Annotated in this window: 51 protein-coding genes and 2 pseudogenes (2 of these 53 running past the window's edge); 32 read left to right on the plus strand and 21 right to left on the minus strand. The window is 50.1% G+C overall.

Translation table 11 applies throughout. From position 1 onward, the window contains the following. Window positions 1-1,537, plus strand: partial view of a hybrid sensor histidine kinase/response regulator gene (locus tag M2277_RS21380; protein ID WP_006207230.1) — the final stretch only. The gene continues 1,610 nt to the left of window position 1, outside the view; 1,537 of the gene's 3,147 nt are visible here — the last part of the coding sequence; its start codon lies beyond the left edge, outside the window; it ends in the stop codon at window positions 1,535-1,537. A gap of 323 nt (window positions 1,538-1,860) precedes the next feature. On the opposite strand, the gene M2277_RS21385 is transcribed toward M2277_RS21380, so the two are convergent. After that, entirely contained in the window at window positions 1,861-2,949 is a 1,089-nt protein-coding gene (locus tag M2277_RS21385) for a DUF1648 domain-containing protein (RefSeq protein ID WP_280755487.1), read from the minus strand. 769 nt (window positions 2,950-3,718) lie between these two features. On the opposite strand from M2277_RS21385, the gene mqo reads away from it, so the two are divergent. Next, on the plus strand, window positions 3,719-5,224 hold the full coding sequence (gene mqo / locus M2277_RS21390) for a malate dehydrogenase (quinone) (RefSeq protein ID WP_006207227.1): 1,506 nt from the start codon (window positions 3,719-3,721) through the stop codon (window positions 5,222-5,224). Window positions 5,225-5,376: 152 nt separating this feature from the next. On the opposite strand, the gene M2277_RS21395 is transcribed toward mqo, so the two are convergent. Beyond that, on the minus strand, window positions 5,377-6,822 hold the full coding sequence (locus M2277_RS21395) for a DEAD/DEAH box helicase (RefSeq protein ID WP_006207226.1): 1,446 nt from the start codon (window positions 6,820-6,822) through the stop codon (window positions 5,377-5,379). Between the two features lie 775 nt (window positions 6,823-7,597). Between M2277_RS21395 and M2277_RS21400 the strand changes: the two genes are divergently transcribed. The 4 genes from M2277_RS21400 (at window position 7,598) to M2277_RS21415 (ending at window position 12,542) form a co-directional block, all read left to right on the plus strand. Then, window positions 7,598-8,485 carry an SMI1/KNR4 family protein gene (locus M2277_RS21400; protein ID WP_006207224.1) on the plus strand — a complete coding sequence of 296 codons (888 nt, stop codon included), beginning with the start codon at window positions 7,598-7,600 and terminating at the stop codon, window positions 8,483-8,485. 381 nt (window positions 8,486-8,866) lie between these two features. Further along, window positions 8,867-9,607, plus strand: coding sequence for a Bax inhibitor-1/YccA family protein (locus M2277_RS21405; protein ID WP_006207222.1), 741 nt, complete (start codon window positions 8,867-8,869; stop codon window positions 9,605-9,607). Between the two features lie 190 nt (window positions 9,608-9,797). Next, window positions 9,798-11,276, plus strand: coding sequence for a protein adenylyltransferase SelO (locus M2277_RS21410; protein WP_006207221.1), 1,479 nt, complete (start codon window positions 9,798-9,800; stop codon window positions 11,274-11,276). A 273-nt stretch (window positions 11,277-11,549) separates the two neighbouring features. After that, window positions 11,550-12,542 (plus strand): aminoglycoside phosphotransferase family protein, encoded by a 993-nt coding sequence (locus M2277_RS21415; protein ID WP_006207220.1) that lies wholly within the window; start codon window positions 11,550-11,552, stop codon window positions 12,540-12,542. A 194-nt stretch (window positions 12,543-12,736) separates the two neighbouring features. Here M2277_RS21415 and M2277_RS21420 read toward each other — a convergent pair whose 3' ends face one another. Genes M2277_RS21420 through M2277_RS21430 form a run of 3 tightly spaced genes read right to left on the minus strand, consistent with a single transcriptional unit; the run spans window position 12,737 to window position 16,376 of the window. After that, window positions 12,737-13,897 (minus strand): glycoside hydrolase family 18 protein, encoded by a 1,161-nt coding sequence (locus M2277_RS21420; protein ID WP_006207219.1) that lies wholly within the window; start codon window positions 13,895-13,897, stop codon window positions 12,737-12,739. A gap of 5 nt (window positions 13,898-13,902) precedes the next feature. Continuing rightward, window positions 13,903-14,994, minus strand: a complete 1,092-nt coding sequence (locus M2277_RS21425) for an acyltransferase (protein ID WP_006207218.1) — start codon at window positions 14,992-14,994, stop codon at window positions 13,903-13,905. Window positions 14,995-15,023: 29 nt separating this feature from the next. Further along, on the minus strand, window positions 15,024-16,376 hold the full coding sequence (locus tag M2277_RS21430; RefSeq protein ID WP_280755488.1) for a glycosyltransferase family 2 protein: 1,353 nt from the start codon (window positions 16,374-16,376) through the stop codon (window positions 15,024-15,026). Between the two features lie 462 nt (window positions 16,377-16,838). On the opposite strand from M2277_RS21430, the gene M2277_RS21435 reads away from it, so the two are divergent. Together M2277_RS21435 and M2277_RS21440 are read left to right on the plus strand one after the other, a co-directional pair. After that, window positions 16,839-17,633, plus strand: coding sequence for an alpha/beta fold hydrolase (locus tag M2277_RS21435; RefSeq protein WP_006207217.1), 795 nt, complete (start codon window positions 16,839-16,841; stop codon window positions 17,631-17,633). Between the two features lie 52 nt (window positions 17,634-17,685). Next, window positions 17,686-18,675 (plus strand): sensor domain-containing diguanylate cyclase, encoded by a 990-nt coding sequence (locus M2277_RS21440; protein ID WP_280755489.1) that lies wholly within the window; start codon window positions 17,686-17,688, stop codon window positions 18,673-18,675. 403 nt (window positions 18,676-19,078) lie between these two features. Here the strand turns inward: M2277_RS21440 and M2277_RS21445 are convergent, their stop codons facing one another. Continuing rightward, complete coding sequence (locus M2277_RS21445) at window positions 19,079-19,843, minus strand: catalase (protein ID WP_234972729.1); 765 nt, start codon at window positions 19,841-19,843, stop codon at window positions 19,079-19,081. Window positions 19,844-19,919: 76 nt separating this feature from the next. Next, window positions 19,920-20,834, minus strand: coding sequence for a phosphatidate cytidylyltransferase (locus M2277_RS21450; protein WP_006207213.1), 915 nt, complete (start codon window positions 20,832-20,834; stop codon window positions 19,920-19,922). A gap of 107 nt (window positions 20,835-20,941) precedes the next feature. Between M2277_RS21450 and M2277_RS21455 the strand changes: the two genes are divergently transcribed. The 5 genes from M2277_RS21455 to M2277_RS21475 all read left to right on the plus strand — a co-directional run bounded on the left by M2277_RS21455 (window position 20,942) and on the right by M2277_RS21475 (window position 24,662). Continuing rightward, a complete protein-coding gene (locus M2277_RS21455; RefSeq protein WP_006207212.1) occupies window positions 20,942-21,478 on the plus strand; it encodes a hypothetical protein in 537 nt (178 codons plus the stop codon). Between the two features lie 252 nt (window positions 21,479-21,730). Further along, a complete protein-coding gene (locus M2277_RS21460; RefSeq protein ID WP_006207211.1) occupies window positions 21,731-22,231 on the plus strand; it encodes a cupin domain-containing protein in 501 nt (166 codons plus the stop codon). Window positions 22,232-22,421: 190 nt separating this feature from the next. Then, the gene (locus tag M2277_RS21465) at window positions 22,422-23,438 is read left to right on the plus strand and encodes an SDR family oxidoreductase (protein WP_006207210.1); all 1,017 of its coding nucleotides are present in this window, start codon (window positions 22,422-22,424) and stop codon (window positions 23,436-23,438) included. Between the two features lie 133 nt (window positions 23,439-23,571). Continuing rightward, on the plus strand, window positions 23,572-23,913 hold the full coding sequence (locus M2277_RS21470; protein ID WP_006207209.1) for a zinc ribbon domain-containing protein YjdM: 342 nt from the start codon (window positions 23,572-23,574) through the stop codon (window positions 23,911-23,913). A gap of 35 nt (window positions 23,914-23,948) precedes the next feature. Further along, window positions 23,949-24,662: a sulfite exporter TauE/SafE family protein gene (locus tag M2277_RS21475; protein ID WP_006207208.1), complete on the plus strand. Its 714-nt coding sequence runs from the start codon at window positions 23,949-23,951 to the stop codon at window positions 24,660-24,662. A 7-nt stretch (window positions 24,663-24,669) separates the two neighbouring features. On the opposite strand, the gene M2277_RS21480 is transcribed toward M2277_RS21475, so the two are convergent. From M2277_RS21480 to M2277_RS21495, 4 genes are all read right to left on the minus strand, one after another. Continuing rightward, complete coding sequence (locus M2277_RS21480; protein WP_006207207.1) at window positions 24,670-25,785, minus strand: glycosyl hydrolase family 8; 1,116 nt, start codon at window positions 25,783-25,785, stop codon at window positions 24,670-24,672. A 196-nt stretch (window positions 25,786-25,981) separates the two neighbouring features. Further along, window positions 25,982-27,259 carry a polysaccharide deacetylase family protein gene (locus M2277_RS21485; protein WP_006207206.1) on the minus strand — a complete coding sequence of 426 codons (1,278 nt, stop codon included), beginning with the start codon at window positions 27,257-27,259 and terminating at the stop codon, window positions 25,982-25,984. A gap of 41 nt (window positions 27,260-27,300) precedes the next feature. Then, entirely contained in the window at window positions 27,301-28,041 is a 741-nt protein-coding gene (locus M2277_RS21490) for a hypothetical protein (protein WP_006207205.1), read from the minus strand. A gap of 228 nt (window positions 28,042-28,269) precedes the next feature. Further along, a complete protein-coding gene (locus M2277_RS21495) occupies window positions 28,270-29,256 on the minus strand; it encodes a glycerophosphodiester phosphodiesterase family protein (RefSeq protein ID WP_280755490.1) in 987 nt (328 codons plus the stop codon). A 192-nt stretch (window positions 29,257-29,448) separates the two neighbouring features. Between M2277_RS21495 and M2277_RS21500 the strand changes: the two genes are divergently transcribed. Next, a complete protein-coding gene (locus tag M2277_RS21500; RefSeq protein WP_234972727.1) occupies window positions 29,449-30,144 on the plus strand; it encodes an FHA domain-containing protein in 696 nt (231 codons plus the stop codon). Window positions 30,145-30,365: 221 nt separating this feature from the next. Further along, window positions 30,366-31,988 carry a glycoside hydrolase family 9 protein gene (locus M2277_RS21505; protein WP_200860812.1) on the plus strand — a complete coding sequence of 541 codons (1,623 nt, stop codon included), beginning with the start codon at window positions 30,366-30,368 and terminating at the stop codon, window positions 31,986-31,988. A 123-nt stretch (window positions 31,989-32,111) separates the two neighbouring features. On the opposite strand, the gene M2277_RS21510 is transcribed toward M2277_RS21505, so the two are convergent. Continuing rightward, the gene (locus M2277_RS21510; protein WP_006207201.1) at window positions 32,112-33,035 is read right to left on the minus strand and encodes a hypothetical protein; all 924 of its coding nucleotides are present in this window, start codon (window positions 33,033-33,035) and stop codon (window positions 32,112-32,114) included. 121 nt (window positions 33,036-33,156) lie between these two features. Beyond that, window positions 33,157-33,733, minus strand: a pseudogene (locus M2277_RS21515) (sigma-70 family RNA polymerase sigma factor). 427 nt (window positions 33,734-34,160) lie between these two features. Here M2277_RS21515 and M2277_RS21520 point away from each other — a divergent pair. The 5 genes from M2277_RS21520 (at window position 34,161) to greA (ending at window position 40,049) form a co-directional block, all read left to right on the plus strand. After that, complete coding sequence (locus M2277_RS21520) at window positions 34,161-35,594, plus strand: PTS mannitol transporter subunit IIBC (protein WP_006207200.1); 1,434 nt, start codon at window positions 34,161-34,163, stop codon at window positions 35,592-35,594. Between the two features lie 71 nt (window positions 35,595-35,665). Continuing rightward, window positions 35,666-37,735 (plus strand): BglG family transcription antiterminator, encoded by a 2,070-nt coding sequence (locus tag M2277_RS21525; protein WP_006207199.1) that lies wholly within the window; start codon window positions 35,666-35,668, stop codon window positions 37,733-37,735. A gap of 16 nt (window positions 37,736-37,751) precedes the next feature. Further along, a complete protein-coding gene (locus M2277_RS21530; RefSeq protein WP_006207198.1) occupies window positions 37,752-38,192 on the plus strand; it encodes a PTS mannitol transporter subunit IIA in 441 nt (146 codons plus the stop codon). Continuing rightward, a complete protein-coding gene (locus tag M2277_RS21535; RefSeq protein ID WP_006207197.1) occupies window positions 38,189-39,358 on the plus strand; it encodes a mannitol-1-phosphate 5-dehydrogenase in 1,170 nt (389 codons plus the stop codon). Before M2277_RS21530 ends, M2277_RS21535 begins: the two co-directional genes overlap by 4 nt. A gap of 214 nt (window positions 39,359-39,572) precedes the next feature. Next, the gene (gene greA / locus M2277_RS21540) at window positions 39,573-40,049 is read left to right on the plus strand and encodes a transcription elongation factor GreA (protein ID WP_036640355.1); all 477 of its coding nucleotides are present in this window, start codon (window positions 39,573-39,575) and stop codon (window positions 40,047-40,049) included. Window positions 40,050-40,220: 171 nt separating this feature from the next. Here greA and M2277_RS21545 read toward each other — a convergent pair whose 3' ends face one another. From M2277_RS21545 to M2277_RS21555, 3 genes are all read right to left on the minus strand, one after another. After that, window positions 40,221-41,426 (minus strand): MFS transporter, encoded by a 1,206-nt coding sequence (locus M2277_RS21545; RefSeq protein WP_040680068.1) that lies wholly within the window; start codon window positions 41,424-41,426, stop codon window positions 40,221-40,223. 290 nt (window positions 41,427-41,716) lie between these two features. Next, complete coding sequence (locus M2277_RS21550) at window positions 41,717-42,007, minus strand: hypothetical protein (protein ID WP_006207193.1); 291 nt, start codon at window positions 42,005-42,007, stop codon at window positions 41,717-41,719. An 84-nt stretch (window positions 42,008-42,091) separates the two neighbouring features. Continuing rightward, on the minus strand, window positions 42,092-42,403 hold the full coding sequence (locus M2277_RS21555; protein ID WP_006207192.1) for a hypothetical protein: 312 nt from the start codon (window positions 42,401-42,403) through the stop codon (window positions 42,092-42,094). A 152-nt stretch (window positions 42,404-42,555) separates the two neighbouring features. Between M2277_RS21555 and M2277_RS21560 the strand changes: the two genes are divergently transcribed. The 6 genes from M2277_RS21560 (at window position 42,556) to bla (ending at window position 47,137) form a co-directional block, all read left to right on the plus strand. After that, the gene (locus M2277_RS21560) at window positions 42,556-42,912 is read left to right on the plus strand and encodes a nucleotide excision repair endonuclease (protein WP_006207191.1); all 357 of its coding nucleotides are present in this window, start codon (window positions 42,556-42,558) and stop codon (window positions 42,910-42,912) included. Window positions 42,913-43,178: 266 nt separating this feature from the next. Continuing rightward, entirely contained in the window at window positions 43,179-43,508 is a 330-nt protein-coding gene (locus M2277_RS21565; protein WP_040680067.1) for an ArsR/SmtB family transcription factor, read from the plus strand. 24 nt (window positions 43,509-43,532) lie between these two features. Continuing rightward, on the plus strand, window positions 43,533-44,045 hold the full coding sequence (locus M2277_RS21570) for an SRPBCC domain-containing protein (RefSeq protein WP_063478145.1): 513 nt from the start codon (window positions 43,533-43,535) through the stop codon (window positions 44,043-44,045). Between the two features lie 238 nt (window positions 44,046-44,283). Next, window positions 44,284-45,345, plus strand: a complete 1,062-nt coding sequence (locus M2277_RS21575; RefSeq protein WP_006207188.1) for an LLM class flavin-dependent oxidoreductase — start codon at window positions 44,284-44,286, stop codon at window positions 45,343-45,345. 104 nt (window positions 45,346-45,449) lie between these two features. Continuing rightward, window positions 45,450-45,884, plus strand: coding sequence for a hypothetical protein (locus M2277_RS21580; protein ID WP_076151301.1), 435 nt, complete (start codon window positions 45,450-45,452; stop codon window positions 45,882-45,884). Window positions 45,885-46,243: 359 nt separating this feature from the next. Further along, the gene (gene bla / locus M2277_RS21585) at window positions 46,244-47,137 is read left to right on the plus strand and encodes a class A beta-lactamase (RefSeq protein ID WP_481857782.1); all 894 of its coding nucleotides are present in this window, start codon (window positions 46,244-46,246) and stop codon (window positions 47,135-47,137) included. A gap of 119 nt (window positions 47,138-47,256) precedes the next feature. On the opposite strand, the gene M2277_RS21590 is transcribed toward bla, so the two are convergent. Then, window positions 47,257-47,955 (minus strand): Crp/Fnr family transcriptional regulator, encoded by a 699-nt coding sequence (locus tag M2277_RS21590; protein WP_063478142.1) that lies wholly within the window; start codon window positions 47,953-47,955, stop codon window positions 47,257-47,259. Window positions 47,956-48,055: 100 nt separating this feature from the next. Between M2277_RS21590 and M2277_RS21595 the strand changes: the two genes are divergently transcribed. The 4 genes and pseudogenes from M2277_RS21595 (at window position 48,056) to M2277_RS21610 (ending at window position 50,286) form a co-directional block, all read left to right on the plus strand. Beyond that, on the plus strand, window positions 48,056-48,823 hold the full coding sequence (locus M2277_RS21595; RefSeq protein ID WP_280755492.1) for an HAD-IIB family hydrolase: 768 nt from the start codon (window positions 48,056-48,058) through the stop codon (window positions 48,821-48,823). Between the two features lie 59 nt (window positions 48,824-48,882). Continuing rightward, a pseudogene (locus tag M2277_RS21600) lies at window positions 48,883-49,185 on the plus strand (D-arabinono-1,4-lactone oxidase); the annotation flags it as partial. Between the two features lie 73 nt (window positions 49,186-49,258). Next, on the plus strand, window positions 49,259-49,663 hold the full coding sequence (locus tag M2277_RS21605) for a hypothetical protein (protein WP_006207182.1): 405 nt from the start codon (window positions 49,259-49,261) through the stop codon (window positions 49,661-49,663). A 137-nt stretch (window positions 49,664-49,800) separates the two neighbouring features. Next, a complete protein-coding gene (locus M2277_RS21610) occupies window positions 49,801-50,286 on the plus strand; it encodes a DinB family protein (RefSeq protein WP_006207181.1) in 486 nt (161 codons plus the stop codon). Between the two features lie 144 nt (window positions 50,287-50,430). Here M2277_RS21610 and M2277_RS21615 read toward each other — a convergent pair whose 3' ends face one another. The 4 genes from M2277_RS21615 to M2277_RS21630 form a co-directional block, all read right to left on the minus strand. Beyond that, window positions 50,431-52,383, minus strand: coding sequence for an FtsX-like permease family protein (locus M2277_RS21615; protein WP_036640332.1), 1,953 nt, complete (start codon window positions 52,381-52,383; stop codon window positions 50,431-50,433). Continuing rightward, window positions 52,373-53,134, minus strand: a complete 762-nt coding sequence (locus tag M2277_RS21620) for an ABC transporter ATP-binding protein (protein ID WP_006207179.1) — start codon at window positions 53,132-53,134, stop codon at window positions 52,373-52,375. The genes M2277_RS21615 and M2277_RS21620 overlap by 11 nt, the downstream gene beginning before the upstream one ends. Window positions 53,135-53,233: 99 nt before the next feature. Next, window positions 53,234-54,238 (minus strand): sensor histidine kinase, encoded by a 1,005-nt coding sequence (locus tag M2277_RS21625; RefSeq protein ID WP_063478138.1) that lies wholly within the window; start codon window positions 54,236-54,238, stop codon window positions 53,234-53,236. Further along, on the minus strand, window positions 54,235-54,924 hold the full coding sequence (locus M2277_RS21630) for a response regulator transcription factor (protein ID WP_006207177.1): 690 nt from the start codon (window positions 54,922-54,924) through the stop codon (window positions 54,235-54,237). Before M2277_RS21630 ends, M2277_RS21625 begins: the two co-directional genes overlap by 4 nt. Before the next feature lie 256 nt (window positions 54,925-55,180). Here M2277_RS21630 and M2277_RS21635 point away from each other — a divergent pair, with 256 nt between their 5' ends. After that, entirely contained in the window at window positions 55,181-56,695 is a 1,515-nt protein-coding gene (locus M2277_RS21635) for a copper amine oxidase N-terminal domain-containing protein (protein WP_148248584.1), read from the plus strand. Between the two features lie 339 nt (window positions 56,696-57,034). Continuing rightward, window positions 57,035-57,671, plus strand: the 5' portion of a protein-coding gene (locus M2277_RS21640) for a DMT family transporter (RefSeq protein WP_063478136.1). The gene runs 317 nt beyond the window's last position; 637 of the gene's 954 nt are visible here — the first part of the coding sequence; its start codon is at window positions 57,035-57,037; the stop codon falls past the right edge of the window.

The raw sequence follows: 57,671 nt of genomic DNA on the forward strand, positions 1-57,671 counted from the left end.
GAAGTCGGTAGCCATCTTGAATCAGATTCCGGAAGATTTTCCTTCCGTCATGGCGGATGAGAGCCGGGTGATTCAGATCGTGTTCAACTTGCTGCACAATGCCGTGAAATATACGAATGAAGGGAACATAACGATTCAAGCATTTGCAGATTCCGGAAGAGCTTATATCGTGATTGCTGACACGGGGATCGGAATGGATGAAGACATGCTGAAGCGTCTATTCCTTCCGTATGAGCAAGCGAGTGCTAGCGAGACCATGATTGAAGGCGGCTTTGGGTTAGGTTTAAGTATAAGCAAGCAGCTCATTGAGCTTCATCAAGGTACTTTAGAAGTATCCTCTGCACCGGGAGAGGGCTCGACGTTTACCTTCTCGTTAGAGCTGGCAGGTATGAACGCAGAGGAGGAGCAGAGCGGATCAAACCCGTTCGAGCCAGTGGGATTACGATGGACGCCGATCCAGGAAACAGCCGCAGCCGGCTTGGAAGAAGTGGAACGAATGCCGCCAGCTGCAAAACAACCGGTTGTAATCGAGAATAGTCGTGATCGCCCGCGTCTGTTAATTGTGGATGACGATCCCGTCAACCTGCAAGTGCTAGAAGCCATATTGCCACCTGACGAATATGATGTAACAATGGCAACCAGCGGTAAAGAAGTGTTGGCTGTTCTGGATGCTCAGGAATGGGATCTGGTCATCTCCGATATTATGATGCCGCAGATGTCCGGTTATGAGCTGACTCGAAGGATTCGCGAGCGTTTTACACTCACGGAGCTCCCGGTGCTGCTTCTTACTGCAAGAAGCCAGCCGAAGGATATCCAAAGCGGATTTTTGGCGGGAGCGAACGATTATGTGACCAAGCCGGTGGAAGCAATAGAGATCCGGTCGCGGATCGAGGCGCTGACCACGATTAAACAAACGGTCCGGGAACAACTACGACTCGAAGCGGCATGGCTGCAAGCTCAAATCCAGCCTCATTTTTTATTCAATGCATTAAGTGCTGTAACCGCTCTAAGCGACGTGAATCTGGATAAGATGCGTACCTTGCTTGATGAGTTCAGCCATTTTTTGAGGTATAAATTCAGGTTCCAGAATACGGATGGACTTGTTCCGATTGAAGAGGAGCTGAGTCTAATTCGATCTTACGTCTACATTGAAAGTGTTCGGTTTGAAGACAGGCTGCAGGTTGTATGGGAGCTGGATGACTGCGAGGAATTAAAAGTTCCGTTCCTTTCGATCCAGCCTTTAGTGGAAAATGCGATCAGACACGGCATTATGAAGCGCACGCGCGGAGGTAAAATACATATTCGGATTGCTGTCCGAACCACGCATGCAGAGATAACGGTTCAAGACGACGGTGTCGGCATGAGTGAAGCTAAATTGCAGCAAATATTGGATAGAAAAGCAGAGAATCGGTCGGGCGTCGGCTTGATCAATACGGACCAGCGGTTAAAACGGCATTTCGGAGCAGGACTCCGTATCCAGAGTGTGTTAGGTAAAGGGACCGAGGTAACTTTTCATGTGCGTCTCGGAATGAAGTGACAACGTAAGAGCAGTTTGAAACGCAGCCCGGTGTGGTTGCGTTTTTTTATGATTACTCGCTCGAACGCGGGCGGCTCTACGGAGGTTCGCTGACTTGGTTTGGCATATTGCCGCATCCTAAATTGGATCATCTGAGGTGCGAAGCCAAATTTCGCTATCTCATCTATGGATGCTGCAGCTACTCCTTGCGTTTTTCTCCAGGCACAGCTTGGAGTGGGTCTTATTGTATTACAAGATTTTAAGCTGACAGCCGCAACTTCCTGGTATATAAACGGGATGTTGAAAGCTTGAATACTCCGGTGAGTATTAACCTCCAAGCCTTGTTACCGCACCACAACTAACAGTACAATAATTCCGAGCCAAATCAGCCAGGTTACTGGGTGACCGAAATTTAATCCCCAGCCGACTCCGAACCTTTTCTCGACGATTAGATTTGGATCTTTGCGATTGAAATAAATCATACCTAATAGCCATTTATCATCATCATGGACAGGTCTGACATTGGAGTAATTGGCAGATCGTTCCAAGCGGCTTCCGCCCTGACCAGCCCAGAACGATAAGGCGAAGGCGTATAGGATGATAAAGGCTATTATGATTAGGATAATGGGGATAGCGAAATTGATGTTAAGCAGAGACATCATGTTTAGTTGCACGACGGAAAACAGGATAACTATTAAGAAGCTTGCTGTAATCATAAAACATGACCAAGTACGGCGGAAAGTTACGTCTTGTCTGATGGAACGGTCAGGATCAGTGGGTTGAACCTGCTGCTTCACTCTGCGAATACTCCAATTCTCAAATATGAACAAAAGTGTTATGAACACTTGCACTATCGTAGGCATAAACACAGAACTATAAGATTTAGCTGCATAGCGGTCCACGTTCCAACTGCTGTTGTAATGGATCGGAATCTGATCAGGAATCAGATCGTAGTTGCGTAGCACAGTTACAATACTAACAACAATAATTAAAACATGAATGAGGAACCAATAACTAGACAACCCAATGTTTCTTTTCCGAAATCCAGTGTCCACTGCCATGATCGATGGTTCCGGAGCAATAGGCAGCATAGGTAGTAACCTTTTCATTTTGAAATGATAGCTAATGTTTATGATTTGGGAGATTACGACCATGGCGAGTGAATAAGTGACAATGATCCAACTTTGTTGCTTGGAATGTTCATCACCGTATATTAGGCAGATGATACAAACAATGAATAGGATGGTATGCAAGGTAGCACTAATCCTGGCATATGACTTCCGCATCTGGCGCAAAGGCTCACTGTGGAATTGTACAGCGCTGACGGTGACCCCAAAACTAATCGTCTCTCTTGTTAAATAAGGCATGCTTACCATGAGTACAATGGTAGGTACAAATACAAAGACCATTACTATAACAGGCATTATCGTCATATCATTCGCCTCCTCTTATACATAATTGTGTATTCGAAAACTCTATAACCCTTATAACATAATTGAAGAAGGAATTATTCCAATGCAGATCTCAGATGATGGTATTATTAAGCCTCAATATGCTTGGCGGGGAATAACGCTGAATAATAATGAACATCTGACACTTTATCCGACGAATGAGACCCGTGGACTATATGCAGTCAAAGATACAAATATGAGCATTAGATACCAACTAAACATATCTGCTAATCCTTATGCTTGGCTTAGAGCTTATTACACCCCAACTTATGAATGGAGATCTGAGGGTACAAAACAAAACAGTAACAGACACATATAGGGCTCCAGTTTCAGATTATTATATAGGATTTCTTCGTAATCTGTCCTCTGATGCATTTACATCAATATATTTGAAATCAAGTTTTATTGCCAACCTTGGGTAAACCGATGTTCTGTTTCTTATGCGCATAGTAAGAGGACTTAAAAAACACTAATTGTCTTCTCCGTACATAACACGACGAAATGTGACATAATGGAAGCGAAAAAGGTCCGTGTTTCCCAGAGATCCCCCATTTTGTATAAAAGCATTGGCAACGTTCGTTTTGGAGGGGAACTTGGAGAAGGCCTGAAATAATTTAACGGCTTTTAAATAGCATATAACTATCATATAATAGAAATATCATATTTTTTTTGACCGGGAAGGGATGTACACTGTCTTGAATGAGAGCGCCTACATCTTTTCTTCAAATATTAACGTGTAAGGACGGTAAACATGAGCAACCGACAAACCGAAACAGACGTTATTTTAATTGGTGCCGGAATTATGAGTGCGACTCTGGGAACATTGCTGAAGGAATTGGTGCCGGACTGGAAAATCACTGTGTTTGAGAAGCTGGCAAGCGCAGGGGAAGAAAGCTCTAACGAATGGAATAATGCGGGGACGGGGCATGCTGCGCTGTGCGAGCTTAACTACACAGCTGAACGACCGGACGGTTCTGTAGATATTAGCAAAGCGATAGACGTGAATGAGCAGTTTCAAGTTTCTATGCAGTTTTGGTCTTATCTGGTGAATGCCAATCTGATTCGTAATCCGCAAGATTTTATCATGCCATTGCCTCATATGAGTTTAGTGCAAGGGGCAGAAGATGTCGCGTATTTGAGAAAACGTTATGAAACGATGTCCAATCACCCTCTGTTTCAAGGGATGGAGTACTCCGATGACCCGAAACAGCTGATGGAATGGATTCCGCTGATCATGAAAGACCGTACATCGAATGAGCCCATAGCGGCCACGAAAAGTGACTCGGGTACGGACGTTAACTTTGGCGCTTTAACGCGCATGCTGTTCGAGCACTTAAAGAATCAGAACACCGATATCAAATACAAGCATAGCGTGGATGATATCAAACGCACGAGCGATGGCTCATGGGAATTGAAAGTGCGGAATGATCACGGTCAAGTCGAGCGCCATACCGCCAAATTCGTCTTCATCGGCGGCGGCGGCGGAAGTCTGCCACTGCTTCAAAAATGCGGTATCCCTGAGGGAAAACATACCGGAGGCTTCCCGATCAGCGGACTGTTCATGGTCTGTAACAATCCTGAGGTTGTAGCGGAGCATCATGCCAAAGTATATGGCAAAGCGAAGGTGGGTGCGCCTCCGATGTCGGTTCCGCATCTGGACACCCGATTCATTGATCATCAGAAATCGCTGCTCTTCGGACCTTTTGCCGGCTTCTCGCCAAAGTTCCTGAAGACCGGTTCCATGTTTGACTTATTTGGTTCGATCAAACCGAATAATGTGCTGACGATGCTGGCCGCAGGTGCCAAGAACCTGTCATTGACCAAATACCTGGTCCAGCAAGTCATGTTGTCCAAAGAAAAGCGCATGGAAGAGCTGCGCGAGTTTATCCCGAATGCCAAGATCGAAGATTGGGATATGTTGGTGGCCGGTCAACGTGTGCAGGTAATCAAAGATACGGATATCGGCGGTAAAGGAACGCTTCGATTCGGTACGGAAGTGGTTAGCGCCGCTGACGGATCGATTGCAGCCTTGCTGGGCGCTTCTCCAGGGGCTTCCACCGCTGTTTCGGTTATGCTGGAGGTTGTCGAAAAATGCTTCCCGCAGCATGTTAAAGCGTGGGAGCCGAAAATAAGGGAAATGATTCCTTCCTATGGCTTGTCGCTATCGGAGAATCCGGAACTTATTCAAGATATGCACGCTTCCACCGCGCAGGCGCTCGGTCTGAACAGTAATTCGAAGCTTCAAATCGCGCGTTAAGGGGCATTAGTCCAATAAGCATCACAGGAGAGCAGAACAACCAGGTTCTGCTCTTTTTTTTGCATAAAAAAACCCCGATTCGACCGGGGGGATTATTTATTTAGAAGGGCTGCCGCTTCCAACTTGCGAAGGGGCAGCCCAGGTGTAATCATTTATTTATTTCCCTTACGTACCTTGAGCAGCTTGCCTTTCACTGTGGTGTTCTGCATCATCTCGAGTACCATAGGACCTTTGCCATTGAGTATCTCCACATCGGTCACAAAATCAAAAATGGTAATGATCCCGATGTCATCCGCGGTGATCCCATCCAGCTTCGCAATCGTTCCAACGAAGTCCACGGCGCGAAGCTTTTTCTTCTTGCCGCCATTGAAATTAAGCTTCATGATCTGCTGGTTCAGCTGCTCACGCTTGTCTTTTTTCAGCTTAGGCCGAATATTCAGCTTGCGTTCGAACGCTTCCCGGCATTCATCAACCTTCTCTTCAGAGGGAGCGGTCATCTTCGGAATAGCAAAGCCAATATACGCTTCGATATCGGCTAATCTCCCGGAATCCCTTGGGGTGACGAGGGTAATAGCACTGCCGGTCTGGCCGGCTCGCCCCGTACGTCCTGTGCGGTGTACGTAGCTTTCCTTCTCCAGCGGGATATCGTAGTTGATGACATGAGTGATATTGGAGATGTCGATCCCCCTGGCAGCAACGTCGGTCGCAATGAGATAGCGGAATTGCCCTCGTCGGAATGCGTGCATCACTTCGAAACGCTCTTCCTGCTCCATGCCGCCATGAATTCGATCACACGGGTACCCGAGATCAGCCAGCGCCCGGAATAGGGTATCTACATGCTCTTGTGTCCGGCAAAACACAATGCAGCTGTCTGGATTCGTGGTGATAAGCAGATTTTGCAGAACAGCGAGTTTATCCGCCTCTTTGACCTGGACCTGAGCGTGGTCAATCGTCGCAGTTGTGAGCCCGCTTGCCTTAATCTCGATCTGCTCCGGGTGATTCATGTACTTGTGGGCGAGTTTAGCCACATCCTCGGGAAACGTAGCCGAGAACAGCATGGTCACCCTGTTGCGAGGGAGGGCTTGAATGATCGACTGTACCTGCTCAATAAAGCCCATGTTCAGCATCTCATCCGCTTCGTCGATGACGAGATGCGAGATCCGATCCAGTGACAGCGATCCGCGCTCTATATGGTCCAGCACCCGCCCCGGCGTGCCTACAACGATATGCGTTCTTTGCTTGAGCTCGGCTTTTTGCATATGAAAGGGATGTCTCCCATACAAGGGAGTCGCCTTGATTCTCTTGAAGCGTCCAATATTCGTAATGTCCTCGTTGACCTGTAGGGCAAGTTCACGGGTGGGGGTTAGGATTAAGGCCTGCGGCTTATTCTCATTCCATTCCACTTGCTCACAGAGCGGAATGCCGTAGGCGGCGGTTTTGCCGCTGCCGGTCTGGGATTTGACAACAAGATCCCGTTTCTCCAGCGCAACGGGTATGACCTCTGTTTGCACCTCGGTTGGTGTCGTGTAGCCAAGACTATCGAGCGCTCTCCTAATCTCTTCACTTAATGGATAATCTGTAAAACGCTTGTCGCTCATCATTAACCTCTTCTACGTTATATTCGAATACCTATTTATACAGGCTTATACCATGCATTTATCGTATACCTATCTATTATACTCCGAATCTTTCGGTTGTATTTGTTTTATCCAGAAATCAGGGGGTTCATAGACAATGAGGGAGTAGTCCAGTTCATGGCCTTGAGCAGTTGCTAATTGAACGAGCAGTTTTTTATTTAGATCAAAAGGTCGTAAAGCGCTCGTTTTTATCGATATTACCTGGACCCCGTCCCGTGAAGGCTTCCCACTGAGAACGATTTGATTGCCATGTGTGTACACATATGTAACCGTTGTCTGAAAAACAACGATATATAGATCAAGGTCCGTTCTATTCTGGAACACGGGGAACTCAATGCCTACATTTTGCTTAAAGTCTAATTCGCTGGAGATTCCGATGTCATATGTTGTGAATAATCGGTGAAGCGCATAATGTATGCGCATAGGCATGTAGCTCCATCGGCCACCCCAATAGGTGCTATGCCAGTGTTCTTCATATACAGGTCTTCGAAAGTCCGGATCATTCTTCAGTATTATAAAGGGAACGGCCGTACCTTTCTGGAGAACCTCTGAAATCGGGATGATGTCTTTAGGATAGAATGAGTCATCAATTATATCTTCTGGCCATTCCATAATGGTCTGGGGCTTGGATGGTTCCAATCGTTCTAAACGATGTTTAACATCCTCGCCCTCTGGAGAGGGACAGGCTGGAATGGTATAATCTCAGAAAGAATGATTAGAGTGGGAGGCATGAACGATGAGTGAGGAGCTTTTGGAGCAGCTGGAAGAGTGGCATGAAGAGGATGAATATGAAGAAATTGTCGATGCCATTATGGAAATTCCCGCAGAAGAACGGGATTATGTGCTGATCAGCCATTTGGGCAGAGCGATGAGTAATCTTGAGCGTTATGAAGAGGCAGTTGAGCAGTTCTTGCTGATTGCAGAAGAGGGTAAGGATGATCCGCTGTGGCATTACCGCATAGGTCTTGCTTATTACTATCTGGAGCAATATGAGGACGCCCGGAGAGCGTTTGAAGTGGCTGATCACTTGGAGCCCGGTGATGAGGATACTTTAGAGTTTCTGGAATGGATTCGAAACAAAACTGCTCCGAAGCCTGTAGTGGAATCTGCGGTTATGGCCTATACGGATCCTGACGTGCTGAGCTTTTGGAATGATAGCGCCCCTGCGGCAGAGAAATATGTTTCAGCCCCGCCGACAGATGATGTAATTGAGTCGGTGGAGGAAGCACTGGTCTTCAAACTGCCCGCATCTTACGTAAATATGATGAAATTACATAATGGGGGGATTCCCCACAATCGGTATTTCCCTCTGGGAGAAGCAACAGCTGAGGGAAAAGACGCCATTGAGATTTCCGGTATTCTGGGAATTGGACGAGAGAAGAAAAAATCATTGGCCGGAAGCTTAGGCAGCCGATTTATGATTGAGACGGGCGGTTATCCGGAGGTTGGCGTGGTCATATGTGACTGTCCTTCAGAATCCGAGGTCGTCATGCTGGATTACCGTTCATCCGGCAACGACGGGGAGCCCGAGGTTATCCATGTGGATAAAGGACAGGATTACAAGATCACCCGGCTTGCCGTAAACTTCGAGGCCTTCATTAACGGATTGGTGAGTAAGGGGTAGCAAATATCCAGAAACATTCGATTTACAACGCAAGAAAATGCCTCTACAAAAAGGCCCAACTTCTCTGTAACTGTATAGAGGAAGTAGGGCCTTTTGCGTTATGAACCATAAATTGATGTAAACTGAGCCTGTGGAGGAAGCCGTTCATGCATTCATGGAGTTTGATAGCAACATGAAGGAAGATCGGTGTTTTGTACACAGACGATTGATGGTCTGGGTTGCAGACGAGGAGCAACATGATTTTCAAATCCACGGATTTTACCAGCACCATGGGTAGTGCTGCAGATCCACCCATGCGTAATGCAATTTTTTTCATGTCCTAAAATATTCCAACCTATGCTAAAATGTAAACAAAACAGAAACGTTAGGGAGGCATTTATTTTGATAGGGCGCAGTGGGAATCCAATACTCAAGGAAGAAACGTTTGAGAAGAGTGGGTATTACAATGACCAGGAAACGATGACGATTGGCGGAACGGTGAACAAATCGTTCATGCTGCTCGCGCTGCTGATCGGGGCAGCGGTCATTTCGTGGGTGATGTTTTTCAACGGGTATGAGGTATTCCCGTTCATGATCGGCGGAGCGATAGGCGGTTTTGTCCTGGCGCTGGTCATCAGCTTTGTGCCGAAGGCAGCACCGTATTTGGCACCAATCTATGCGGTTCTGGAAGGCTTCTTCCTTGGGGCATTGTCCGCACATTACGAATATCTGTACTATGGAATCACGCTGCAGGCGGCCTTACTGACGATGTGCATATTCCTGGGCATGCTGCTCGCTTATAAGACAGGTCTGATCCGGGCGACCCCAGGCTTCAAAAAGGGAATTATTGCAGCCACGATCGGCATTGCGCTTGTATATCTGCTTAGTATGGTTCTGGGCCTGTTTGGTGTAGCCGTGCCTTACCTTCATGACAGCACCCCGATCGGCATCGGGATTTCGATTGTCATCATCATCATAGCTGCACTGAATTTCGTGCTCGACTTTAACTTCATCGAAGAGGGAGCACAGCAAGGCGCACCCAAATATATGGAGTGGTACGGTTCCTTCGGTCTCTTGGTTACCCTCGTATGGCTGTATATTGAAATCATCCGCTTGCTCTCGAAGCTGGCGAATCGGGATTAACGCTTTATTTTAGAATGTGAATGATCGCTGTCGGGATGTCCTCGGCAGCGATTTTTTAATATATGGGATGGGGCATGGGTCCGCAGAATAATTAATTCTCGAAAGTAAAACCCTATAAAGTGCGACTTGTGTTTAAATAATAAGTAGGGTAGATATCGTCATCATTAAACTGCGTGAAGAAGGAGATCCCATGACAGACAAGAAAGCCATGATAGATATAGGTTGGAATTTAGACAACAGTTATGCTCAATTGCCGGAAACTTTTTTTACAAAACAGGCTCCCACGCCTGTGCGTGCACCGGAATTGATTGTGCTTAATGCGCCACTGGCGGCATCTCTTGGTTTAAACGCCAAGGCACTGCAAAGCCCGGAGGGTGCAGCCGTGTTGGCGGGTAACGAAATGCCCGAAGGAGCCTTGCCGCTGGCACAGGCCTATGCCGGGCACCAATTTGGGTATTTTACGATGCTCGGTGACGGCCGGGCGGTTCTGCTGGGCGAACAGCTCACGCCGCAGGGCAAACGGGTGGATATTCAGCTTAAGGGTTCAGGCCGGACACCATATTCCCGTGGAGGGGATGGCCGGGCGGCTCTAGGCCCGATGCTGCGCGAATATATCATCAGTGAAGCCATGCATGCCCTGGGTATTCCGACCACCCGCAGCTTGGCGGTCGTGTCCACCGGTCAGCCTGTTACGCGTGAAAAGGATCTGCCGGGTGCGATTCTGACCCGCATAGCGGCCAGCCATCTGCGCGTCGGTACGTTTCAGTATGTAAGGGGGGCGGGGACAACCGAGGATCTGCGAATTCTCGCGGATTATACCCTGCAGCGGCATTACCCGGATGCAGAGCCTGGAGCTGGTGCTAACCGCTATCTGGTCCTGCTGCAGGAAGTTATCAAGCGCCAGGCCGCTCTTATTGCCAAGTGGCAGCTCGTAGGTTTTATTCATGGGGTCATGAACACCGATAATATGACCCTGAGCGGCGAAACGATTGATTATGGTCCTTGTGCTTTCATGGATACCTTTGATCCCAATACGGTATTTAGTTCTATAGATTCCCAAGGGCGCTACGCCTATGTCAACCAGCCCTATATTGCGGCGTGGAATCTTGCCCGATTGGCGGAGGCCTTGCTGCCGCTGCTGCATGAGGAGGAGGAGCAGGCTGTCAAGCTGGCCGAGGGTGCCATCGGCGCATTTACCGATCTGTATCATGAGCAGTGGCTCGCAGGCATGAGAGCCAAGCTGGGAATTTTTCATATGGAGGAGGAAGACGAAGCCTTGATTGAGGATCTTCTCAAGATGATGAAAAATCATCAGGCCGACTACACCAACACCTTCCGTGCTTTAACCTTTAATAAGCTGGAGGACACGCCTTTGCAAGGCACACCGGAGTTTGCCTCCTGGTATGAGCGCTGGCAGGCCAGACTTGGCAGGCAGCAGGAATCGTGGGATGATGCCCGCGAGCTTATGCGCAGCAGCAATCCTGCCGTCATTCCGCGCAACCATCGGGTGGAGGAAGCGCTGGAAGCAGCAGAGCAGGAAGGGGACTACAGCGTGATGCAAGAGCTGCTGGACGTTCTGGCAGAGCCTTATGCGCATTCCCCGGAGCAGGCGGAATATGCAGTCGTGCCTAAGGGGTCCCGTCCTTACCGGACCTATTGCGGAACGTAAGGGAATAGAGGGTCAAGCAAGGAAGCTTCTTGCTTGACCCTTTTTTATATGGGCTCAGCCTTGTCCATCTGTTACTTCCGAATTCCGCATGAATTCAAATACAACACAAAAAAGCCCCTGGACCTAGAGTCCAAGGGCTGTATATCGTATGGCTATTTTATTCGAGACCTTATTCAACATCATAGCAGAACCGAAAGAAACAGTCTATATTTTTGCCCGGAAATACCATAGAGTGAGGAAGCCGGCAAAACAAATGAACGGGAGCGTGGTTTCATGGGGTGGACTTGTCATCTCGATCAAGCGGATTTACAGGAGTATGTCGAGAAGGTTCTGGGTACCGGTTATGTTGTGGCGGAAGTGACGAGGATGCATGGTGGCGCGCAGAAGGTCGTCTATAAGATTCATTGCGATAACGGTTTTGTCTGCGTGCTGTATGTGTGGGATTTAACGATGAATTATTTTCAGGAAGAAATAGCGAACGAGCATGATGTGCACGAACGGTCCTTTGGCGCTTATTCGTTTGAAATGAATAACAGATGGCTAAGGGAACACGGCATTTTAACACCTGCTCTGTATGACCTTCATGTCCATACGAAACAGAGCCGTTACCCGTTTGACTATGCTCTTGTTGAGTATATCGAGGGACAGAAGGCGGAGGCTTATGTTCAGCACCCGGATCAACGGGTCCAAGATGAGGTGCTGGAGCGGCTGGGCGACATGATCGCAGGTATGCATGCACATCAAAGACAGATCTATGGAAAACCTGATCCAAGCGAAGGGCGGCGCCAGGAGCCGTGCCATCTTATGCAGCTGGATAACGCCAAGAAACAGCTCTCATACGTTGTCTTGCATCATGCAGCGATCCGAGACCATCACGACAGGCTGATTGCTATATTGAATGAGCTTGAATCCAGAATAGATTCCCGTAAGCGGTACGGTTATATCCATGGGGAGCTGGGACCGGACCACGTCTTGGTCACGGAACGCTTCGAGCCGTATCTTATTGATATTGAAGGTGCGCAATTCTTCGACACCGAGCATGAACATACGTTTCTTGAGCTTCGATTCGGAGAGAGCTACCGGTATTTCAGACCAACCGGGCTGGATCCGAACCGAATGTTATTCTACCGCCTGCATCACTACATCTCGCTAACCTCGGGCGGCTTGAAGCTGCTTCACCGCGGGTTTCCCGATCCGGCCTTTGCTCGAAGCCTGGCCGATTACCATGCCCGGAACACCCTGCGATTCATAGAGGAATGGAGATGATCCTCGAGGAGGGTGGCCGTGGCAGGCGGATCGGACTTACAATACGGTTCAACGGTGCCGTAATGAGCACTTACCGGAGCCTGCAACACCTGCAACAGCATAAACAGCCGATGATCTGCATGTCATGCAATCATCGGCTGTTTTGTTAGTAGTGGTGATCGGCGCTTGGCTCAAGAAGCTCAAACCTCGCTCTATTACTTGGAGGCCTGTTGCTTCTCGTTCAAATGCTCGGTCAGGAATGTTATGATTCCGTCCTCCGCATCCTGGGAGTACTGCCAGACCATCGCGCCGGCGAGGTCCTTGTTCTGGATGTAGTTGACCTTTTCCTGCAAGGCCTCCTTATCCTCGTAACTGATGAAGGTATTGCCGTTAAAGAGGTAGGCGGCCTTGGCTTTGTTGTCATAATAACGCTTGAAGCCGTTTTTGTTCAGGTAGGCTTTCTCGATCTGTTTGTAATTGAGATTTACCTTGTCGATGTCAATCGGCGTTCCGGGTGCGAAGAGACCATCTTTGCTGCCCTTGACCTCCTTGACGTTCTTCCAGCCGTACGAATAGGCAGGGACACCCAGCAGCAGCTTCCTGCTGTCGATATCGTGGTCCAGGTACATGGAGATGATCCCGTCGATGGAGTGCTTGGATTTCCCCCTGCTGTCCACGTACAGATTGGAGTTGAACCCTGTGGTGTCCGACCACTTGCCGGTCAGGTCATAGGTCATCACGTTGATGTAATCCACGTATTTCTCCACTTTTTTGACCTCAACATTGTCGAAATACCAATCCTGTGTCCCCGAGGCGAAGGTCAGCAGGTACTTCTTGTTCTTATGGGGCAGACGGTACAGCTTCTCCCGCAGTTCCTTCATCAGACTGGTGAAATTCTTCGTATCCTCAGGGCGTGCTTTCTGTGTATTCCAGGCATGGAATGCCGGATACTCCCAGTCAATATCTACCCCGTCGAGATCCAGCTCCTTGACCATATGGATGATACTTTCCGTGAACAGATAGCGGTTCCCGTCCAGGGAAGCATCGGAGAAGCCGTCTGCACCATAGCCACCGATCGCCAGCACCATCTGGGTCTTCGGATTATGCTTTTTCAAATTCTTGATATTTTCTTTGATCTGGTTGTTGGTGGTGCTGTCTTCATGGAAATAGAGGTCCGTTCCCTTAATCTTGGCAAAAGCGATAAAAGCGATGTCGACGCCCTTCTCTGACAGCTTGATATTCTTGTAGTCCTGCCAGGCCTCCACGTATACAGCCGTTATCTTCCGGTCTTCCGCCGAGGAGATCTGATAGAAATATAAGCCCATGCCCCCAAGCAGCAGCACGATAAACATCTTGGTATATATCGTTATTCTCATCGTAGTTAACCCCGCCCGCCGAATAGAATGTAGGTTGCCGTTTTACTTAGGTTCAGCACCTTGACGGTGATGTAGCTGATGGCGAAGATGATGGAGATATTCACGATCAGGCTGAGGGACGCTTCCAGAAACGTAGCCTCGACCTCGGTTCTGCCGGACAGCATCATCTCCACCAGCAGGTGAATCAGATAGATGCTGAAGCTGGCCCTGGAGACCGAACTGATCAGCTTCTGGATTTTGTGGTTTACTTGATCGCTGATCGTGGCTTCCTTCTCCTTGAAGAAAACAAACAAGCCGACCGCCATGAAGAAGGTGGTCATGGAATAGTTGCCGTAGAACATCTCATCCAGCACACCGCTGCGCAGCGAGACAAAATAAGTGGCTACCGGCGTGAGGAAGAACGAGACGATGCCCAGATTGTATAATATGTTTTTGAGCTTTAGCGGCAGCTCGTAATGGAACAGATAGTACCCCAGTATAAAATAGCCCAGGAATCCCATGAAGAACGGAATGTTCATAATCGGAATGTTAATATATTGATCAGTTGCCCGGAATACCGTGTCCGAGATGAAGCGATACGCAATGCTGACGATAAACCATAACAGCAGGTAGTACCTGAGATCCTTCTCGCTGCAGGATTTGATAAACTTGCTGATCAGCGGTACCGTCATATAGATGGCAATAATGGCATACAGGAACCAGAGATGCACATAATTCCGGTCGGTCAGCAGCCGATAACCGAAATCGACCACGAACTCATAGGCGTTCATGCGGCTTCTCATAATGTAGTACTGATTGTACAAGCCATAGATGAGCGACCAGGTCAGGAGGGGAATGAGCAGCGGCAGCACGCGCTTCACGTAGAATTCCCGGTAGGTCGTGATTTGGGTTCGGAGAATCATGGCGCCGCTGATCATGAAGAATACCGGCACGGCGAAGCGGGAAATGGAATTAAACCCGTTGCTGATCCACCATGAGGAGGAATTGAAGTCATTCGTGCTGGTCAGCACCTCCGCTGTATAATGCAATATAATGACGGCAACGATGGATAGAATTCTTAGAATATCTACGTATACGATTCTTTTATTTGGAACCATGCTGTTTGAGCAGCCTCCTTCTTCATGACTTAATTCGATCCTGCGGCGATGTTCTGGCTGATGGTAGCAACGCCTTTCCGCTCCACGAAGCCCCAGCCCTCATCATTGTCAAAATATTTAAATGTGCCCGCAATATTGATGTACAGCAGCAAATTCCGGTAGGTTAACAGCTCCACTTGGCTGAACAGGAACATTCTCATATAATCCATAAACGTATACGTACTGCCGTACTTACGGCATAAGTACAAGGAAATGATGACCTGGGCCGCATTGAGCAGCACGCTTATAAGCAGGAACAGGATGGCATGCAGCAGGTTTCCGCCAAAGATCAGCGTCTGCCCCAGATAAAATATCGTGGTAAATGCCGAGAGGGTTCCCAGCATAAACCCGTCAATAGCAAAAAACAGGCTCACGCTGACGCTGAATTTCTGGGACAGCCTGGACCAGTAGATCAGGATGCAATCAACAAATGCCTTCTGCCAGCGAATCCGCTGCTTATAGAAGTTCTGGAGATTCTCGGGGCATTCGGTATAACATACCGCTTCGGGCGCGTATACCAGCTTTTTCTTCAGTCGATTGGCTTTGATATATTCATGAATTTTCAAGGTAATGTCGATATCCTCGCCTACCGTGCTGCGGAAGCCGGCCACATGGACCAGAACGTCCTTGTAAAAGGCACCAAAGGCACCTGAAATCACAACGATCGAATTAAAATGCGATTGCGTAAGTTTGCGGACATAGAAGCCGTGCGTATAATTGATGATCTGGCTCTTAATGAGCCCTTTTCCACGAAATTTCTCCACAATCGCACCGTTCTCATCCCGCACAGCACCCTGCACAATCTTGACGGTACCGCCAAGCGCAATGATGTCGTCATCATGGAAATATTGATTCACATACTTGAGCGAGTCGGCTTCCAGCATGCTGTCTGCATCCAGGGTAATCACGATATCCGAGGCGGCATAATCGATGCCCGCATTCAGCGAATCCGCTTTTCCGCCATTCTGCTTGTCGATAACATAAATATGGTGGTAGAGATTGGAACGATAGAATCCTTTGATCGGTTTATAAGTCAGCTTGTTGTCTGCCGGCCTGTCATCCGGCTGTAAATCCAGCAGCTCGTCAAGCGTGGACATCGTCCCATCCTTGGAGCCGTCGTTGATGATCATGATCTCATAGTTGCTGTAATGCAGACCGGCCATGGCATCGATGCAATTTCGGATCGTCAGCTCCTCATTGTAGGCGGGAACGAGCACCGAAATTGATTTTTCGTCCATATCCGCATTCAGCTTCTTCACTTTGCTGCATAGCAGCGGAATTACCGTATACAGGGCTTGAAACACCAGGAATACACCGGCTAATCCATAAAAAAAGTACTCCAAACTCCTCACTCCTCTCTTCTCTATCTCTCTGTGTGATGAAGACCAGTATGGTGCGCCAACTCTATGGGGTTTGAGGTGAATCGGCGCTTTCTCTATATCGATCAATGTCAAGGGGTAAATTTGGTTGCGCAGGGATAATATCATCCATTTACAACCTTTCATTCCATATAAACCCATGTAACATCTTATGTAATAAACTATCGTAATTGGCTCCCAAAAGTAAAACCGCGCTATGGAGCAAGAAAACGAATACATAGATGCTTTTCGAGTATAGCCTCTGTTTTGGTGCATCTTTCTATATTTTAGGCGGCTAAAGCGATTTAACGAGGAATGCATTCTGGAACATTTCGTGTAACTTCGATAGAACTGGACTTAAATCGACGCCATTCTTCAGGAATGACTTGATATTTACAGGGGGTCCCTTAGAATGGTAGAGAAGAAGATGATAGAGGAGTTCAGGACATGAATGAGGTTGTTGTACGAAACAACGTGAAAGTGATAGGAGAAGGGGAGCGCACACTCATGCTGGCGCATGGATTCGGCTGCGACCAGAGCATGTGGAAATATATCTTGCCTGCCTTCGAGCCGCACTATCGCATCGTGCTGTTCGATTACGTAGGCTCGGGACGATCCGATCTATCGGCGTATACATCGGAGAGGTACAGCAGCCTGGACGGGTACATGCAGGATGTGCTGGATATTATGGAAGCGCTGCAGCTTCAGGACGTTATCTTCATAGGTCATTCCGTGAGCTCCATGATCGGGATGCTGGCATCCATCCAGCGGCCGGACTATTTTGAACAATTAATCATGATCGGACCTTCGGCCCGCTATTTGAATGGTGACGGGTATGTTGGGGGTTTTGATAAAAGCGATGTGACCGAATTGCTGGCGATGATGGAGATGAACTTCGCGGGCTGGGCGAGCTTTCTCGCGCCGATTGCCATGAACAATCCAGAGCTTCCCAAGCTGACCAAAGAACTGGAACGAAGTTTCATCTCCACAGACCCTGGGATTACCAGAGAGTTTGCCGAGGTGACCTTTTTCTCGGACTGCCGGAACGAATTGTCTCGCGTTACCGTGCCTGTGCTCATTATGCAGTGTTCGGATGACAGCATCGTGCCGATTGCAGCCGGCGAATATTTACATAAACACCTCCATAACAGTACATTCCGCCTCATGGAGGCAAAAGGCCATTATCCGCATATCAGTCATCCGGAGGAAACCATTACGATAATTCAGGAGTATCTGAAATAAGCGTGTATATCTAAGGATGAGGGCTCGTACGGAAAGGATCGATCAATAAGCAATGGATGAGCGATTGAAATATGCACCCTGCGGTTATGTTTCCATAACCCAGCAAGGCCTCGTAAGAGAGGTGAACCAAACCTTCCTTCATATGATGGGATACCTTGAAGAAGACGTGGTGCAGAAGCATTTTGAAGCCATGATGTCGACGGCAAACAAGCTGATATTCCACTCCTATTTCTATCCGCATATCCATCTTGACGGACATGTGGAAGAGCTGTTTATCCGTTTAAAGAACAGTCGGGGCGATTCTGTTCCCTTCATATTGAATGGTCGACGGTTTGAGCGGGAAGGCGAAGAATGGCTGGACTGCGTACTGGTGCAGATGGGAAGGCGCATTGATTATGAGATGGAGCTGAGGACGGCCAAGAGGCAGATTGAGGAAGCGTATTGGGAGAAGGATCGGGCGCTTGGCGAGCTGAAGCATATTCATATGGAGATTGAACGGAAGCAGACGGAGCTGATGGAGATTAATGCGGTCTTGGTCGAATTGTCGAATACGGACAAGCTGACAGGACTGAAGAACCGCAGGTTCTTTCAAGAGCAGCTCGAAGAGCAGCTGAGACTTTACAACCAATCAGGACGTCCATTCTCCTTGTTCCTCATCGACATCGATTATTTCAAGCGCGTGAACGACACATGGGGACATGCGGTGGGAGATGAGGTTCTGGTTGATGTAGCGGGTATACTGAAATCCTGTGCACGTGAAGGAGATGTCGTGGCCCGTTATGGCGGGGAAGAGTTCGTGATGATTCTGCCGGGGCTGGATGTGGCGGAAGCAAGGGAGATTGCGGAGCAGTTCAGGCGCGCAGTCAATGATGCCATCTGGACAACAGGCAGCATTACTATCAGCATCGGCATGATCACAGCGACGCCGGAGGAGGCGGCACTCCTGCAAAAAGCGGATCAGGCCCTGTATGCCTCCAAGCAAAACGGTAGAAACCAGGTCACCCATCATGTGGATTTGAAGCTTCCCGGGTATTCGCACTAATAATGACGGTATCGCTACAAAAAGCCATAACCCAGGTGAGCTAAGGCTCGCATGGTTATGGCTTTTCAGGTTTATCCGAGTATTTCAGGTGGGTGTCGTCTCGCACGCTTCATCATGCTTCGCCAAGTGGCGAGCAGCCAGAGACTTCGTCCCTCAGGGCAGACGTTTACCGGGCAAGGCGGACCCCAAACACCGCTTGAATTACTGTCCGGCACTGCGCCGGTTGTACGAGTCGGTGTACGTGCTGTGCCGGAAGTGCAGAATCGGGTCATCGGACAGCGCCATGCCCTCCGCCATGACCGTGGGGTCCATGAGCAGCCCCTCGGGCTCCTCGATGATGTCGGTGACGTAGAGATGGCCAAGGATGACTCGTTTACGGTCGTCCGGCCATGCGCGGGTAGGATCATCTGTGGGATCGCCAGCTTCCCCGAAAATGGCATCCAGCTGGAATACAGGCTGGCGCTGTCTCAAGGCGAAGGTGCAGCTCGTCCATCAGATAATCCTCTGGCTGCTGTGCGGCTTCCTTGATAGACAGCGTCTCCACACCGCCTTCCGGCAGCCATTCGAATTTCACGGGCCGGGCATTTCCCTGCGAGTCGAGGAACAAGTAGGCATGGATGCAATAATAATGACAGGCAACATAGCTGGCCGGCGGCTTTAGAAGTTTTACAGCCAGCAGGCTTTCTTTGCTCTCCGAGAAATGGGTGATGATCTCTCGAATCAGATCTATCGGTCCCCGCTCGCCTTCCCGAGTCTCGTTAACGGTCTTCATGATGTCGAGAAACGATTCGGGTGTACGGGCAAAAAAGACCGGCACCGTGGCCCCTACCAAGTAAGTAACATCGCCCCCAGGCAGGGTGAATTGGACGGCCATCCCTTTGGCCGGAGATAACAGGTCAGCCATGGCCGGGTTGGTTGAAACGCCGGAGAAGCGGACGATTGCGGGCGTCTCCGCCTGTTCCTGCATATGAGGGGCCGTGGTAAAGGCTGCGCCCAGGCCGCTCGACCGGAAGCTGGCACGGCAGCAGAATCCCTTGGCATGCGCCCGGCGGTAGCCGGGATGCACGCCGGACAGATCCTCAAGGGCATTCACCGTTTGCGACGTGATATCGGATGGAGCAGAATCCGGAACCGGATGAGTACGGCCAGACTGCGCGTCTGTCATCATCTCTTCCTCCTCGCGTTGTCATTAATTACCACGAGAGTGTGCCCCATTAACTTGTTTTTTATGAGAGTAGGGGAATCTACATGAATTCGTAGAAGTAACGAATGAAATGAAAAAAGATCGGCGAGGTGTAGGTCAGGCTGTCCACCCGGCTTAAGTAGCTTTTCTTCAACGCATCGAACCGTCCGTCGTCGCCGATTAATAGATCCCGCTTCAGCACCGATACCGTCAAGCTGCCGAAGAAGCCGCTGAGGCTGATCAGCATGCCGGATAAGAGGGCGAAGGTCGGGCTGAGCGGCGTCAGATAGGGGTAGATGAGGTAGGCGCATCCTGTTGTTGCAAGAAACGCACAGGCAAAGCCTTCCCAAGTCAGGTTGGGGTTCGATGTCGGCACGATTCTGCGTCTGCCAAAATAGAGGGAAGCGATGGTGTGCACCACATCGTTGAGCTGTGTTAATACAACGAGAAACAGCACGAGTCCTGCTCCATACTGGGGCGACGCAAATTGGAAGTAGGCCAGGTGGCTGAGCCCGAACACCATCAGCATCAGACCCCACTGGGTCGAGCTGACGCTGCGCATGAACCCGACGGTACCTTTGTTGATCAATCGCGGGAGCGGCAGCACCAGGAATACATAAATCGGTATGAATACAATAAACATGCCGTACCATTCGATATAGATCCAGTAGAACTGGACAGGTATGGTTAAGTACGCCCACAGGAACAGTCGGCGGTCGGCTTTTCTTGTTTTGATCATGGAGAAATATTCTTTGAGCGTAAAGAAAGTAAGCACCATTAGGGATAGCAGAGAAACGACGGGATTCAGAAACGTCGCCAGGCAGAAGATGACCAGCATGCCCCACCAGGTTTTGATGCGGAATCCTACATCGGTATAATCGATATTCGGCTGCGTCTTGCTCATCACATAATAGAGGAGCTGAATGACCGACAGGACGGAGAATATCAGGATTAAGGTTAGTATCGAGCTTTCCATATGCCTATCATCACCAACTTGTCACGGGTAGGATTTTTCGTTCTGCTGCAGGAATCATATGTTATTATGAAGGAATAACTCCAAATTGATAAGGGGAAATTTCGTAAATGGTAGACGATCGATCGGTCTTTATACTGCTTACCAATACCGGAACGCTCTTTACAAAAGTCATTCAGGGCTATACGAGAGCACCTTACAATCATGCTTCGATCTCCTTTAACCGGGAGCTGTCGGAGTTATATAGCTTCGGAAGAAAGAATCCGAACAACCCGCTGAACGGCGGGTTTGTGAAGGAGGATCTGAGGACGGGAACGTTCAGTAAGTACCCCAATACGACATGTGTCATCTATGAGCTTCGGGTGTCTGAACGCGACATCGAGAAAATGAAGCGGGTCTTGCAGGCCTTCATCCGAAAGGACAAAAAATACTTTTATAATATATTGGGTGTGCTGGGCATCGCGCTCAAGGAACCGATTGAGTTCAGCAATTCCTACTTCTGCTCGCAATTTGTGGCAGAGATTCTGCACCGATCCGGCGTCAGGCTGTGGGATAAGCTGCCTGCCCTGGTAACGCCGGACGATTTTCGCCAAAGCGAGCGCCTGAACTTGATATATGAAGGAAAGCTCAGCGAGTACGAGGCTTGAACTTCGCGGCAAGTGTGCGGCCGCTTGCAATCCTCCTCCTACGCTCCCCTCCCCGAACATCCGAATCACGATCCGATGATGAAGGAACTGCGCAGTATATTTGATCGGAATGAGCAGGAGGGCCACGTGTTTTTTGATTATGAGACGAGGGTGTATTGGGGAGAGGTTCAACAGAGTTTATTGTTTGAGCGCCGCTCGCCCGGGGTACTGGTACTACGAGTGCACCGATGAACTTAAAAGGAGCGGATGATCATGGAAGTCCATGTCAGATCTTTTTTCGTGAACGATGATGGAGAGGTCCCTAACAATCCTGAGCTGCCCGTCATTGTATACAATGGCGTGTTCGCGGATGACCCGAGCGGGCTGGAGGCAGCCTTTAACCGGCATCAATGGAGCGGGAGTTGGGCAGGCGGCGTATATGATTATCATCATTATCACAGCAACACGCACGAAGTTCTGGGCGTGAGGTCCGGAAGCGCGACCGTCCTCGTGGGCGGTGACGCAGGGGAGAGGCTGGAGATTTCTTCAGGCGATGTGATTGTGCTGCCGGCAGGTACTGCACATATGAAGCTGAGCAGCAGCCCTGATTTTGAAGTGATTGGTGCTTATCCCGAAGGGAACACGCCGAATCTGAGGGAGCGGAACCCGACGGATCGCGCGCAGGCCATCCACGAAATCAGAAGTGTCCCCGTCCCGGATACCGACCCGGTATTTGGCAAGGAAGGACCGCTGCTGCATAAATGGGTGAAATGATAAGATCGATAACCGCCGTATGGGAAGTAAAGAGATCGGGAGGCCGGCACTAAGACTGCGCATGTGCGCAGGGCAGGTGCGGCCTCTTTTTTTATATACAGGAAATTGTAATGGAACTTGGCCCATGCTATCTTAAATAATGGAAGGTTTGGGTACATGGTTTTCAATTCTGCTAGTGGAGGTGCGGTATATGAAAGCGCTTTTTATTGGAGGGACCGGAACGATCAGCTCGGCAATCACGAAGCAGCTGCTGGAACAGGGGTGTGAGCTCTATCTGTTGAACCGGGGGAATCGAAATGACGCGCTGCCGGAGGGAGCGCATGTGCTGCAAGCTGATATTCATGATGAGGATCATGTGGCACAGCTCGTTTCGGACCTGCATTTTGACGTGGTGGCTGATTTCATCGCCTTTGAACCAGCCCATCTGGAGAGGGATTACCGCCTGTTTGAAGGGCGAACCAAGCAGTTTATTTTTATCAGCTCGGCTTCAGCCTATCAAACGCCTTTGTCCGATTATCGCATTACCGAGGGCACGCCATTATCGAATCCGTATTGGGAATATTCCCGTAATAAAATAGCATGTGAAGACTATCTGATGAAGCAGTACCGCGAGACAGGCTTTCCGGTTACGATCGTTAGACCGAGCCATACGTATGATGAACGCTCGATACCGCTTGGTGTTCATGGCAGCAAGGGGAGCTGGCAGGTCGTGAAGCGGATGCTGGAGAATAAACCCGTTATTATTCATGGAGATGGAACATCCCTGTGGACGTTGACGCACAACAGCGATTTTGCCAAAGGCTTCATCGGCCTGATGGGCAACATTCATGCCATTGGGGAGTCGGTGCACATCACGTCGGATGAGTCGCTCACCTGGAATCAGATTTACGGAATCATTGCGGATGCGCTTGGCGTACAGCTGAATGCGGTCCATGTGTCTTCCGAGTTCCTGGATGCCACCAGCACGCAGGATTTCCGCGGCTCGTTATGGGGTGATAAAGCCAACAGCGTTGTGTTTGATAACAGCAAGCTGAAACGGCTGGCTCCTGACTTCGTGGCAGCCATTCGCGCGGATCAGGGTATCAAGCAGACGGTGCGCCATATTCTGTCCCATCCGGAGCTGCAGCGGGAGGATGCGGAGTTTGATGAATGGTGTGACAAGGTGATCTCCGCATTGGAGAAAGCGAAGTCTCTTGTCAACGAATAGTGTTATCAAGGGCACCCCGACCGAGGGGTGTCCTTTTTTTTGCGGATTTCCGTTAAGTCTTTTATAAAAGAAGGAATATGTTAGAATGGTACGATATGTTGAAACATAAACAAGAACGGGAGAATATGAAATCATGTCGAATTTGCCGAATTGTCCGAAATGTAACTCAGAATATACGTATGAAGACGGGAATCTTCTGGTTTGCCCTGAATGTGCCCATGAATGGACCCTGGAGTCTGAAGCGGAGCATGACCAAGAGGCCAGGATCGTGAAAGACGCGAACGGAAATGTCCTGGTCGACGGTGACTCCGTAACGGTGATCAAAGATCTGAAAGTAAAGGGCAGCTCCTCCGTACTGAAAATAGGCACCAAGGTGAAAAATATCCGTCTGGTTGACGGCGATCACGATATCGATTGCAAAATCGACGGATTTGGCGCGATGAAATTGAAATCGGAATTTGTGAAAAAGATTTAAATCGTGCCCGCAGTCGTGAAGAAAGCAGGTGTAACGTGGATATTGTTCTGTTCGTGTTCATTATACTTGTGGCATCCATACTCCAGACCAGCACCGGATTTGGTTTCTCCATCCTGGCTACTCCGTTTCTGCTGCTGTTATTCCAGCCGGCTGAAGCGATTCAGATCAACCTGGTTCTATCCCTTGTGATTTCAGCTGCGCTGATCGCCAAGATTCGCAAGGATATCGACTATGGCATCTTAAAAAGATTGGTCATCGGAAGCGCAGCCGGTCTGCCTGCAGGGATCATCGTGTTCTCACTCATCGATATCGATGCTTTGAAATTAGGCGTGAGCCTCATCATTCTGGCCCTAACCGCGCTGCTGATGCTGAAGTTTAGAATCCGCCAGAACCGGGGCAGAGATTTGGCAGTGGGAGGACTATCGGGCTCTCTGACAACCAGTATTGGTATGCCAGGCCCGCCGTTACTGTTATATTTCTCCGGCACGGATACGCAGAAGGCCAAGCTTCGAGGGACAACCCTGGCCTTCTATTTGTTCATATATTCGCTCAGCCTGATCATTCAGGTGACGGTGGCGGGAACGAGCAAGACGGTCTGGATGTCCAGCGGAATCGCGCTTCCCTTGGTCTTCGCCGGGCTGTTCATCGGACAACGTTTATTCAACGTCATCAACCAGCGGGTGTTTCAAATCTTCACCTACATCATCTTAATCTTTACGGGTGTGTACATGCTGATCGAGAGCCTGTAATGAAGAGTTATCGTGCCGTGTTCTTCAGCATCGCCTCTGCGAGCAGGGGAAACAGGTTATCAAAAGCATGCGTATTGCCGTCAAATACATAACCTCCCGGATAAGCGGGATCTTGGCTCCGGAATTGGGTCATACGATCGTATAATTGCTGTGCCCAAGGGAGGTCATCCGTTTTCAGCGCGAGAATTATGGCTAGAGCGTAGACAGCAGGGGACTCATAAGCCGCGTCCGGCTTGCGGGTCTCCCGGTGGTAGCGGCCAACCAGCTGTCCGTTCTGCTGGAACTCTTCCTTGAGGAACGATATAAGCTCCCTCGGCGGATGGTTCATCTCCGCCAGGTGAATGCCAACGATCAGCTGGTCAATCAGATTGACCGAGGTGTCGTATTCATATTGGCCGGAGCCGATCTGAAAGGTCTTGGGATAGAAGACGCCGTCATTCGGCATATGGAACAGCAGGTCTTGATATCGTGCATAATCCTGGCTGGACAGAATTCCGATCTGCTCCATCTCCCGCAGTGCGGATATGTCTGCATAAACCAGGCTCAACACGGCGGGCGATTCATTCCGCTCAAAATCATGATAATCCACCAAATATCCTTTGGTTTGAGAGGAGGCCTGCAATGTCGACCCGATCCTTTTTGCCAATGGAAGATAGGACTCGTTGTTGTCCCACAGTCTGGATGCCTTCAGCAAGGCGTCCAGGATTCGCAGATCATCGCCCAGCGCATTCGTGGTTACGTCGGATCGTCCGTCCGGTCTAAGCTTCCACCGGATATAGGTCTCCTTGTCCTGGTGAAGGAAATAAGTTGTAAGCAGTTGAACGCTCTCATCGAACCTTGCCTGATCACCGGATAGGATGGCGTACTGCATCCAGAGCCCGAGTGACTCGGATAACGCTTCTCTGCCTGCAACGATATCCGGGTGCTCTGAAGGAGCCGGCTTGAGATAGGTAGCCAGCGTACCGTTATCGTTCCGCATATGTTCTTCGATAAACGCAGCGGTCATGTCGGGGTTCTCCCTGTTCTGAAGGATGGAATAAGTTATAAAAAAGATGCCGGTAAAAGCAAGGGTGGCGGTGATTGCAAGAATGGTTTTCTTGCGGTTCGAAAATCGCTTTGTCATAGGTTCACCTCGAACATACTATTCTACACTTGCGTGCCAATGCCTTTAAGAAGAGCTGGGGATGGCTGCATACAGCCTTTTTTTGATTATAGCCTTTGTTGATCATAAGCTTTGTTATACCCCAAAAAGGGCTGTACCCGATGTTTGAAGTACAAAACATCCAGGGTACAGCCCTTATGTATAAGCATAGGATCGACTATTGCAAACGGACAATCTTCAAACTCTGATCCTGCAGATGCTGAATGATTCGCGGCAAGGCATCCACAACCGCCTGCGATTCGTGCAGAAGAATAATGGAGCCGGAAGCCTCGATGTGCTGGACATAATCCAGGATTTTATCCTCGTCGCGAGTCAGCCAATCCTCAGGGTCCCGATTCCAGAGCACCATTTTGTTGCCTTGGTGACGGCTTAATGCTTCGGTCTGGCCATCAAACGCCCCGTAAGGCGGGCGGAAGAGCACCAATTTCTCGTGCGTAATATTCTCAATGAGTTCAGCCACGCGGGTCAGTTCCATTTCCTGCTGTTTATAGGATAGGCTCGACATTTGGCTATGGGTCATGGAGTGGCTGCCGATCGAAAATCCATTGGCATGGATAGCCTGGACATAATCGGGATGTTTTTTCACATTGGTGCCCACAAAGAAGAACGTGCCGCCCACTCCATATTTTTGCAAGATGTTCATGATATCCACGGAGTGCTTGGAGGGTCCATCATCGAATGTTAGAGCTACATAGCCTTTGGGAATGCTGAAGCTGATAAACTCATCAAGCTCCAGATATGGAACGGTGTCAGAAGGAAGATGATGATCCTCCGGCTGTTTCTCAGTTTCCTCCTCCAGCGAAGCTACGGGTTTAGCCATTATCGCATGTCGGTTCTCGGCCAGCAGCTGGATGACCGTTTCTACCTCCACCGTGGCCGTTGTTGCTTGGCGGGGCGGAATGCCACTTGGATCTGAGTAATTAAATGAACTTAATAACAACACAAAGATCAAACTCATCATGGTTGCGCTTACCAGCTTAAGCGGAAGCCGATGCCTTTTCCTTCCGGAACGTCGGGCGTCTGTACCCTCCTCGATCGGTACTGCTATGGGTTCATCAGGCTCAGATCGATACGCAGACAGGAAGGGCAAAGTATGTAGATCATCCAAACGCCTTGCATTCTTAATCGACTCTAATTCGTTTCTGAAAGAAACCGAGCACGCGAATTGAAACCGATCACTATGATCACGATATGTACGCGTAATTAAACCCATGTATTGCTGTTGATTTACATCCCATACGGTTTGCAAGGATAATCGGTATTTGTGAATCCAGTTGAATTCCGACACGGCTGCTATATTCTCGATGGTATCGGTATCAGTGATCCATATTAGTTCTGCCGATTCAGTGAAGGACAGCTTGATTCGTAGACCGAAGACTTCGGAATCCCTCTCGATAGCCAGCAGTTCAATGACTTTTCCATAGGAGTCTGACATGATGGCCCCCCTTTCTCTAGATGTTAGATTACGGGCTGTCTTTATTCAGATGATGTGCTGGAAGCCGATGTCTTCGGTGAGAAGGAGAAGGACATTTTCTCGGTAAAATCATTGATGGTCTGCATCAGTCTGGCTTTATCATCCAGAATATTCTGGTATTGCTCCGCATATTTCTCGTTTGCGATCTCCAGCTCGCGGACCTTCTCTTCAAGCGAGCTGATCTTGAGCATGCTTTGATATTGTGAATGGTTAGCCTCTTCATAGAGCTTGTTATATTTGGCGGTCTCCGTTTCGAGCTGGTTGGAGAGCTTCTCGTACGCCAGGTTCGATGTCAGCTGATATTCCTTGTAGTCCTCAAGCAGCTGGTCGTAACTCATCTGTTTGTTGGTCAGCACATTCTCGAGCTCGCGGATCTCTTTGTTCTTCTCCTGAACGAGCTGATCTCTCTTGATCTGCTCGTGCTTATACCGGTTAATCGTTTCGTTTGCGGTTAAGAGCTGGTCCTCCAAGCCTTTATTCTTATAAGACAGCAATTGGCGTTCCTTCAGCATGTTCTCGATGGACACAATGACGTCAAGGCCGATTTTGTCCTGATTATCCTTGGAGAACAGATGTTTATTGCTTTCTGCAGCAGGCATCTCAGCCTCTACGGAATAAGCCGTTTCCTCTTCTGCCGCTGCGGCGATCTCCTGGTATTCGGTGTTGTTCTTCTCGGGTTGGCTCTGATTCGAGCGAGCATTCTTAAACCAGACCATACCTTTTTTTTCTGTTTCCCTGGCCAAAATATCAACTCCTATATATTTCAATGAATGTCATATGAGATTAGAGTAAAAGACCCTACTAATAGTCATCGGTAAAAACACCCTAAAAACTTTGCCCTGTTCCCTTGTGAAAACAAAAAAAAGCCCCACAGCGTTGTGGGGGCATGAAAGCGGCAAATCAGCCGTTCCTTATGGACGAAAGAGCGGGGACTCTGATAGAAAAAAAGGATGTGCAGATGCTGCACTCCTCTATTCAGGCTTCTGAATGATCAGTTTCGGGGCGATGACATCCACCCGATTCGTCCAAATTCCGCCGCTGTAATCGTCTGGCAGCCGCTGCAGATCCAGCTCGGAGTCAAAGCCCTCCGACCAGCCCCCGTCTCCGGCAACCAGGATGACGCGCGTATTGATGCTGTCCATCCGGTTCAGGAATTTATCGGGCCAGCCCCATAAATAGCGGGCATACTTCTCCGGGATGTGCAGCTGGGTGTTGCGGCAGACCGAGGGAATGTAACCGCTCCAGCCGGCTCCGGCGTAGGATACAAGACAGCTCTTGAGTGTATGCATCGACATGACGCGCAGAGAAGGCAGCTGCGATTTTAACGTACGAATCGGTTGATCGTCCCCGTAAACGGTCAGCTGGCTAAGACGCTTCAGCGGCAGCCCGGCCAGATAGTCCGCAAGCAGCTTCCCTTCCTCTGGGTCTGTGCTTTTGATATGGATAAGAAATTCCCCGTCCGGGAATTCCGTTAACACTTCCTCTAATGATGGAATCAGGCCCACGCCCTTGCCGCGGAACGGATAGGTGGCCCCTTGATCAGCCGTGTAGCCATACCCGATGTCTATTTTTTTCAGCTGGTCCATGGTATAATCCTTGACCGAGCCCTCCACATTGGTGCGGCAATCCAGAGTCCAGTCATGGAACACAGCGATCTGACCGTCCTTGGTCGGCTTGACATCCAGCTCCACGATATCGGCACCGGCCTCAAACGCAGCTTCCATGGACGGAAGGGTATTTTCCAGATAGGCATGCTCCGGCACATAGATGCGGGAAGCGGTGCAAGTGTCAGCCTCAATGCCCTCCATCGGGAAGGTCTGACCGAGCCCGCGATGGGCCAGCAGCAGCGGCTCTCCATGACGGTCTTCGGTGAATAGCGATGTATTATTAACAAATAGAAATACAAACAGAACGACAAAAAACAGTATGATATTCTTCCATCTTTTTAGTGTTCGCATGATCCAATCCCCCAAAATCGTTTACAATAAGCAGTATAGTAGATTTGATTAACTTCTCTCTCTAAGTTCTCTATTTCTTTCTCTTATTTAAATCTTAGTGATTTTGGGCGCATACTCAATGGCTGGAGCATGACAATTGCATAATAGCGAACTGATAAATACGATAGGTAATTTAAGGAAACAGGAGGGAGCATGATGGACAAATCCTCCTTTTTGATGGTGGAGCGGGGGAATCCCTACGAGCGTGGAGACGTAATACCGTTAACCAAACCGATGATGGTGCTTGGCCGCAAGGGGCAGCACTTTCATCCGGATATTGCGTTTGATAATATTTTTGTGTCCCGGCGGCATGCGGCGCTGCTGTATAGAAGCGGGCATTTCAGCATTAAGGACCTGGACAGCAAGCATGGAACCTATGTCAATAAGGAGCGGCTGGCTCCTCAAGAGGAAGTTCCCCTTCAGCATGGGGATATCATTGTGCTGGCGGGCGATCTTATCGTGCTGTCCTTCTCGATTCTGAGCATGGATGAGACGATGGACATCACGCCGCTGATCAAACATCTGGCCGCTATTGAGACGTCCGGCGGATTTCAGCTGAACCCTTTTAAGCAGGAGATGGTATACGGCGAAGACGTGTACGCTTTTTCGGAAAAAGAGTACAAGTGCATGGAGCTGCTTATTCATCATCAAGGCCAGTTTGTGTCCAAGGAGCAGCTGAAGACCTACGTGTGGCCCGAGCGAAGCTGCAGCACGGACGAAGTGCCCGACGTGAGCTCGGAGGAGCTGAACGCGCTGATCTATCGGGTGCGCAAGAAGACGCGGAATATTCTGGAGATTGAGAGCATCCGTGGAAAGGGTTATATCCTTCAGTCCGAAGATGAGCGGTAATCAGGTTTGCACAATTCAGATAAAAAACAGACAGGCAGGCTCTTCCTCATTTTGCGGGAGGAGCCTGTTTTTTAGCTGAATTTACGGCAATGGGGAAGAGTGAAGCCATTTATTTTCAAGGATTATGGATAGCGAAAGGGAACCTGATGATGTGTATCGAAGTGTAACAGCATAGAATTTTGAATGGACCATTCAGAGAGGATGAGTATGGGAGCATGAAGATGAAGCATGAACAACCGATCGGCATTGCCGTTAACCAGCTGGGCTACCGGAGCCAGGACACCAAGATTGCGGTTATCCCTGGTCAGGGAGGCCGTTATCATCTTGTAGATGATCAGAACGGCGAGACGGTTTGGCATGGGAGCACATCGCCTGCCATCGTGGATGCTGCCAGTGGGCAGACGGTAAGCCGGGGAGATTTCACGGGGTATGAAGCTCCAGGCACCTACCGGATCGAAACGGAGGATGGGCAGACCTCGGCTCCTTTTGTCATTGCGGAGTCAGTCTATGAGGATGCACACCGCGCATTATTGAAAGCGTTTTATTACTTCCGGTGCGGGATGGCCTTGGACGAGTTGCATGCTGGACCATGGAAGCATGAAGCGTGTCATCTCGCACCTGCCATCGTTTATGGAGAGGAATCCAGGCAAGTGGATGCCTGGGGAGGGTGGCATGACGCCGGGGACTATGGCAAGTATGTCGTTCCGGGCGCCAAGGCGGTAGCCGATCTGCTGCTGGCCTTCGAGCTGTACCCGGAGGCATTTGCACAGCCGCTGCCATTGCCGGAAAGTGACGGCGCCATGCCGGATGTGCTCCATGAATGCCGGTATGAGCTGGAGTGGATGCAGCGCATGCAGGATGAGGAGTCGGGAGGGCTGTTCCACAAGCTCACGACTTTGCAGTTCCCGGGAGGAGACGTCATGCCGGAGGCCGATACGGCCGCACTGTACCTGTCGCCGATATCGGCGACAGCAACCGGTTGTTATGCTGCCATTATGGCAATGTCGGCGCGGATCTACGCCCCTTACGACGAGCCCTTCGCTGCCAGCTGCCTGAAGGCGGCAGAACGCGCTTGGGCATGGCTGGCGGAACATCCGGATATGCCGGGCTTCCGCAACCCGGCGGATATTGCTACGGGTGAATACGGTGACGGTCAGGATGCTGATGAACGATACTGGGCGGCGGCCGAGCTGTATCGCACCACGGGTGAAAGGCGTTACCATGAGGCTTTCCAAGCGTTAGCCAAGCAGAATGCCTTCGGTAAATATGAACTGGGCTGGGCCGACATGGGCGGCTATGGAACCTTTGCCTATCTGATGTCGGAGCGGGAAGAAGACCCGGAATTGGCGGAAGTTTTGATGCGGGGTTTAATTCAACGTGCGGACGAGCTTGCCGCGGTCAGTGAACGGGACGGGTACGGTATTTCACTTCATCCGGATCAATACATCTGGGGCAGCAACATGCTGGTATTAAATCACGCGATGCTCCTGCTGATAGCGGGCAGATTGTCCGGCACCGAAGACTATGAGTCCCATGTACATGAGCATGTACACTATTTGTTCGGAGCTAACGTGATGGGGATGAGTTACGTCACCGGGTACGGGGCGAAGCCGATCCTGTATCCGCATCATCGCCCTTCCGAAGGAGATGGCGTTAAGGAGCCCGTTCCCGGTCTCGTCTCAGGCGGTCCGAATAAGGGGCTTCAGGATGATTATGCGCTTAAGCACTTGGCAGGCAAGGCGCCGGCAGCTTCTTTTGCCGATGTGATGGAGAGTTACTCTACCAACGAAGTGACCATCTATTGGAACTCGCCGGCTGTGTTGGTATTATCCCATTTTGTATAGGAAACATAGGGAATGCACAGAGGAAAAAGAAACGCCAAAGAGAGTCTCCGGTGTTTCTTTTTTACTAGTTCCCAATCTGGTCCGGCATGCCGGGTACATGGATTATCACAAACGATTGATTCGTTATTTCTTCGACGGTGCTTCATTTTTGTGCTCAATCACATGCAATACTTTCGGTTCGACAGCTTTTAGCATTTGTTCATTTGAAGTTTTGCCTGTTGGAGCATCGCCATGATGCTCTCCTTGAATTTGTGCATCAACCTGTGTTTGGGCGATGACATCGATCACCTGTTGTTTTGAGACATTTTTAGAGGCAGCAACCTCCACAACGGAGTTCCCTTTGGCCAATTCTTCTTTCAATTCTGTTGCGCTCATTCCTAATAGGGCAAACAGTTTTGCATCATTCAAGAAGGTATCGGCAAAATAATCCGGCTTACCGTTCGTGGTGAAGAAACCTTCTACTTCAGCGTTGGAAGGCGCAGCCTTACCTCCGATCCGAGAAGCACTGATGGTATTGCCATGCACAAATATCTGATAGAACGGCTCACTGGCTCCCTTTTTGCTGTAATTCAGCATCCACGTTTTTTGATCCGGGTTGTCCATTGGCTCCATAGCAAACTCGTAATCTTCGATGGGGCCATACATTCTATTGATGAGATCATCTACCTTTGCCTTGATTTCCTGATCGGTCAGAGCCATGAGCGGCTTCTCCTTGGGCTCCCAGTTCTCTTGAATCACGTGTTCAATCGTACCCGACACACTGTTCATATGAAGGGTAATCGTTTTGCCCGTCCCTCCCTTTTCCCGCAGCATGATGCTGGTTTGAACGTCTTGAACGGTGCTTGCATTGACCATCTCGAACGATTTGGTTTCGGGAAATGCGCTATACAGCTTCTCAAGCGCTGCATTGCCAACCTCATCCGACTTGATCTGTTCGGTAGTCATGGATGTTCTGGTAAGGATCTCGATTAGGGGAGGAGCCGCAAATGCCGCAGTTGGAATCAGAATCGCCGTGGCAACAATTCCGCTAATGAATCTTTTTTTCATCGTTTTTTTGCTCCTTTTGGGTTGGAAGTATTGTGAATAGGATTGTTCTATTCGTTTGGAAATGTCCGGGGGACACGCCATAGCCTCTGCCTTTTTGTGCAGATGTTCACGGATTTTGTGTTCAATAGGCATTGATTTTTTCCATCCTTTCCGGGGGGAGATTCCGTAAGTTCTTTCGCAGGGCCGTAAGGCCTGCATGATATCTGGATTTGACTGTTCCCAGGGGGATTTCGAGCAATGTCGCGATTTCTTCAAGAGCATAGTCGTGAAAAAAACGGAGGATAATCACCGTACGCTGTTTGTCCGTCAGCTGCTGGATTGCCTTCGATATCATCTGGTTCGTCTCATCCATGAACACGGCGGGCTGATCCCAGTGGGACTCTTCCCGCGAGAAGGCGCGGATACGTTCAAAAATTCGGAATCTCCGCCAGCTCTTAACCCGAAATCTCTGCACTTGTCGGATCACCAAGCCGTGCAGCCAGAAGTGGAATGGCCGGTTCGTATCGTAGTTTGCAAGCGAGGTCCACATTTGCATATAGATCTCATTCATGACATCTTCCCGATCCTGCGGGTGAATCCACCAGAAAGGAAACGGTCCGGTAGACATCCTGGTAGGTAGCATCATACATCGCATGGAACGCCTGTTGATGCCCATCTTTCATTTGTGTAAGTAGCTGGTACATGTATTCACTTTGCATTCAGAGGGCCCTCCTGGGTAAGCAGCTTACACCCTATATTGTCTCTATGGCAGAAAAAGGTTCGGTCCCTCTTCTTATTTTTTTGCACAAGGCTAAAGCGCAAGAGGACAGCTATCGGTTCGTTGAACTTAGGAAGATAGGTGTACGAGCTCCGTGAAATTCGCCCATTGGCAGGGTAATATCACTCATAAAATTGGAATTTACAGGGTGGTGCGGTCATGCGAATCTTCGAATGAAAACGCGAGCCATCATGTATTTTCAAAAAAACGACATGATCCTTTTAAAAGTTGTCAACAATATTCTTGACGAAACCCGCTTTTCCTTTCGTTGAGCCTTTTGCCGGGCTGACTTAACATATAGATGTCAGAGCAAGGCGACAACACAATATTCAGATTTATTGTTCAAATATGACTAGGAGGTCAATACGATGTCCAACGAGACAAATACAAACGCTTCCAAAGGCATTCGCGTAAGGGTACAGCAGCTCGGCCGTCTCCTTAGCGGCATGGTGATGCCGAATATCGGCGCGTTCATCGCTTGGGGTCTGATTACGGCTCTGTTCATCCCGACCGGCTGGTTCCCTAACGAGAAACTCGGGGAATTGGTTGGCCCGATGATCACGTACCTGCTCCCGCTCTTGATCGGTTACACGGGTGGACAGATGATTCACGGCAAGCGCGGTGCAGTCATCGGTGCTGTGGCAACGATCGGCGTCATTGTCGGGGCGGATATCCCGATGTTCCTCGGCGCCATGATTGTCGGTCCGATTGCAGCTTGGGTATTGAAGCAATTCGACAAGCTGATTGACGGCAAAATCAAATCCGGCTTCGAAATGCTGGTCAACAACTTCTCGCTCGGTATTATCGGGGGCGCGCTGGCCCTAGTGGCTTACACCGGAATCGGGCCGCTGGTACAGGGAATCACCAAAGCACTCTCGGCTGGTGTAGACGTACTGGTCAATGCCAACCTGCTGCCGCTCGTTAACATTATCATTGAGCCGGCGAAGGTGCTGTTCCTAAACAATGCAATCAACCATGGAATTTTCAGTCCAATCGCCTCGGAGGAATCAGCACGCCTTGGCCAATCTGTACTGTATATGCTGGAATCGAATCCAGGCCCAGGGCTCGGTATCCTGCTCGCCTATTGGTTCTTCGGACGCGGCTCTGCCAAATCCTCCGCGCCGGGCGCTGTTGTGATTCACTTCCTGGGCGGTATTCATGAGATTTACTTCCCATACGTTCTGATGAAGCCGGTTCTGATTCTGGCCGCGATTGCGGGCGGTGTTGCCGGAACCTTCACCTTCCAGATCCTTGGAGCCGGATTGGCGGGTCCTGCGTCGCCGGGCAGCATCCTTGCTTACATCGCCATGGCACCTAAGGGCGGCCTGATTCCGGTGCTGGCAGGTGTCCTTGTTGCAACGATTGTGTCCTTTATCGTAGCGGTATTGCTGCTGAAAACAGGCAAACAGACAGAAGAAGAGCCGAATCTTGAAGAAGCATCCGCCAAAATGAAGGAAATGAAAACCGGCGGCATGAACGACCAAGTTGCTCCTGCTTCTGCGGCTGTTGCCAATCTGGATAAAGACAATGTGAACAAAATCGTGTTTGCTTGTGATGCCGGCATGGGCTCCAGCGCAATGGGCGCTTCGGTGCTTAGAAAGAAACTGCAGCAAGCGGGTGTCAACATTACCGTTGTGAACTCGGCTGTAAGTGAAATACCGGATGACGCGGATATTGTCATCACCCAGAAGACACTCACGGAGCGGGCCATCGCCAAGAATCCGAATGCGGAGCATATCTCGATCGACAACTTCCTGAAGAGTCCGAGATATGATGAGCTGGTGGAACGACTCAAAGACTAAATAGTTCTGCATCATATGACACGCTGGCGTAATTACGCCGGCGTTGTCTCCATTTCATGAAGAAGGGAGCCATGCGTCTGGGACAAATCACTGCCCGCCAGCGACAAATCCTTCTGCTCCTGATGAGCAGGACCGAGGGCATGACAGCTGCGGAAATAGCGGCTGAGATCGGGGTCAGCGTCAGGACGGTTCACCGGGAAATGGAGGAGATTGAGAAAGGACTGCAAGGCGCAGACGTTCTGCTTCATAAAAAGTCGGGAACGGGCATCCGGCTGGAAGGAGAGACGCCTGAGGGTATCGCCCAGCTGCGGAAACGCCTGCTTGAAGGTAAGCCTGCCGATTATTCCGTGGAAGAGCGCAAAATCCTCATGTTATGTGCTTTGCTTGAGGCTGATGAACCCATCAAACTGTTTGCTCTGGCCCACAGTTTGAAGGTGACCGTGCCTACCGTCAGCAGCGATCTGGATGAGCTGGAGCCCTTAATGAAGAGGTTCAAGCTTAATCTGATCCGCCGCAGAGGTTACGGGGTTGAGCTTGAAGGCACGGAAGCCGTAAGGCGAAGGGCCATTTGCAGGCTTGCGGAGGAATATCTGGATTATTCGGATCTTGTCGGGGACGGTTACAGCGATGCCCGAGAGCCGGTGACGGCCCGGCTGCTCTCCATGGTTGGTAAACCGGTGCTGCTGGATGTGGAGAAAAGCTTGTGGGATATGAACTGGAGCTGGACGGAGAGCCTTAGCGAAAGTGCCTATACCTCCATGCTGATTGCCTTATCGGTTTCCGTGAAGCGGATCAGGCAGGGACGACCTATGGAGGCGGCCGATATGGCCACTCAGGATGGAGCCTCCTCCTCCATGGAGGAAGCCAGAGATTTTGCCGTTCGTCTCGGTGAAACACTGGAGATCCCTTTTACGGATTCAGAAATGAAATATATCTCGAATTTGTTCGAGGCAGCCAGGGATATGTCTGAGATCAGTGAGCTGGCCCATACGGATGTGGAAATGGTGGAGATGGCGCACCGCCTGATCGAGCGGGTGCAGCGGCGCACCGGCATTCCGTTTCAAGAGGATCGCACGCTGCGGGCAGGCTTGGTGGAGCATATCGGTGCAGCCATGAAACGGATTCGGGAAGGGACCCGGATTCGGAATCCGCTGCTGAGTCCGATCCGGAAGGATTATGAGGAGCTGTTCGGGATTGTCCGGCATTCGGTTGATGAGCTGAGGCTGGGCTTGACCATCCCGGATGAGGAAATCGGGTTTCTTGTTATGCATTTTGGGGCGTCAAGTGAACGCCTGAACCAGCTGGGACACCATCTGAAAGCCATCCTCGTATGCTCCAGCGGTCTTAGCTCCTCAAGGCTTCTCGGAACCCGGCTGAACAAGGAGATGCCTCAGATTGAGGTGCTTGGCAACGTGTCATGGTATGAAGCGGCTCGAATGCCGAAGGAGCAATATGATCTCATTATAACGACCATAGATCTTCCGCTGCCGAAGGATCGATATGTGAGATTAAGTCCGCTGCTGACAGCGGATGATAAAGAGGCGCTGCTTCAATATATCCAGAGCACGTCCGTGAAGCCGGGTGGAAGCGGCACGGCCGTCAACCGGATCGAAGAACAGCGTAAAGCTGCATCATTCGAACGGCTTCGCCTGCAGGCCGCGCTGATGAATGCGATTGTATCGCTCCTGGACGGCTTTCATGTGCATGATCTGGATAACCGTCCGGATGACCTGGAGGGTACGTTGAACGAGGCCTTGGCCAAGGTATACGAGTGCGGTGCGGTCAGCGATGCGGGGAAGGTGAAGGAGCGGTTGCTTGAGCGTGAACGGATGGGCACTCAGCTCATCCCGGATACGACGCTGGCTTTGTTCCATACGCGCAGCCGTTATATCGCCTGCCCGTCGCTTACCCTGTTCCGGTTAGCGCATGCCGCACCGCTTGAGGATGGGGCGGAAGCAGGGGTCATTCTGCTGATGCTGGCACCGAAGCAGCTCCCGAAGGAGAGCCTGGAGGTGCTCAGCGAGATCAGTGCGATGCTGCTCGGCTCCGAGCTGATTGAGCTGATGGAGCGGGGCGGCGAGGACGAAATTCGGTCATACCTGGCTGAAGAGCTGCAGCATTTTTTCAATCACAGACCATAGAAAGAGGGAGACTAACATGAATAACATACTGTCCAAAGATAAAGTCGTATTGAATGCGAAGGCAAATGATAAAAGCGAGGCCATCCGCATGGCGGGGAATCTGCTGGTGCAGGCAGGCCACGTATCAGAGGATTACGTAGATAAGATGCTGGAGCGCGAAGAGATTGCATCCACTTATATGGGCGGGGGACTCGCGATTCCTCACGGCACCAAGGAAGCCAAAGGCATGGTTATCTCTACGGGATTGTCCATCGTTCGCTTCCCGGAAGGCGTTGATTTCGGCGGAGACGAGCCGGCGTTCATCGTCATTGGGATCGCGGCCGCTGGCGGTGACCATATGGAGATTCTGACAAACGTTGCGATGATCTTCACAGATGACGAGAGCATTGAGAAGGTGATGAACGCATCGAGCGAAGAGGAGATTCTGGCCATCTTCGAAGGAGGAATGGGCGCATGAAGGCAGTCCATTTCGGAGCAGGGAACATCGGGCGCGGGTTTATAGGGCTCCTGTTGTCCCAGGCAGGTTACGAGGTTTGTTTTGTCGATGTGAACGAGGAGCTGGTTTCGGAGCTGAAGGCTCGTGGAGAATATCCTGTAACACTGGCCAGCGAAGGGCAGGAGACAACGGTTGTAAAGGGCATTACGGCCCTCAACAGCGCTTCGGAGCCGGAGGCTGCCGCGCGTGCGGTGGCAGAAGCCGATCTCGTCACAACAGCGGTAGGCGTGAACATTCTGAAGTTTATTGCCGGTACCATTGCCGAAGGGCTAAAGCTTCGGTTGCAGGGAGAATCGGCACCGCTGCATATTATTGCATGCGAGAATGCCATCGGCGGCAGTACGCAGCTGAAAGAGCATGTGTACGGTAAGCTGGATGATGAGACGAAGCAGAAGGCCGACCAGCGGGTGGCTTTCCCGGATGCAGCCGTAGACCGGATCGTGCCGCTGCAGCAGCATGAGGACCGCTTGAAGGTGGTGGTGGAGCCGTTCTATGAGTGGGCGGTGGATCGCTCGCAGATGTTTGAAGGCTACACGCCGGTAGAAGGCATTCACTATGTGGACCGCCTGGAGCCGTACATTGAGCGCAAGCTGTTTACGGTGAATACCGGTCACTGCTCTGCTGCCTATGTAGGCTTCCTGAAAGGCTATGAGACGATTCAGGACGCCATGAAGGATGACGAGGTGGCGGCCCATGTGCGCGCGGTGTTGGAGGAAACGGGGGCTGCGCTTGTGCATAAACATGGCTTCAATTCTGCCGAGCATGGAGCGTATATTGACACCATTCTGGAGCGGTTCCGTAATCCGGCGCTGACAGACGAGGTATCCCGCGTCGGACGCTCCCCGATTCGGAAGCTGTCTCCCGGCGACCGGCTGGTATCTCCAGCGATGCTGGCATTCGAGAGCGGGCTCCCTTACAAGAGTCTGGCCAAATCCATGGCAGCGGCCTTGTTGTTTGATGTGCCCGAAGACCCGGAAAGTGTAGAACTGCAAGCCTCCGTACGGGATATCGGAGTAAGCGACACGGCTTCCCAATATACCGGTATGGCTGGCGAGCATCCGATTATGGGTGAGCTGATGGAGCAATATGAAGCCTTGAAGGCGGAGACTGAGGCTGGGCGGTCATAATTTTTAGCTATGAGAGAAAACCCCTGATTTTCTTTACGGAGAAATCAGGGGTTTTTTGGGCTCGCTTCAGGATGAGCTCCGCTTCCTCAACGCTGGTGTCCAGCTGCCAGGGAGGAATTCCATAATTTCCATCCGTTGATTTTCAGAAAATTTTCGCTTATTTTCGGAATTAAGAGTACACTAGAAGTAAGAAACCGAAGTGGATGTGATGAACATGGCAGAAGAACTGATCTTGACCCAAGAGGGCTATGATAAACTCCAGGAGGAACTGGATGACCTCAAATATGTAAAACGCAAAGAGTTAGCGGAACGGATCAAGCTTGCGATCAGCTATGGTGACTTGAAGGAGAACAGCGAGTACCACTCGGCCAAGAACGACCAGGCGTTTATGGAAACGCGCATCATTATCCTAGAAAAAACACTGAACAGCGCCCGGATTGTCGACTCCAAGCAGGTAAGCTCGACAACGGTGAATGTCGGTTCGAATGTCGTCCTGAACGACATCGAGTTTGCAGAGAAGCTTGAATATCAGGTTGTAGGCCCGGCAGAAGCAGACGTGTTGAATAATAAAGTCTCCTATGAAAGCCCGCTCGGCAAAGCACTGATGGGCAAAGCGGTTGGCGACCAAGTCAACGTGGATGCACCGATGGGCATCGTCAAGTACGAGCTGCTGGAGATCAAGGTGTTGTAAACGATCGATCATTTGCGTCTAACGCCATGATGGATGGGATCCTTGGAACTGCTGGCTGTCTGCATAGCAGACGTTATTCAGATTGCCGCAGCATCTGTAGATGGATGAACTCATATATAAATGAAAGGCGTAATCCGGGAGTGTCATGTCCGGTTACGCCTTTTCTCATGATTATGCCCCAGCCGCAGCAGCCTTGCGCTCATACATATAGCAGGCTCCCCCGAGAATGAAGGCAAGTCCTACTAATGCAGCTCCTACCCAAGGCAGGGAGGTTAAGCTCAAATGGGTAATGACCAATCCGCCAATGAAGGCTCCCGCTGCATTTCCGAGATTACCGGCGGAGTGGCTTGCCGTAGAGGCAAGTGCCGGGGCCGACTGGGCAAGACTCATCACGCGTACCTGCATCCCGGGCATCACAGCGAAGGAGGCAGCGCCCCAGAGCACGATGGTCAGCACAGCAGTCACCGGATGATAGATGGTAACGGTGAAGATGGTCAGGATAACGGCAGTTGTGAAGTAGACGCCCAGAATGGAGGGCAATAGCTTCCAGTCTGCAAGTCTTCCGCCCACGATGTTACCCGCGGTCACGCCGATGCCGAACAGCACCAGAATCCAGGTGACGCTGGGCTCTGCAAAGCCGGTGATCTCAATGAGCAGCGGAGCAATATAGGTGAATACAGCGAACAGGCCCGCGTTGCCAAGCGCTCCGATGAGCAGGAAGAGAAGCAGTCCTGGCTTCATAAGGGCTGTGATCTGCTGGGCGATGCTCGAGGCCTGCTCCTGGCGGATCTTCGGAATGAAGATCAGAATACCAATCAATGCGATAACGCCCATAATGGCAATCGCCCCGAAGGAGGCGCGCCAGCCCATCGTTTGACCGATGAAGGTACCGATCGGAACCCCGATGATGTTGGCTATCGTTAACCCTGCCATCATGATCGATACGGCCCCGGCTCGCTTGTCCGGCCGTACCAGGTTCGAGGCGATAACGGCTCCCACACCGAAGAAGGTGCCGTGTGTCAGTGCCGTCAGCATCCGGGCACCCATCAGCACGGCATAGTTGGGAGCGAAGACCGATACGCCATTGCCCAGAATGAATAAACCCATGAGCAGCAGGAGCAGCTTCTTTTGCGGGATTTGGTGGGTAAGAACGGTCAGGATAGGAGCTCCTACAGCTACCCCGAGCGCATACATCGTAATCAGCTGTCCGGCAGAGGCGATGCTGACGTTCAGATCGTCCGCGACGTTCGGGAGTATTCCCATGATCACGAATTCCGTCATTCCAATGGCAAAAGCGCCTACAGTAAGAGACAATATCGAGATGGGAAACGGCTCTTTAGGCCCTTTGTTCCCAGTGGCCTGCTGCGATAATTCCATGATGTTCAAGTCAACCTTTCTGCTGTGTATGTTAAAGATATAAACCCAATCTATATTATCGGATTTGAAAGTGGGCCTGTTACATATTATTTAACGTTCTCCGATGATAATCAAGAATTTTATTTTTGGGCAAAATGGACATGCTGATCATGTAAGCTTATTCGGCATATTAGCTTGTCCGCTATGTAAAGCTTGTGAGAGTACCACCCAGGCACTCTCTTCATGAAGCAAGCAAACGATTGTGGTCATCCCATACAGTCGGTTGATCCTGTCCCTTTGCTGTGATGGATTTAGAAACAGGTAAACGACTCGATTCTCCCCAGATCAAATCCTGAGAATACCCACATCCTCCCGGTCCAGCGAAAGCCGGCAACCGATGTCCGGCCAACAAAGGTCGGATAAAACCAGAAGCCCGGCCCATTTCTCGGCCAAATATAGGTGTTGCGGAATAGACAGCCCGTAATAGCTCCAGGGTCAACGGCAAAGGTAGCTGCAAGCGGTTGTTGGGGTACAGTCTGCGGGGGTGGAGAAGAGGGCCCTTGTTGCGGTCCCTGAGGTCCTTGCGGCGGCATAAATGCCATAATGGATTCACTCCTTAATCGGTTTATAGGTTTGGAAGTGAGCAAGAGCGGCTACACCATCAAGAATGCAAGATGAGCCAGGCTCTAGGTATAGAGCAGGGTGATTACTAGTAATTCGAAGAGGACAAGGGGCAGAATGACATGATTATAGTAGCTGGGACCGAAACCGCGCTGGTGATTGTAGTCTGGCAGACTTAAGTATAGAATTCCTCTGTCACACCGGATAATCGTCCCTTCAAAGACGTCACCGTCCAGCGTTTCGACGCGAACCAGTTGGTTCGCATGCTGTTTGCACAGATGGTGAATATGATCCCGAACGGATTGGATGCTGTGCCTCATATTGGGTTCAGCTTGATATAAGGTTTGTTCCTGGTGTCCTGGATATTGAAGACTCATATGGAAAGACCCCCATCGTTATTAGTCATACATAGATTACATCCTATGCGGATGCCTATAGCGGGGTGCTCCTGAAATTCCCGCATGGGCAAATTTGTAGATTAGTGATACTATTTAGATCAATATATGAATTGAGGAAGTGAGCGTTAGTCGTGATCAATATAACCATCCCCAAGCCGGACGTCACCATTACCAAGCAGGCTGCTCCGGAACTGAGCCATATTTACGGATTTACGGATTTCCACCTGATCCCGAGAGACCGGGGCGGGATCTTTATGTTCTACAACAGCAAGGAGGAGCTCTTGTTTGTTGGCAAAGCCAGAAAGCTAAGACCGCGGATCAAGAAGCATTTTGAAGATAGTGTATCTCCCATTAAGGACCATCGTAATGAAGTGACAAGAATAGAGGTCTGTGTCATCGAAGATGCCGTTCACAGAGAAATCTATGAAACCTATATTATCAATGAATTAAAGGCTGAATATAATGTGGACAAAGTGTTCTTTAAATAAAGGACATGTGTAATGGAGCAAGGAGAGGCAATAGACGGGTCTTGGAGAGATCAACGTTTATTGCTTTTTTTGTTGTCGTCCATCATTACAATAAAATCTAAATATTCCTTTACAGGAATATTCCTGATGTGGTATATTGAATTCAAGAAATCAAACACACCATTATATCCGTAAAAAAAAGAGGTGATGATGATGACGGGAACAGAGAGAATGAAGAATTGTCATATCTCAAGGACCATCGGTGCTGTAACGGTCATCATGACACAATGGAACTGACAACGTTTACCGCATTAGCTGAACCGAGTCGTTTCCGCATTGTGGACCTTCTGCTGAGGGGACCGATGACGGTAGGGGATATCGCCGAACGTCTGGAGATCAGGCAGCCCCAAGCCTCGAAACATCTGAAGGTGCTGCTGGAGGCTGGGCTGGTGGAAGTTAAGGCTGACGCCAACCGGCGAAATTACATGCTTCGATCCGAGCCGTTTGAGGAGATGGACCACTGGCTGAATGATTACCGCAGAATTTGGAGCGAGCGGTTCGACAACTTGGATAACTACTTGGAGAAACTTCAGGCTGACACGAAGAATCAGGATTAAGCTACTTAATATGAGGAGGAATGTATGATGGCAAACACCATGATTACCCGTGTTGAAGGGCAAGTACTTGTACTGGAACGTGTTTTTAATGCACCTAGAGAGCTGGTATTCAAGGTATTCTCTGACGGAGAGCATCTGAAGCAGTGGTGGGGTCCGCGCGGGTGGGAGGTTACCGTATCCAGCATGGATTTCCGTCCAGGCGGTTCATGGCATTACTGTATGAAATGCATGGATAAGAATCAGGGCGATTTCTACGGCATGGAATCCTGGGGCAAATCGGTTTATGAGGAAATTGAGGCGCCTGGGAAAATAGTCTATATCGACTATTTCTCGGATGCGGAAGGCCAAGTTGCAGAGGGGATGCCCGCAACCACGGTTACCATGACCCTTGAGGAGATCGATGGAAAGACCAAGCTGGTCAGTCGAGGTGTATATGAATCCCCAGAAGCACTCAAAACCGTGCTGGAGATGGGAATGGAAGAGGGCATTACCCAAACCTGGGACCGTCTCGAGGAATACTTGGCAGCCCAACAGTAACTTTATTACCATCATGCAATCTCGGTTACGCGATATAAAGAATGGCTGGAATTCGCAAGGATACGGCCATTTTTTTATTTTCCTGACATCATGATTGCATAGAATCCACCGCATCAGTTAACTTGTAACTTGAAAAACAGAAGCCAAAAGTTCAATATAAAGATAAATGGATAATCAAAACCGTGTTGTCTGCCGGAGGGGCGGGTCAATGACACATACATAACAGGAGGAAATCAAGATGGAGATCGGAGTCAGTTCATTTGTTGAGACATGGCCGGATGTGAAGACCGGGGAAGTGATCAGCCATGCGCAGCGGCTGCGCGAGGTAGTGGAGGAGATCGTTCTGGCCGATCAGGTGGGCCTGGATGTCTATGGCGTAGGCGAGCACCATCGCAAGGATTATGCCGCATCTTCGCCAGCCGTTGTGCTTGCCGCGGCAGCGTCGCAGACGAAGTGGATTCGGCTGACCAGCGCAGTTACGGTGCTGTCCTCTGCGGACCCGGTGCGGGTCTTTCAGGATTTTGCTACCTTGGACGCGATTTCGAACGGGCGTGCAGAGATTATGGCGGGCCGGGGCTCCTTCATCGAATCGTTTCCGCTGTTCGGCTACGATCTGAGTCATTATGACGAGCTGTTTGAAGAGAAGCTGGAGCTGCTGCTTAAGATCCGGGAATCGGAGAAGGTAACCTGGAGCGGCGGACACCGTCCCGCGATCCAAAACTTAGGCGTGTACCCACGCCCGGTTCAGAATCCGCTGCCGGTGTGGATTGGCAGCGGCGGCAATTCGGAATCGGTCGTGCGCGCAGGCTTGCTCGGTTTGCCGCTTGTACTGGCGATTATCGGCGGTAGCCCCTTGCAGTTCGCGCCGCTGGTCAAGCTGTATAAAGAAGCGGCGGCCCATGCTGGGCATGATGTGTCAAAACTGCCAATTGGCTCGCACTCGCATGGATTTATTGCGGAAGATACCGAGATGGCAGCGGACAAGTTCTTCCCATCGACCCAAGCCAGCATGAATGTGCTGGGACGGGAGCGGGGCTGGGGATATTATGACCGTGCGAGCTTCGATGCGGCACGAAGCTTCGAAGGTGCCCTTTATGTGGGAGACCCGGAGACGGTCGCCCAGAAAATCATTCACCTCCGCAAACACGTAGGCATTACCCGCTTTATGCTGCATGTCCCGGTCGGGACGATGCCTCATGATGAAGTCATGAGAGCCATTGAATTGCTCGGAACCGAGGTAGCACCCCGGGTCCGCAAGGAAATTGATCGCTGGGAAGCGGCTGGTGAGCCAGAGGAATGAAGCCATGGTTGATAACAGGATCGGATTTAAATAGAAACCTTTCGGGGTCACCCCGCGTTTATTACATAGGCTAAGACAAGCTGAGAATAGGGTGGGATGGTTTTATGAACGTTGCCAAATATTTTGCGATGGGGTTCATATTTATGTTCCTGTTGACCGGAGCTTACCTCGGGCTTGAGTTAATGGAAGGATACAGTATCCGTACAAGCATGTATTACGGCATCCACAACCTGGGTTTTGCCTTAATTGCGGTGGTCTTTCTTGCCTCGGTGATCATTTACATGGTGATCATGTTTCCATTATCTTGGCTGCTGGGTTTCATCCCTTGGAAAAGAAGTGTCATGACGCTTTATCTTCTCTTGTACTGTGTATTATGGGTTGCGGCAGGCGTGTGGCTGTTCCACCAGCTGTATGATCCTGTATATGTGAAGGAGTATCATCTGCGTATCGACACGGCTATCTTTATATTTGGCGTGATGGGACTGCTCTATGGCTGGATCGAATGGCTGCTGATTCGAAGAGCTGCGATAAAACCCTGAACGTATTGAAAAGAAGGCCGTTGTGAGTGAAGTGAAGCTGCTTGGCCTTGAAGAGTCGCATATTAAAAGGAAAGGGCGTTCCTCTATGATCAGGAACGTCTTTTTGTGTTGCCGTAAGAGGATATCAAATTTGTGCCTATCGCCTTAAAACCAGCATTATCCGGAAAAATGGTATAATAAATGGAAAAACAGGAAGAGACGCTTTGATACATCATAGGAAAACACAGGCAGGGTTCGGATAGTCGATGCTATGGGGGCGGCTTGTACTGCAACGTAAATCAATCCATAATCATCTTCGGAAAGAGGGTTAAATCATGAATAAATCATATAATGCTATATTCGGTCCACATATCATCAAAATGGCTCAACTTATGTTCATCTTTGCACTCATCTCGCTCTCCGGGTGTACGAAAGCCGACGTTGCTCCCCCTGTTGCTCCGACTGAGAATACGCCCCAGACGGCACCAGCAGCTCTGGCTGACCCAGATTTCGTTCAACTCGAGAGCAAGTTTAGCGCTCGTCTCGGTGTCTATGCTATCGATACTGGCACCGAGCGGATCGTCGCCTACCGCCCCGATGAACGGTTTGCATACGCGTCTACTTTTAAGGCTCTTGCCGCAGGCGCAGTATTGCAGCAAAACTCGATGGACACACTCGATAAAGTGATCACTTACACGAGCAAAGACTTGGTCACCTATTCGCCGATCACCGAGAAGAACGTGAATACCGGGATGACCCTTAGGGAGCTTAGTGAGGCTGCTATCCGTTACAGCGATAACACTGCAGGAAATCTCTTGTTAAAAGAACTGGGAGGCCCTGATGGCTTCAGGACAGCATTAAAGCAGGCCGGTGACAACGTAACCAACCCCGAACGCTTCGAGACAGATCTGAACGAAGCCATTCCGGGAGACAATCGTGACACAAGCACCCCGAGAGCGCTTGCCACCACGCTTCAGGCTTACACGGTTGGCAACGTGCTCCCGACGGATAAACGCACGCTCCTCATCGATTGGCTGAAGGGGAATACCACTGGAGACAAACTGATCCGTATGGCCGTGCCTGAAGGCTGGGAGGTCGGGGATAAGACCGGAGCCGGAGGTTATGGAACGCGAAACGACATAGCCGTCATTTGGCCGCCAAACAAAGAGCCTATCGTTATCGCCATTCTGTCCAGCCGCGATACACCAGATGCCACTTATGACGATGCGCTTATCGCACAAGCTGCCAAGGTCGCACTTGACGCTGCGAAGTGAATCATAGTCAGCCCACACATCGCTAAAGATGTATGTAGTTCTTCAATAGCAGTCTATCTTGAATTGCATCTCCACGGGCTCTCTTGTCCGGCCGTTCGTTCCAAAAGCCGAAGCGGGTGCTATTCGTAGCGAATGCCGTTTGAAGCTCTCTCGATGGCGTCCCAATCCAGAACGCGGATCATTTGCCCGTTGCGCTCCAGCATCCGGTTCTGCACAAAAGCCTGCAGCACCCGGTTTAAATGCCGGTGTGTTGTGCCCAGCAGGCTGGCGATCTCTCCAATATGGTCGGTTTGCAGTTCCATGCCGAATGAGGCATTCGATCCTGGCGACATCGTCGACATAAGATAACTGGCGAAGCGGTTCTCCACGGACGCGAGCAGGTTGACCCGGGAAGCAGTCGTGCAGGTCTGGAGCTTGTAGCTTAAGTGATCCAGCAAAGTGGATGTAAAGCGGGGGTTCTTCATTTCATGCTGCTTGATATAGTCAAAGGAAAGCCCGATCAGCAAGCATTCGTTAACGGCTTCAATCCGCGACTGGACCGGTACATTTCGAATCAATTCAATATCGCCGATGATGGAAAAGGGATGGCCAAAGCGCAGCAGGAGCGATTTGCCGGTTTCAATGCTGGAGGTCACCTTGATTTTCCCCTGTACAAGGAACAAGAGGGAGTGCAAGGCGAAGCCTTCATGCAGAATGATCTCGCCCGGCTCATATTGCTGCAATGCAAAAGGCACAGGTCGGGTTAAGTCCAGCATGTGCTCGAATTGAAAATCTTTCAGCTTCGCGTTCAGTAATGGTTCGTTATGAAGCAATTTCATGGATTTTTCGGTGGCTCCCTTCTCTTCTGGACATATGTCCTTCTCATTATACGATCAACTGATATGATAAGGGCAATAGAAGATACAGGGGGAAGCAGGGATGAAATTTGTATTCGATCTGGACGGAACGATCTGTTTTAAAGGTCAGCCGGTTTCGGACGTGCTGTTGAAGACTTTCGAGGAGCTGGTGGGGCAGGGGCACGAGGTTATTTTTGCTTCCGCAAGACCGATTCGTGATTTGCTCCCTGTCCTCCATGAGCGTTTCCATCATTACCCCATGATCGGGGGCAACGGCTCAATGGTAGCGACAGGTGGCAATATCGTATCCACGGTGGGGTTTAATCATGAGGTTTTACCGGTGCTTCTTGAGCTGTTGGCTAAGTATAATGTGAGTTATTTAATCGATGGGGATTGGGATTATGCTTATACGGGTTCTGAGGATCATCCGATCCGGCTGAATCTGGATCCGCACAATTTGGCTAAGCGAGTGGCGCTCCAGGAGCTGGAATCCATCGTGAAAATATTGATGCTGACCTCGGACCGCATGGCCGAAGTCGAAGAGAAGCTGAAGACACTGGACGTCGTTGTACACGTGCATGGGCAGGAGAACGTGCTGGATATAAGCCCGACGGGGATCCACAAGTGGAGCGGGCTTCAGCAGCTCGGAGTTAAGGAGGGCGAATTTGTTGCCTTCGGCAACGATGCTAACGATATCTCGATGTTTCAGCATGCGCTGCACAGCGTGATGATCGGTGACCATCCGCTGCTGGCCCCGTATTCTTCGGAGCAATTGCTGCTGGATGGTAATATTGAGCATGCCATTTCGGCTCGATTGAAGGAACTTGGGTGTTTGTATAAGGTAATTTAGAGTAATAGAGCAGGTCATTATGTAGAAGAAACCTCGTCTCATGGGAGCCGCTTGCTTATATTTGGTTAAGTCCCGCATATGGCCGGGATTCGGCTTATATTGCGGTTCATATGTACAAAGGCATGCCGTATGAGGACTATTTCCAGGCGATGGAGCGCATCTTCCTCCGTTATGGCGGTCGGCCGCATTGGGGCAAAATGCATTCCCTTGAGGCTGCGCAGTTGAAGAAACTGTATCCGATGTGGGATGCTTTCCTTGCGGTTCGGGAGGAGCTGGACCCGGACGGCATATTATGGAGTAATTATACGGGAAGGCTGTTCGATTCATCCGGCGCTGTCTTCAACAACTTGCTTTTTCTTTGAATTTTACTTGGAGTATATAAAAAAGCCTGATGAGGAAATTCTAGTAGCAAAAAGAAAAGGGGAATTACATTACATGAAGCGGCGATCCATGATCCATGTTCTGCTGTTATGCGCCTTGCTCCTGTTCAGTCTGGGAAGCGCAGCTGCCTATGCGCAGCCACAAGAAGAGAAGCCCAGGGAGCGGCAGCTCGAAAATGCCATGCTGCAGCAGTTATATCCGGTTATCCGATCCTCGCTCCAGGAGATATATAGCGAGGCGTATCCCTCGTTTGGCTGCGAGCGGATTATATCGATCAACGAGCGGGTAACGATGGCAGAGGATAGCCAGCATGCCAGTCCGGTGGATGCGATGCACGGGGCCACCTATTTTGAGATTACAGTTGGCTTATGTAAGGGGAGTGGGGAGAAGATCGAGCTGCGCCTCAAGAATGATACGCCTACGGCGCAATATTATGTGGACGTGTTTCATGTGAGATAACGCTACTCTTGTTCAGCGTATCTGAGAAAAAATGAGTTAAACCATTTTATGCGGTTTGGGGTGCTTCATCCTGTAGTAGAATTAGTCATGATTTGCGATGCTGCTCATTATCCGTTTCATGAAGGAGTGAATGAACCATGGCGCATGCGCATGACGTTCTATTGAATCAGCTGTTAGCCAATGCGAATGATCCCAGCTGGCACGTTCCTTTCCAGCAATCCGTTGAGCATATAACGGAGGATGAAGCGTTCTGGACCCCTGCCAATGACAGCCACAGCATTGCTGAGATCGTGCAGCATCTGCTTTATTGGAATGAAACCTGGCAAACCAGATACCGGGAATCACGAATGAGTGCGGTGTCTTCTATTGGAGACAATCAACATAGCTTTATCATTCCCGACAATGCGACCTTTGCAGAGCTAAGAGACCGACTGTTAGCCGTGCTATTGCAGTGGCAGGAACTGCTGACAGAGGCGAAGCTCGAGCAGGAGGTGGACGGTTTTCCCGTACCGGCCAAGTGGTGGGAGATCATAAGCAATGCGGCTGCGCATAATGCCTATCATATCGGTCAGATCGTGTACATTCGAAAGCTGCAGAAGAGCTGCAAGGCGCTGGAATGGTAAGTTTCGTTAAGAAGTAAGGTTCCCCCGCTCTGGATCCCGTCTAGGCTCTTTGCTGCTTGATCCCCGGGCCAGCTTCCCTGCTCTAACGAGCAAATGCATGGAGGGGCCCGGATTACCCTGGACCCAACCATGCATGCACCTCTCTTACAACGCCTCTTTAATTATCCGTTTATAGAACAGCACCGATAACAGCCCGAATATGGAATACAGTGCCGTATACAGCAGCATAACCATAACCATGGGCAGCCACAGCTCGGTTCCGAAGAAGAACCAGCCGGATTTAACGGCGAAGTAACTATGGAACAGGCCAACGATCAGCGGAATGCCGAAGTTGAACAGCTGCTTCATCTGAATGCCCTTCAGCAGGTTGCCCTGAGTGAAGCCGAGTTTTCTCAGAATGGTATAGTTCGCTTTCTCTTCTTCCCCTTCATCCATTTGTTTGAAGTACAGGATGCAGCCGGAGGTGATCAGGAAGGTGAGTCCAAGGAATCCCACGATGAACATCATCAGGCCCATGTTGCTCTTCTGGTTCATTATCAGCTCACTCTGGGACAGGTTCCCGGTAGACTCACTAATGCCGAGATCCTTGAAGATCTGATTGGCTTGATCGATGGCGATCGGGTCGACAAGGTCGATACCGTAGTAGACATTCGTTTCCTTCTGGATCTTCGGATCCAGATCCTGGGCCAGCTTGTCAAAGACGGTGTGGTCCACAATCGCTGCCGGCAGACCTCCGCTGGCAAAATAATAGGATACATAGGAGTCCTTCTCCAAGCCTATCAACTGCTGTTTTATTTGCTGGTTAGGGCTTGTCAGCTCAATATCCCCCGTGGCCTGAATCGACATAAACTGTTGAATTGCATCGCTGGATCCCGTGAACAGCGTCTCCTCAGGAGAAACATCGATTCCTTCCACACTCTCGTCGCTGATGACCGGTATGACCATTGGTTGCTGTTCTCCTGGACCTGATACGACCTCCAAGTTGGCCCCAATCACCTGAGAAAGGTCAGCATTCACTTGAATAACGTCACGTTTGGTCTGCTTGAACTCTATATTCTCGTCGGTCAGCGCTTGGATATAAGCAGCCAGATCGTTGGAATTTGCTACCGTAAAATGATTGGGTACGCTCTGCCGTGCTGATTTCTCCGCGGAGTAGTAAGAGATGTAGCTGAGGGACAACAGTCCGATCGCTAACGCGGATACGGTCGTTATGATCGTTAACAGCAGTGCGTTGGATTTCATGCGGAACATGATGGAGGAGAGCGACAGCACTTCATTCACGGATAAGTAACCGCCCTTGCTCTTCCGGATCGCGTTGAAAATAAAACTGACGGATCCTTTATAGAATAAATAGGTTCCGATAATGACCGATCCCAGGATCAGGATCATCGCCATGAACAGCTCGTTCATGGAGGTGAAATCCCCGCTGAACAGCTTGGTTGACACATAATAACCGAGAAGAATAAGTCCGATTCCGAGCAAGCCGAATAACATTTCGAGGAAGGACATCTTCTTGATCTGATTCTCCGTTGTAGATACCGCACGGAACAGGGACAGAATGCTCTGCCGCTGGATGAACGTATAATTCATGATCATGATCAGCACATAGATGACGGCAAACACAATGACGGTTTGGATCAGCGCTTCGGTGGAGAAGGACAAGGCGGCTTCAGCGTCAACACCGATAACCTTGAACAGAATCATCAGAATCAAGCGGGAAGCCGCAAATCCGGCAAAGATGCCAATCACCATGGAACCGAAATACAGAATCAGGTTCTCCGCGCTCAAGATTCGGAATATCTTGCCTTTGGTTAAGCCGATGAGCTGAAACAACCCGATTTCCTTGCTTCGCCGTTTAATGAAAATCGTGTTGGCATACAGCAGGAAAATCGCAACGATGGCCACAAGCAGCACCGAGGCGGCTCCCAGAGCTGCAGCCCCCTTCACAGATCCCTTGGCCTCATCCGTGGCCGGATCATATTGCAGCGTCACAAAGGCGAAATACAGACCCACGCTGAAGATGAGGGCAAAGACATACAGATAATAATTTTTAATATTCTTCTTCAGATTCCGGTAGATCAGATAATTAATGTTCATTCTGAACACCGCCTAGCACGCCCTGAGTCTTGATGATGTCATTGAAGAAGGCCTGCCGGGACTGCTCGCCCTTGTTCAGCTGGGTATAAATCTGTCCGTCCTTAATGAAGACAACCCGGCTGCAATAGCTGGCGGCCACAGGATCATGAGTAACCATGATGATGGTGGAGTCGATCTTCAGATTCAGTTCGCTTAATTTGTTCAACAGATCGGAAGCGGACTTCGAGTCCAGCGCTCCGGTCGGCTCATCTGCAAAAATAATGCTGGGATCGTGAATGAATGCGCGGGCCGCTGAAGTCCGCTGCTTCTGTCCACCGGATATCTGATTCGGATATTTGTCCTTGAGTTCGTATATGCCAAGCTCGGTTGCTATTTTTTGAAACCTCTGGTTCGCATCTTTTTTGGATACCTTCTTGATGGATAGCGGCAGTAGAACATTTTCTTTGACAGTCAGCGTGTCCAGCAGGTTGTACTCCTGAAAAATAAAGCCCAGATGGTGCTTCCGGAATTCGGCCAGTTCCTTCTCTTTCATGCCAGTAAACTCTTTGCCTTCGATTTTTATGCTGCCAAGGCTCACTTTATCGATGGAAGAGAGCACGTTCAGCAGCGTGGTTTTCCCTGAGCCTGATGCGCCCATGATGCTGACGAACTCGCCTTTATCCACACGGATATCGATGCCCTTCAGCACCTCCTGTTTATTGAATTTATTGCCGAAACTCTTATGGATTTGGTTTGCTTCCAGAATTGCCAAGTTCCTCACTCCTTTGTTTACTGTCCTTATCATAAAGGAGCGGCAAGGGCCTTTTCCTTCGATTCGCCGAACAAAGTGCAAAAGCATGTGACATTGTTGTCACATGCCGATAATCCTCACAACATCGTTCTTCTTCGGAAAAATTAAAGTGAAGGTTGTGCCTTTGCCTGGCTTCGATTCCACCTGAATGCGGATCAATAGGGCATTGGCTGCCTTCTGTGTCAGATACAGCCCCATGCCGGTTGCCGCACGGTCCTGATGTAAGGTCGTGGACGTGAAACCTTTGTCAAAAATACGAGGCATGTCCTTCGGATCGATGCCGCGTCCGGAATCCCGAATGATGAGTCTAACATGGTCATCCACGAGCTCACTCTGCAAGGCAATATCCGATGCAGAGCTGTATTTAACGGCATTGGTCAGCAGTTGACGGATAATGAAGCCCAGCCATTTCGTATCGCTCAGCACCTCCGTTACCTGCAGGGAGACGTCAAAACCGATGCCTTTTTGCATGCACCAGGATTTGAGCGCCCGTATCTCCTGGAAGATGATCGGCTCAAGCGCGGACACCTCAATATGGAGATCGTTCTGGATAAAGGGGATGCGCTTTTGGTGCAGCTGCTGGTCCAGCAGCAGGTGGATGCGGAGCCATTCGTACTGTAGCTGTCCTTTTAACGTCTCATCCTCCATGCGCTCGATCATCAGCTGCATGGTGGTAAGGGGCGTTTTCACTTCGTGGATCCAGGACAGTAGCTCATCCTTCTCCTCTTCCATCTCCATCAGGCGGATGGAGGATTCCCTCTTAAAGCGCTCGGCCTGGAGGGAGAGCATGTCCATGGCAATTGCTTCAAAGGGATGCTCCGGCTCGGTGATGGCGGCTAAGTCGAAGGTGTCATCCCATGCCCGAAGGCTTTTGTAGAATTTTGTCTCCCGGTTGTATCTGACAATCAGAAACACCATGAAGAGCATAGATGACAGAAACACAATATAGAGAATGGGCAGGAACGGGATTTGGGAATCCACAGCGGCAACAAACAGAAGCAGCAGCTGCAGGAACAGAAATAACAGAATCCAGCTTAGCCGTTCCCGAATATAGGCAAGGATCATGCATGAGCCTCTTCTGTCGCGATATATCCTTGTCCCACCTTGGTTTCGATGTAAGGATCAAGGCCAAGGGGCTCCAGCTTCTTACGCAGTCGATTCACATTCACCGTTAACGTGTTATCACTGACAAAATGCTCATGGTCCCATAAACTCTTGATCAGCTCCTCCCGGCTGACGATCTGATTCTTCCTCTCCATGAGGATCTTTAGAATATACATTTCATTCTTCGTCAGTTCGACCGTGCCTTGAGGGCTGCTAATGGTATTCTTGCCGAACTCGACGGTTGCTCCGCGCCAGGCTCTCAGCTCTGTTCGTTCGGTGCTGTAGTTGTAAACCCGGCGCAGGGTGGCCTGGATTTTGGCAATCAATACATCAAAGTGGAACGGCTTCTGAATGAAATCATCCGCTCCCAGCTGCATGGACATCACCATGTCGGTAGGATGATCCCGTGAAGACAGGAAGATAATCGGGACGTTCGAATGGGATCGAATCATCCGGCACCAGTGAAATCCGTCGAATTTGGGCAGCTGGATATCGATAATGACAAGATCCGGCTGTACGTCTGTGAATTCCTGGAGTACACTGCTGAAATCCTTGATGCCATATACGTCATAAGACCATTGCGAGAGCCGTTCCTGCACTTCATGGAACAGGGTCGCGTCGTCTTCGATAAGCATAATTTTGAACAAAAGATTCACCACGCTTTATAAGGTTGTCCAAAAAAAGCCGGGGTGCCCGGAAACTTCCCGTTGCTGTAGAGGGGCCTTTTAGTTTTGGACTTTATGTAATCGGCACTTCATTCCCAGTGTATAGCAAAAAGGGAGCAAGTGCCATCCGGTGGATGAACATAAGCGCATGCGTAGATGACGAGGCTGAATTACCTATTTACAAACATTTCCTATCTCCCGATAATAGATATGAGCCTATGACCTGGGAGGGGACAATATGAATATGCATAAGAAGTTTAAATGGTTGACCGTACTCGTTGCAGCTATGCTTGTCATTATGACAGGGTGTCAGTCCGTGGGAGGTTTGGATATCAACAAGGCGATGCTTACAAGTCTTGATGTTAAATCCAGTGAATCCAGTGCAAGCATTCGATTCGAGGCGGTGCCTGCCGACCGGGCCCTGTCGTCTGAAGATAAAGAAGCGATTGAACTTATTAATTCGTTATCATTGAATGTGGATCGTGCCATCGTCCAGGATGCCAACACCGTGTCCATTCAGGGCAGTGTGCATTATTTGGACAAGAAGATTCCGCTTCACTTGTCCATGGATCCCAAAGGAATGGCGATTCAACTGGAAGGCGCCAAGCAGCCGTTCTATCTCTCAATGGATACAACGGTTCCCGGAATGCCTGACACCAGCCAATACGAGCAGGCGATTCAAGACGTAGTGAAGAAGGCGGCCGGGCTTGTACTGAAGCATTTTCCGAATCCGACAAAAATTGCTGTGAAATCTGCCCAGGAGAAGGTGAATGGGGAGAGCTTGAACCTGACGCATCTCCATATGGAGCTGACCGGGGAAGAGATATTGACGATGTTCAAGCCTTTTGCAGAGAGTCTCATGAAGGACGAAGCAGGCTTAAAGCAGTTGATTGGTGATGCTTATGATGCCATTTATCCGATGATGGTTAGCATCGGTGAGGCTTACGGGGAAGATGTGGAGCTCTTGCCGCAGGAATCCAAGGAAGAGGTTGTGGCTTCGCTCTACGAAATCGTTCATGGCAGCTTGGCCGAATTGACGGAGAATTACGATGAACAGAAGGAACAGCTGTTGGAGGAGTTCCCAGGAGGCGATACCGTCTTCGGTAAGGATACGGTTCTCAAGCTGGACTATTACTTTGACGAGCAGCTTAACACACGCAAGAACGCTGTGGAACTGACTGTCGCACTTCCGGCTTCCGAAGACATGCCCTTGAAATCCTTCAAGGTGTACTCCGAGGGCGAGGTATGGAATATCGGCAGTGCGGTGAAAGCCAATAAAGTGGATACATCCAAGGGCGCTCTGGATGTCCTGAGCGAATCGGTGACACCAGGCCAGGTGCTGCGCAATTTCGAGAAGAATTCAACGATTTATAACGTGCTGAAGGATGATTTGAAGATCACGCACAGATCGCTGTATCTTGATACGAACGAGGATCTCGTATACCCTGTGATCAAGAAGAACAATCAGACCTTTGTTCCACTTCGTTACCTGACCAATCGTCTTGATGCCGAAGTGAAGTGGGCGAAGGGCTCCAAGAACATTACGGTCATCAATGATCTGACAGGCGAGGAAATCAAGCTGACGGTAGGTTCCCAGAAAGCGACTGTAGGCGGTAAAAGCGTGACCCTGCAGGCGGCTCCGTTTGTCCATAGCGACGGATCTACCTACGTTCCGCTTCGATTTATGGCGGAAGCCCTCGGGGCAACGCTTCATCTGGAGGGCGATGGCTGGATTATCATTGAGCGTGATTAAGCGATAACCCATTTCGATAACAGACGGACCTGTCGGTCGGCGAGTTAGAGATGGATACACAGGGAAGTATTGCCGGGGCTGTTTCCCGTCATCTTGGGATGGCGGGAAACAGCCCTTTTTGTCATGGTTGCTGATGTGTTATCAGCGGTTCTTACCGCATAATCGCAGGGCAAGGAAAAGGTATGGATACATCCTATCCTTCCTTCGCCCCATCAACTGTATCGGTACAGTTGGCGTTATTTCTAATCGTAAGGGTGCTCCTCCCGCCGTATGCTAACTTTAGCAGATGCAACACTCCAGGATTGCAATGCATACGAGAAAATAAAGGAGATCATGATTATGAATACACCGCATACAGGCCGGGCCTATGCCGCAGCGTTAGGATATACCGTCATTATAGGTTTTTCGTTCATGTTTGTGAAAATGGCACTGATCGTATCCAACCCGCTGGACACGTTAGCGCACCGGTTCACCCTCTCTTTCATTGCCGCCGCACTGGCATTGCTCATCGCCCGCAGAAGAGTTCCGCTCCATCTGAAGCGACTGCTGGTTATTGTGCCCTTGGCGATATTCTACCCGTTTCTGTTCTTTACACTGCAAACCTTCGGTTTGGTCTACACGAGCTCAGCTGAAGCGGGAATTATCCATGCTACCGTTCCGATCTTTACGATGCTGCTGGCATCATTATTTTTGAAGGAACGCTCAGGATGGGCACAGAAGCTGTTTACCGTATTGTCGGTAACAGGGATTATTTCGATTTTCGTGCTGAAGGGCGTTTCCTTTGAAGCCTCCAGCATGCTCGGTATCGTGCTTATTCTGTTGTCGGCACTGTCTAATGCCATTTATAGCGTGATGGCCCGCAAGTTAACCCAGAAGCAGCCGGTGCTGGATATTACGTTCATCATGACGCTAATCGGATTCGTGCTGTTTAACCTGATGTCGGTTGTTCAGCATGCGGCCCAAGGAACGCTCATGC

The sequence above is a fragment of the Paenibacillus sp. LBL genome (genome assembly GCF_029893715.1).
Taxonomy (GTDB): domain Bacteria; phylum Bacillota; class Bacilli; order Paenibacillales; family Paenibacillaceae; genus Paenibacillus_AQ; species Paenibacillus_AQ glucanolyticus.

Bases quoted from the DNA above. Each gene is read 5' to 3' on its own strand.
- M2277_RS21605 (WP_006207182.1), top strand. From the start codon at position 49,259: ATGAAGCGGCGATCCATGATCCATGTTCTGCTGTTATGCGCCTTGCTC.
- mqo (WP_006207227.1), top strand. From the start codon at position 3,719: ATGAGCAACCGACAAACCGAAACAGACGTTATTTTAATTGGTGCCGGA.
- M2277_RS21425 (WP_006207218.1), bottom strand. From the start codon at position 14,994: ATGGTTCCAAATAAAAGAATCGTATACGTAGATATTCTAAGAATTCTA.
- M2277_RS21525 (WP_006207199.1), top strand. From the start codon at position 35,666: ATGCGTCTGGGACAAATCACTGCCCGCCAGCGACAAATCCTTCTGCTC.
- M2277_RS21625 (WP_063478138.1), bottom strand. From the start codon at position 54,238: ATGATCCTTGCCTATATTCGGGAACGGCTAAGCTGGATTCTGTTATTT.
- M2277_RS21485 (WP_006207206.1), bottom strand. From the start codon at position 27,259: ATGTCAGACTCCTATGGAAAAGTCATTGAACTGCTGGCTATCGAGAGG.
- M2277_RS21505 (WP_200860812.1), top strand. From the start codon at position 30,366: ATGAAGCATGAACAACCGATCGGCATTGCCGTTAACCAGCTGGGCTAC.
- M2277_RS21455 (WP_006207212.1), top strand. From the start codon at position 20,942: ATGGTAGACGATCGATCGGTCTTTATACTGCTTACCAATACCGGAACG.
- M2277_RS21450 (WP_006207213.1), bottom strand. From the start codon at position 20,834: ATGGAAAGCTCGATACTAACCTTAATCCTGATATTCTCCGTCCTGTCG.
- M2277_RS21535 (WP_006207197.1), top strand. From the start codon at position 38,189: ATGAAGGCAGTCCATTTCGGAGCAGGGAACATCGGGCGCGGGTTTATA.
- M2277_RS21435 (WP_006207217.1), top strand. From the start codon at position 16,839: ATGAATGAGGTTGTTGTACGAAACAACGTGAAAGTGATAGGAGAAGGG.
- M2277_RS21465 (WP_006207210.1), top strand. From the start codon at position 22,422: ATGAAAGCGCTTTTTATTGGAGGGACCGGAACGATCAGCTCGGCAATC.
- M2277_RS21590 (WP_063478142.1), bottom strand. From the start codon at position 47,955: ATGAAATTGCTTCATAACGAACCATTACTGAACGCGAAGCTGAAAGAT.
- M2277_RS21570 (WP_063478145.1), top strand. From the start codon at position 43,533: ATGATGGCAAACACCATGATTACCCGTGTTGAAGGGCAAGTACTTGTA.
- M2277_RS21400 (WP_006207224.1), top strand. From the start codon at position 7,598: ATGAGTGAGGAGCTTTTGGAGCAGCTGGAAGAGTGGCATGAAGAGGAT.
- M2277_RS21495 (WP_280755490.1), bottom strand. From the start codon at position 29,256: ATGCGAACACTAAAAAGATGGAAGAATATCATACTGTTTTTTGTCGTT.
- M2277_RS21575 (WP_006207188.1), top strand. From the start codon at position 44,284: ATGGAGATCGGAGTCAGTTCATTTGTTGAGACATGGCCGGATGTGAAG.
- M2277_RS21510 (WP_006207201.1), bottom strand. From the start codon at position 33,035: ATGAAAAAAAGATTCATTAGCGGAATTGTTGCCACGGCGATTCTGATT.
- M2277_RS21530 (WP_006207198.1), top strand. From the start codon at position 37,752: ATGAATAACATACTGTCCAAAGATAAAGTCGTATTGAATGCGAAGGCA.
- M2277_RS21500 (WP_234972727.1), top strand. From the start codon at position 29,449: ATGATGGACAAATCCTCCTTTTTGATGGTGGAGCGGGGGAATCCCTAC.
- M2277_RS21420 (WP_006207219.1), bottom strand. From the start codon at position 13,897: ATGAGAATAACGATATATACCAAGATGTTTATCGTGCTGCTGCTTGGG.
- M2277_RS21615 (WP_036640332.1), bottom strand. From the start codon at position 52,383: ATGAACATTAATTATCTGATCTACCGGAATCTGAAGAAGAATATTAAA.
- M2277_RS21385 (WP_280755487.1), bottom strand. From the start codon at position 2,949: ATGACGATAATGCCTGTTATAGTAATGGTCTTTGTATTTGTACCTACC.
- M2277_RS21480 (WP_006207207.1), bottom strand. From the start codon at position 25,785: ATGACAAAGCGATTTTCGAACCGCAAGAAAACCATTCTTGCAATCACC.
- M2277_RS21565 (WP_040680067.1), top strand. From the start codon at position 43,179: ATGGAACTGACAACGTTTACCGCATTAGCTGAACCGAGTCGTTTCCGC.
- M2277_RS21610 (WP_006207181.1), top strand. From the start codon at position 49,801: ATGGCGCATGCGCATGACGTTCTATTGAATCAGCTGTTAGCCAATGCG.
- M2277_RS21520 (WP_006207200.1), top strand. From the start codon at position 34,161: ATGTCCAACGAGACAAATACAAACGCTTCCAAAGGCATTCGCGTAAGG.
- M2277_RS21550 (WP_006207193.1), bottom strand. From the start codon at position 42,007: ATGGCATTTATGCCGCCGCAAGGACCTCAGGGACCGCAACAAGGGCCC.
- M2277_RS21470 (WP_006207209.1), top strand. From the start codon at position 23,572: ATGTCGAATTTGCCGAATTGTCCGAAATGTAACTCAGAATATACGTAT.
- bla (WP_481857782.1), top strand. From the start codon at position 46,244: ATGGCTCAACTTATGTTCATCTTTGCACTCATCTCGCTCTCCGGGTGT.
- M2277_RS21635 (WP_148248584.1), top strand. From the start codon at position 55,181: ATGAATATGCATAAGAAGTTTAAATGGTTGACCGTACTCGTTGCAGCT.
- M2277_RS21440 (WP_280755489.1), top strand. From the start codon at position 17,686: ATGGATGAGCGATTGAAATATGCACCCTGCGGTTATGTTTCCATAACC.
- M2277_RS21395 (WP_006207226.1), bottom strand. From the start codon at position 6,822: ATGAGCGACAAGCGTTTTACAGATTATCCATTAAGTGAAGAGATTAGG.
- M2277_RS21580 (WP_076151301.1), top strand. From the start codon at position 45,450: ATGAACGTTGCCAAATATTTTGCGATGGGGTTCATATTTATGTTCCTG.
- M2277_RS21545 (WP_040680068.1), bottom strand. From the start codon at position 41,426: ATGGAATTATCGCAGCAGGCCACTGGGAACAAAGGGCCTAAAGAGCCG.
- M2277_RS21555 (WP_006207192.1), bottom strand. From the start codon at position 42,403: ATGAGTCTTCAATATCCAGGACACCAGGAACAAACCTTATATCAAGCT.
- greA (WP_036640355.1), top strand. From the start codon at position 39,573: ATGGCAGAAGAACTGATCTTGACCCAAGAGGGCTATGATAAACTCCAG.
- M2277_RS21415 (WP_006207220.1), top strand. From the start codon at position 11,550: ATGGGGTGGACTTGTCATCTCGATCAAGCGGATTTACAGGAGTATGTC.
- M2277_RS21410 (WP_006207221.1), top strand. From the start codon at position 9,798: ATGACAGACAAGAAAGCCATGATAGATATAGGTTGGAATTTAGACAAC.
- M2277_RS21595 (WP_280755492.1), top strand. From the start codon at position 48,056: ATGAAATTTGTATTCGATCTGGACGGAACGATCTGTTTTAAAGGTCAG.
- M2277_RS21460 (WP_006207211.1), top strand. From the start codon at position 21,731: ATGGAAGTCCATGTCAGATCTTTTTTCGTGAACGATGATGGAGAGGTC.
- M2277_RS21445 (WP_234972729.1), bottom strand. From the start codon at position 19,843: ATGATGACAGACGCGCAGTCTGGCCGTACTCATCCGGTTCCGGATTCT.